At 73.1% G+C, this 40,464-nt stretch carries 41 protein-coding genes and 1 pseudogene (1 of these 42 running past the window's edge); 20 read left to right on the plus strand and 22 right to left on the minus strand.

What is annotated here, in order from left to right:
• Positions 1 to 247, plus strand: partial view of a LysR family substrate-binding domain-containing protein gene (locus ACGF5O_RS30465; protein ID WP_393813075.1) — the final stretch only. Its footprint begins 536 nt before the window's first position; the window shows 247 of its 783 coding nt (coding positions 537-783); its start codon lies beyond the left edge, outside the window; the stop codon is at positions 245 to 247.
• Between the two features lie 268 nt (positions 248 to 515).
• Positions 516 to 836, plus strand: coding sequence for a methyltransferase (locus tag ACGF5O_RS30470; RefSeq protein ID WP_393813076.1), 321 nt, complete (start codon positions 516 to 518; stop codon positions 834 to 836).
• Positions 837 to 861: 25 nt separating this feature from the next.
• On the opposite strand, the gene ACGF5O_RS30475 is transcribed toward ACGF5O_RS30470, so the two are convergent.
• The 3 genes from ACGF5O_RS30475 to ACGF5O_RS30485 all read right to left on the minus strand — a co-directional run bounded on the left by ACGF5O_RS30475 (position 862) and on the right by ACGF5O_RS30485 (position 3,628).
• Positions 862 to 2,337 carry an MFS transporter gene (locus ACGF5O_RS30475; RefSeq protein WP_393813077.1) on the minus strand — a complete coding sequence of 492 codons (1,476 nt, stop codon included), beginning with the start codon at positions 2,335 to 2,337 and terminating at the stop codon, positions 862 to 864.
• 112 nt (positions 2,338 to 2,449) lie between these two features.
• Entirely contained in the window at positions 2,450 to 3,136 is a 687-nt protein-coding gene (locus tag ACGF5O_RS30480) for an HAD family hydrolase (RefSeq protein WP_393813078.1), read from the minus strand.
• Between the two features lie 15 nt (positions 3,137 to 3,151).
• Complete coding sequence (locus ACGF5O_RS30485; protein ID WP_362578876.1) at positions 3,152 to 3,628, minus strand: Lrp/AsnC family transcriptional regulator; 477 nt, start codon at positions 3,626 to 3,628, stop codon at positions 3,152 to 3,154.
• A 214-nt stretch (positions 3,629 to 3,842) separates the two neighbouring features.
• Between ACGF5O_RS30485 and ACGF5O_RS30490 the strand changes: the two genes are divergently transcribed.
• The gene (locus ACGF5O_RS30490) at positions 3,843 to 5,330 is read left to right on the plus strand and encodes an FUSC family protein (protein WP_393813079.1); all 1,488 of its coding nucleotides are present in this window, start codon (positions 3,843 to 3,845) and stop codon (positions 5,328 to 5,330) included.
• A 137-nt stretch (positions 5,331 to 5,467) separates the two neighbouring features.
• Entirely contained in the window at positions 5,468 to 6,499 is a 1,032-nt protein-coding gene (locus tag ACGF5O_RS30495; protein WP_393813080.1) for a lactonase family protein, read from the plus strand.
• 170 nt (positions 6,500 to 6,669) lie between these two features.
• On the opposite strand, the gene ACGF5O_RS30500 is transcribed toward ACGF5O_RS30495, so the two are convergent.
• The 4 genes from ACGF5O_RS30500 to ACGF5O_RS30515 all read right to left on the minus strand — a co-directional run bounded on the left by ACGF5O_RS30500 (position 6,670) and on the right by ACGF5O_RS30515 (position 10,635).
• Entirely contained in the window at positions 6,670 to 7,593 is a 924-nt protein-coding gene (locus ACGF5O_RS30500) for a sirohydrochlorin chelatase (RefSeq protein WP_393813081.1), read from the minus strand.
• A gap of 142 nt (positions 7,594 to 7,735) precedes the next feature.
• Complete coding sequence (locus ACGF5O_RS30505) at positions 7,736 to 8,749, minus strand: N-acetylglucosamine kinase (protein WP_393813082.1); 1,014 nt, start codon at positions 8,747 to 8,749, stop codon at positions 7,736 to 7,738.
• Positions 8,746 to 9,423, minus strand: a complete 678-nt coding sequence (locus ACGF5O_RS30510; protein ID WP_393813083.1) for a uracil-DNA glycosylase — start codon at positions 9,421 to 9,423, stop codon at positions 8,746 to 8,748. The genes ACGF5O_RS30505 and ACGF5O_RS30510 overlap by 4 nt, the downstream gene beginning before the upstream one ends.
• A 126-nt stretch (positions 9,424 to 9,549) precedes the next feature.
• Positions 9,550 to 10,635, minus strand: coding sequence for a WD40/YVTN/BNR-like repeat-containing protein (locus tag ACGF5O_RS30515; RefSeq protein WP_393813084.1), 1,086 nt, complete (start codon positions 10,633 to 10,635; stop codon positions 9,550 to 9,552).
• 271 nt (positions 10,636 to 10,906) lie between these two features.
• Here ACGF5O_RS30515 and ACGF5O_RS30520 point away from each other — a divergent pair, with 271 nt between their 5' ends.
• Positions 10,907 to 11,536 carry a hypothetical protein gene (locus tag ACGF5O_RS30520; protein ID WP_393813085.1) on the plus strand — a complete coding sequence of 210 codons (630 nt, stop codon included), beginning with the start codon at positions 10,907 to 10,909 and terminating at the stop codon, positions 11,534 to 11,536.
• Between the two features lie 95 nt (positions 11,537 to 11,631).
• On the opposite strand, the gene ACGF5O_RS30525 is transcribed toward ACGF5O_RS30520, so the two are convergent.
• On the minus strand, positions 11,632 to 13,617 hold the full coding sequence (locus ACGF5O_RS30525) for a HEAT repeat domain-containing protein (RefSeq protein ID WP_393813086.1): 1,986 nt from the start codon (positions 13,615 to 13,617) through the stop codon (positions 11,632 to 11,634).
• Between the two features lie 128 nt (positions 13,618 to 13,745).
• On the minus strand, positions 13,746 to 15,407 hold the full coding sequence (locus ACGF5O_RS30530) for an acyl-CoA dehydrogenase family protein (protein ID WP_393813087.1): 1,662 nt from the start codon (positions 15,405 to 15,407) through the stop codon (positions 13,746 to 13,748).
• A 72-nt stretch (positions 15,408 to 15,479) separates the two neighbouring features.
• Between ACGF5O_RS30530 and ACGF5O_RS30535 the strand changes: the two genes are divergently transcribed.
• From ACGF5O_RS30535 to ACGF5O_RS30545, 3 genes are all read left to right on the plus strand, one after another.
• The gene (locus ACGF5O_RS30535) at positions 15,480 to 16,295 is read left to right on the plus strand and encodes a PaaX family transcriptional regulator C-terminal domain-containing protein (RefSeq protein WP_393813088.1); all 816 of its coding nucleotides are present in this window, start codon (positions 15,480 to 15,482) and stop codon (positions 16,293 to 16,295) included.
• A 106-nt stretch (positions 16,296 to 16,401) separates the two neighbouring features.
• Positions 16,402 to 17,364 carry a redoxin family protein gene (locus tag ACGF5O_RS30540; RefSeq protein ID WP_393813089.1) on the plus strand — a complete coding sequence of 321 codons (963 nt, stop codon included), beginning with the start codon at positions 16,402 to 16,404 and terminating at the stop codon, positions 17,362 to 17,364.
• 50 nt (positions 17,365 to 17,414) lie between these two features.
• The gene (locus ACGF5O_RS30545; protein ID WP_393813090.1) at positions 17,415 to 18,314 is read left to right on the plus strand and encodes a dihydrodipicolinate synthase family protein; all 900 of its coding nucleotides are present in this window, start codon (positions 17,415 to 17,417) and stop codon (positions 18,312 to 18,314) included.
• 33 nt (positions 18,315 to 18,347) lie between these two features.
• Here ACGF5O_RS30545 and ACGF5O_RS30550 read toward each other — a convergent pair whose 3' ends face one another.
• On the minus strand, positions 18,348 to 19,142 hold the full coding sequence (locus ACGF5O_RS30550) for a pectate lyase (protein ID WP_393813091.1): 795 nt from the start codon (positions 19,140 to 19,142) through the stop codon (positions 18,348 to 18,350).
• 181 nt (positions 19,143 to 19,323) lie between these two features.
• Here ACGF5O_RS30550 and ACGF5O_RS30555 point away from each other — a divergent pair, with 181 nt between their 5' ends.
• On the plus strand, positions 19,324 to 20,703 hold the full coding sequence (locus ACGF5O_RS30555; protein WP_393813130.1) for an SGNH/GDSL hydrolase family protein: 1,380 nt from the start codon (positions 19,324 to 19,326) through the stop codon (positions 20,701 to 20,703).
• Between the two features lie 3 nt (positions 20,704 to 20,706).
• Here the strand turns inward: ACGF5O_RS30555 and ACGF5O_RS30560 are convergent, their stop codons facing one another.
• The 8 genes from ACGF5O_RS30560 to ACGF5O_RS30595 all read right to left on the minus strand — a co-directional run bounded on the left by ACGF5O_RS30560 (position 20,707) and on the right by ACGF5O_RS30595 (position 28,081).
• Positions 20,707 to 22,059, minus strand: a complete 1,353-nt coding sequence (locus ACGF5O_RS30560) for a nucleobase:cation symporter-2 family protein (RefSeq protein ID WP_393813092.1) — start codon at positions 22,057 to 22,059, stop codon at positions 20,707 to 20,709.
• Between the two features lie 131 nt (positions 22,060 to 22,190).
• Entirely contained in the window at positions 22,191 to 23,534 is a 1,344-nt protein-coding gene (locus ACGF5O_RS30565; protein ID WP_393813093.1) for an FAD-dependent oxidoreductase, read from the minus strand.
• A gap of 210 nt (positions 23,535 to 23,744) precedes the next feature.
• Positions 23,745 to 24,122, minus strand: a complete 378-nt coding sequence (locus ACGF5O_RS30570) for a VOC family protein (protein ID WP_393813094.1) — start codon at positions 24,120 to 24,122, stop codon at positions 23,745 to 23,747.
• Positions 24,123 to 24,176: 54 nt separating this feature from the next.
• The gene (locus tag ACGF5O_RS30575) at positions 24,177 to 24,866 is read right to left on the minus strand and encodes a TetR/AcrR family transcriptional regulator (protein ID WP_393813095.1); all 690 of its coding nucleotides are present in this window, start codon (positions 24,864 to 24,866) and stop codon (positions 24,177 to 24,179) included.
• A 136-nt stretch (positions 24,867 to 25,002) separates the two neighbouring features.
• Entirely contained in the window at positions 25,003 to 25,725 is a 723-nt protein-coding gene (locus tag ACGF5O_RS30580; RefSeq protein WP_393813131.1) for an HAD family hydrolase, read from the minus strand.
• A gap of 50 nt (positions 25,726 to 25,775) precedes the next feature.
• Positions 25,776 to 26,447, minus strand: a complete 672-nt coding sequence (locus ACGF5O_RS30585; protein WP_393813096.1) for a phosphatase PAP2 family protein — start codon at positions 26,445 to 26,447, stop codon at positions 25,776 to 25,778.
• Between the two features lie 56 nt (positions 26,448 to 26,503).
• Positions 26,504 to 27,439 (minus strand): M56 family metallopeptidase, encoded by a 936-nt coding sequence (locus ACGF5O_RS30590; protein WP_393813097.1) that lies wholly within the window; start codon positions 27,437 to 27,439, stop codon positions 26,504 to 26,506.
• Positions 27,440 to 27,538: 99 nt separating this feature from the next.
• Positions 27,539 to 28,081: a DUF5134 domain-containing protein gene (locus ACGF5O_RS30595; protein WP_393813098.1), complete on the minus strand. Its 543-nt coding sequence runs from the start codon at positions 28,079 to 28,081 to the stop codon at positions 27,539 to 27,541.
• A gap of 165 nt (positions 28,082 to 28,246) precedes the next feature.
• Between ACGF5O_RS30595 and ACGF5O_RS30600 the strand changes: the two genes are divergently transcribed.
• Both ACGF5O_RS30600 and ACGF5O_RS30605 read left to right on the plus strand, forming a co-directional pair.
• Positions 28,247 to 29,905 carry an FUSC family protein gene (locus tag ACGF5O_RS30600; RefSeq protein WP_393813099.1) on the plus strand — a complete coding sequence of 553 codons (1,659 nt, stop codon included), beginning with the start codon at positions 28,247 to 28,249 and terminating at the stop codon, positions 29,903 to 29,905.
• The gene (locus tag ACGF5O_RS30605) at positions 29,902 to 30,498 is read left to right on the plus strand and encodes a MarR family winged helix-turn-helix transcriptional regulator (protein WP_393813100.1); all 597 of its coding nucleotides are present in this window, start codon (positions 29,902 to 29,904) and stop codon (positions 30,496 to 30,498) included. Before ACGF5O_RS30600 ends, ACGF5O_RS30605 begins: the two co-directional genes overlap by 4 nt.
• A 148-nt stretch (positions 30,499 to 30,646) precedes the next feature.
• Here the strand turns inward: ACGF5O_RS30605 and ACGF5O_RS30610 are convergent, their stop codons facing one another.
• On the minus strand, positions 30,647 to 31,039 hold the full coding sequence (locus tag ACGF5O_RS30610) for a VOC family protein (protein ID WP_393813101.1): 393 nt from the start codon (positions 31,037 to 31,039) through the stop codon (positions 30,647 to 30,649).
• A gap of 139 nt (positions 31,040 to 31,178) precedes the next feature.
• Between ACGF5O_RS30610 and ACGF5O_RS30615 the strand changes: the two genes are divergently transcribed.
• The gene (locus tag ACGF5O_RS30615; RefSeq protein ID WP_393813132.1) at positions 31,179 to 31,718 is read left to right on the plus strand and encodes a GNAT family N-acetyltransferase; all 540 of its coding nucleotides are present in this window, start codon (positions 31,179 to 31,181) and stop codon (positions 31,716 to 31,718) included.
• Positions 31,719 to 31,733: 15 nt separating this feature from the next.
• Here ACGF5O_RS30615 and ACGF5O_RS30620 read toward each other — a convergent pair whose 3' ends face one another.
• Positions 31,734 to 32,417 carry a glycerophosphodiester phosphodiesterase gene (locus ACGF5O_RS30620; protein ID WP_393813102.1) on the minus strand — a complete coding sequence of 228 codons (684 nt, stop codon included), beginning with the start codon at positions 32,415 to 32,417 and terminating at the stop codon, positions 31,734 to 31,736.
• 413 nt (positions 32,418 to 32,830) lie between these two features.
• Here ACGF5O_RS30620 and ACGF5O_RS30625 point away from each other — a divergent pair, with 413 nt between their 5' ends.
• The 5 genes from ACGF5O_RS30625 to ACGF5O_RS30645 all read left to right on the plus strand — a co-directional run bounded on the left by ACGF5O_RS30625 (position 32,831) and on the right by ACGF5O_RS30645 (position 37,553).
• Positions 32,831 to 34,228, plus strand: coding sequence for a DUF6421 family protein (locus ACGF5O_RS30625; RefSeq protein WP_393813103.1), 1,398 nt, complete (start codon positions 32,831 to 32,833; stop codon positions 34,226 to 34,228).
• A gap of 41 nt (positions 34,229 to 34,269) precedes the next feature.
• Entirely contained in the window at positions 34,270 to 35,016 is a 747-nt protein-coding gene (locus ACGF5O_RS30630) for an SDR family NAD(P)-dependent oxidoreductase (RefSeq protein ID WP_393813133.1), read from the plus strand.
• Positions 35,013 to 36,083, plus strand: a complete 1,071-nt coding sequence (locus ACGF5O_RS30635; RefSeq protein WP_393813104.1) for a threonine aldolase family protein — start codon at positions 35,013 to 35,015, stop codon at positions 36,081 to 36,083. Before ACGF5O_RS30630 ends, ACGF5O_RS30635 begins: the two co-directional genes overlap by 4 nt.
• Positions 36,084 to 36,250: 167 nt before the next feature.
• Entirely contained in the window at positions 36,251 to 36,841 is a 591-nt protein-coding gene (locus tag ACGF5O_RS30640) for a transglutaminase domain-containing protein (protein WP_393813105.1), read from the plus strand.
• 10 nt (positions 36,842 to 36,851) lie between these two features.
• Positions 36,852 to 37,553: a B3/4 domain-containing protein gene (locus ACGF5O_RS30645; protein ID WP_393813106.1), complete on the plus strand. Its 702-nt coding sequence runs from the start codon at positions 36,852 to 36,854 to the stop codon at positions 37,551 to 37,553.
• A 3-nt stretch (positions 37,554 to 37,556) separates the two neighbouring features.
• On the opposite strand, the gene ACGF5O_RS30650 is transcribed toward ACGF5O_RS30645, so the two are convergent.
• Positions 37,557 to 38,285, minus strand: coding sequence for a lysophospholipid acyltransferase family protein (locus ACGF5O_RS30650; RefSeq protein WP_393813107.1), 729 nt, complete (start codon positions 38,283 to 38,285; stop codon positions 37,557 to 37,559).
• A gap of 188 nt (positions 38,286 to 38,473) precedes the next feature.
• The gene (locus ACGF5O_RS30655; RefSeq protein ID WP_393813108.1) at positions 38,474 to 38,890 is read right to left on the minus strand and encodes a DUF4395 domain-containing protein; all 417 of its coding nucleotides are present in this window, start codon (positions 38,888 to 38,890) and stop codon (positions 38,474 to 38,476) included.
• Between the two features lie 105 nt (positions 38,891 to 38,995).
• Between ACGF5O_RS30655 and ACGF5O_RS30660 the strand changes: the two genes are divergently transcribed.
• The 3 genes and pseudogenes from ACGF5O_RS30660 to ACGF5O_RS30670 all read left to right on the plus strand — a co-directional run.
• Positions 38,996 to 39,409, plus strand: coding sequence for a thioredoxin family protein (locus tag ACGF5O_RS30660; protein ID WP_393813134.1), 414 nt, complete (start codon positions 38,996 to 38,998; stop codon positions 39,407 to 39,409).
• A gap of 208 nt (positions 39,410 to 39,617) precedes the next feature.
• Positions 39,618 to 40,127 (plus strand): flavin reductase family protein, encoded by a 510-nt coding sequence (locus ACGF5O_RS30665; RefSeq protein ID WP_393813109.1) that lies wholly within the window; start codon positions 39,618 to 39,620, stop codon positions 40,125 to 40,127.
• Between the two features lie 241 nt (positions 40,128 to 40,368).
• Positions 40,369 to 40,464 (plus strand): annotated as a pseudogene (locus ACGF5O_RS30670) (electron transfer flavoprotein subunit beta); the annotation flags it as partial.

Genomic DNA, 40,464 nt, shown 5'->3' on the forward strand with positions numbered 1-40,464 from the left:
GGCCACCACGGATCTGGTCGACGACTTCATCGGCATCGTCCGTGGCCGCACGGTCAACAGCACCCGCGGCCGACAGGCCCCGGCGACCTCGAAGCCGGGCCAGGCCGCGCAGGAGAAGGCCGGACGGGCGCAGAAGCCGGCCGCCGGGGCCAAGGCGACGCCGGGTGCCCGCACCGCACGCGCGCGTGCCGCCGGCGCGAAGTCCGCCAAGCCCGCGAAACGCGGCAAACCCCGCCGTCGCTCGTAGGGTGCGGCCGGACCGGCCGCACCCTACGAGTTCGCCGACCCCGGTGCGTCGTCCGTGTTCCTCGTCGACGAATCGCTCGGCTACCTGTTCCCGGCGGCCCTGCGCGCCGCCGCGGTCGTAGGCGTCGCCGACCACCTGGCCCACGGCCCGCGCACCCCGGCCGAACTGGCCGCGGCCACCCGCACGGACCCGCGCAACCTCCACCGGGTGCTCCGCCTGCTCGCCACGCGAGGCGTCTTCCAGGAGGACGCCGGGGGCCGCTGTCCTCGTGCTCAAGCGGATCACCCACGACTGGGAGGACGAGCAGTGCGTGACCCTCCTGGAGCGCTGCCGTGCCGCGCCGGCGCCGGGCGGGCGGATCCTGGTCGTCGACGCGGTGGTCCCGCCGGGCAACGGACCCCATCAGGCCAAGGCGCTCGACCTGCTGCTCATGGCGTGCCTGGTGGGCCGGGAACCGCACCGAGGCGGAGTTCGCGACCCGGTTCGAGTCCGCCGGCCTGAAGCTGTCGAGGGTCGTGCCGACGCCGACCGTGCTCTCGGTGGTGGAGGCGGTGGCCGCCTGAGCCCTCAGCCTGAGCCCGCCACCTGAGCCCTCCGCCCGGGGTCTCCGGTTGTCAGGCCTCCGAGATCACCGGGGCCTGGGACACTTCCGGCGCCTCCGGTACCTTCGCCCGCTCTCCCAGGTCGGCCACCGCCAGGCCCAGCGCCACCAGGATGAACCCGACGGAGGTGAGCAGGCCCAGCTCCAGCGCCTCGGTGGCCGGGCCGCGGTGCGCCAGGTGGGCGAAGTACACCGAGCCCACCACGGCGATGCCGGCCGCCGAGCCGACGCGCTGGCCGGTCTGCAGCACTCCGCCGGCGGCACCTGCGCGCTTCACCGGGACGCGGGTCAGGGTCAGCGTGGTGTTGGGGGAGACCGTGATGCCGGAACCGAGGCCGCCGACGATCATCGGCACCGCCGCGGCCCACCCGAAGTGCTCGATCGGCACCAGCCGGAGCACCGCGATGATGCCGAGCAGCCCCAGCGCCACCCCGCTGAGCCCGATGACGACCACCTTGCGTCCGTGGCGCACCACCAGTCGGCCGCCCAGGGCGGCACCGACCGCCGAGGCGACCGCGAACGGCAGCACCGTGACTCCGGCCGCCAGCGCGCTGTATCCGGCCGCGTTCTGCAGGAACAGGGCGAGGACGAAGAAGACCGTGGTGAAGCCGGCGAAATAGGAGAAGCTGATCAGTGCGCCGAGGGTGAAGGACCGCATCGAGAACAGGTTCAGATCCAGCAGGGGCGCCCGTCCGAGCCGGCCCTGCCGCCGCTCCCACACCCAGAACAGACCGAGCAGCACCGCGCCCACCGGCAGCAGTGCCCACTTCTCCCGTCCGGTCCACTGCTGCTCCTGCACCAGCGGCAGCATCAGCGCGAGCACGCCGCAGCCGAGCAGCAGCACGCCGAGCGGGTCGAACCGCTCCCGCCGGTCGGCCGTGGCCGGGTAGCGGGGCAGCAGCCGCAGGCCCGCGACGAACGCGGCGACACCGATGGGCAGGTTGACGAAGAACACCCAGCGCCAGCCGTCGTCGGTGCCCACGGCGTCGATGATCACACCGCCGGCCAGCGGGCCGACCGCCGTCGAGACCCCGATGACGCTGCCGAGCAGCCCGAAGGCCTTGGCGCGTTCGGAGCCCTGGAACATCTGCTGGATCAGCCCAGAGGTCTGCGGCGCGACCATGCCCGCCGCCGCGCCCTGGATCAGCCGGAACACCACCAGCCGGTCGGGGCTCGACGCGAGTCCGCAGGCCGCCGAGGCCACCGTGAACACGGCGAGCCCGATCAGGAAGGCCTGGCGCCGCCCGCGCATGTCGCCGAGCCGTCCCGCGGGGACGAGCGCCAGCCCGAAGGTCAGCGCGTACCCGGAGACCACCCAGGCCTGGGCGGCCTCCGTGGCACCCAGGCCGCGTTCCATCGAGGGCAGCGCCACGTTGACGATCGAGGTGTCGAGCAGCGAGATGAAGCCGGCCGCGAGACAGACCCCGAGCGCCTTCCACCGCCGGTCGTCGGTGGCCGGTTGCTGCGGCTTTGAGCAGGTCGTGGTCATGTGGCCACGCTAAGCAGGCATCCGGGGCATCGCACGACCGGCGGAGCGAACGGATGGCCGAACTGCTCCTTCCGGGTGGCGGCCCGGCCGTCTGCCGCCGGAAGTCCGCCGTTCAGAGCGAGGCGAGCCAGTCGTAGGCCACGCGCGCGGTGAACTCCGCCTGACCGCCGCGCAGCAGAAGATCGGCCGTGCCGAACCGATCGGCCTGCCCGGCGGCGTGGACGACATAGGGGACCGCGATGCAGCGCATCCCGGCGGCGTGCGCCGCCGCCACGCCCGGAGCGGCGTCCTCCAGCACCACGCAGTCGGCCGGTGCGGCGCCGAGGCGGCGGGCCGCCTCCAGGAAGACGTCCGGCGCCGGTTTGCCGCGCGGCACCTCGTCGGCCGAGACCGCGGTGCGCAGATACGCGCCGAGGCCCGTGCCGGCCAGGATCGCCTCGATCGCCTCGGGCGAGGAACCGGAGGCCACCGCCGACGGGACGCCCTCGGCCGCCAGCAGCTCCACGAACTTCCGCATCTCCGGGTACGCGCGCGTGCGGGTCCGGGCCAGCTCCAGATAGCGCCGGTTCGCCTCCGCGAGCAGCTCCGCCACCGGGGGCCGCAGCCCATGGCGGTCGCGCAGCAGGGCCACCGTCTCCAGCGTGCTGATGCCGACGAGGAGCTCGTGCTCCGCCCAGGTGTAGTCCGTGACGCCGTGCCCGGCCAGCAACTGCCGCGTCGCCTCGTAGTAGTTCGGCTCGCTGTCCACGAGTGTTCCGTCGAGATCGAAGATGACCGCAAGGCCGCCGAGATCGCTCATGTGACCAGGATGCCGTTACCCGCGTGCGGCCCGGCCGACGGACTCCACCAGCGGCAGCAGCCGGTGCGGAACCCGTTCGCGCAGCGCCACCTCGGTACGCGTGCGCACCACGCCCGGCAGGCTGATCAGCTTCTGGATCACGTCCTCCAGATGCGCGTTGTCCCGCGCCACCACCCGGGTCAGCAGATCCCCGCCGCCCGTGATCGAGAACGCCTCCACGATCTCCGGCACGGCGGCCAGCGCGTCCCCGACGTCGTCCAGATGCCCCTGGGTGACCTCGATGTGCACGAAGGCCAGCACCGGGTGGCCGAGCGCGCCGGGGGAGAGGGAGGGGCCGGTGCCGGTGATCACACCGTCCCGCTCCAGCCGGTCCAGCCGCGCCTGGAGCGTGCCCCGGGCGACCCCGAGGACCCGGGCGTACTCGCGCACGCTGGTGCGCGGCTGCTCCAGCAGCAGCCGCAGGATGCGGGTGTCGAGCTCGTCCACGGTCATGACCGACGACTGTACCAATGGCTCACCGGCGTTCCCGGCCGACCTGGGCCATTGGCATGTCGTCCATCATCCCGAGCCCTTCATTACCAGACCATTGGCACACTGAAATCGACGCCGCTTGAGCCAGTAGCCCCTCCGGTGCTCTCATGGGTGTGTCGATGGCGCTGCGGATCCCCGCGGCGCCATTTCTGTGCCGTCCGCTGGAGGGGATGCAGTGCTGAAGAGGGTGTTCGTGGCTCCGGACCCGGGGCGGGTGCGGCTGCGGTTCGCCGCGCGCGCCGTGCTCGGCATCGGCCTCGCCGTCGTGGTCTGCGCGCTCGCCGGGCACTCCCTGGCGGGCGCCGTCACGGGCGGTCTCGCCGCGCTGCTCGCGCTCTTTACCGTCGCGGACCCCACAGTGCGCGGACAGGCCGTCACCACCGCGCTGCTGCCCGCCGTGGGCCTGCCGGTGCTCTCGGCCGCGGCCGGGCTGCACGCCCTCCCGGTCGCCCGCGATCTGGTCTTCCTCGCCGTGGTCGGTGCGGGCGTCTACGCACGCCGCTGGGGTCCGCGCGGCCACAGCCTGGGCGTGTTCGCGTTCATGACCTTCTTCGTCGCCCAGTTCCTGCACGCCACCCCCGGACAGCTGCCCGAGCTGTACGCCGCCGTCGTGCTCTCCGTGCTCGGCGCCGCCGCCGTCCGCTTCGGCCTCTGGTGCTACGAGCACCGGCTGCCCCCGCCGCCGGTTCCCGTTCCGCCCGCCGGTACCGGCCTGGCCCGGGTGACCACCCGGCAGGCGGTCCAGGCGACCGCGGGCGCTGGGTTCGCGCTGGTCGCCGGCCAGCTGGTGTCCGGCCAGCGCTGGTACTGGGCGGTCGGCGCCACCTGGTGGATCTTCGTCAACACCGCCTCGCGCGGCGAGACCCTGGTGCGCGGCTTCCGCCGGGTCCTCGGCACCGCCATCGGTATCGCGCTGGGCCTGCTGGTCGCCGCGCCCGTGCACGGCGCCCCGGTTCCCACCGCGGTCCTGGTCGCGGTCGCCGTCTTCGGCATCTTCTACACGGCCGCCGTCTCCTACACCTGGATGATGCTCTGGGTGACCTTCCTCGCCGAGCTGCTCTACGGCCTCCTCGGCGTCCTCACCCCCGGCCTGCTGACGCTGCGGCTGGCCGAGACCGCGGTGGGCGCCCTCGGTGCCGTTCTCGCCGTGCTGTTCGTGCTGCCCGTCACCACCCACCTCACCACCGACGCCTGGATCGGGCGCGCACTGCGCTGCGTGCACCTCTGCACCGCCGAGGCCGCCGCCCGGCTCGCCGGCTCCGCCGGCGCCGACCCGGCACCCCGGGTGGCCGAACTGGAACAGCTCCTCGCCCGGGTACGGTTCTCGGTCGCGCCTCTCGTGCATCCGCTCAACCCGATGCGCGGACGCAAGCGCCGGGCCCGCCGCGTCCTCGCCCTGCTGGACGACTGCGCCCGCGAGATCCGCGGCCTGGTCGCGGTCGCCGCCGACCCGGAGGCCTCGCACGACGCCCGGCTGGCCGCCGCCTGCTGGCGCGTCGAGGCCGCCGTCGAGGCACTCACCGCACGCTCGGAGCACGTCGCCGCCCCCGCCGAGCCCCCCACCGAACCCGCCCTCGCCCATCTGCACGGCCTGGAGCGCGCCCTGTCCGAACTCGCCGGACCGCTGCACGCCCCCTCGGGCTCACCCCTGGTCGGCGCCTGAGACGCGCCGCCCCGCACGCCCTGGTCTAGACCGCCAGCTGCTACCGTCGGCCCCGGGCGGGCTCGAACCGACCCTTTCTGACTCGTACCGGCTCGTGGTGGCTCGCAGCGACAAGCGACAAGCGATAGGGGACAGCGGTGGCAGACGGCGGCAGACGGCGCAGGGCGTTCATCGGGTCGTTCACGGCCGCGGGGGGCCCGGGAGTCGTCACGGCGGCGGTCCGTCCGGACAGCGGCGCCCTGGCCCTCCTGGAGAGCGTCGACGGCGTCCCCGACCCGTCGTATCTCGCGCTCGCACCCGGCGGGCGCACCCTCTACGCGGTCAGCGAGACCGCCGACGGCGCGGTGGCCGCGTACCACGTCCACGACGACAAGCCGCGCCTCGCCGGGCCGCCGGTCCCGGTCGACGCCAGCGGCCCCACCCACCTCAGCGTCTTCGGCGGCCATGTCCTGACCGCCAACTACGGCTCCGGCAGCGTCACCGCCGTCCCCGTCCGCGCCGACGGCACCCTCGCCCCCACCCCCTCCGGGCAGCTCCGGCACACCGGCTCGGGCCCGCACGAACGGCGCCAGCGCGGCCCGCACGCCCACCAGGTGCAGCCCGACCCCAGCGGTCGCTGGGCGGTCAGCGTGGACCTGGGCACCGACTCGGTCCGCGTCTGCACCCTGGACGCGGGCACCCCCGCCCTCCACCGCGAGTTCGCCCTGCGCCCCGGCTCCGGCCCCCGCCACCTGGCCTTCCATCCCGGCGGCCGGTACGCCTACGTCGTCAACGAACTCACCCCGACCGTGACCGTCTGCCGCTGGGACGCCGGCACCGGCGTCCTCACACCGCTGACGGAGACCCCGGTCCTGCCCGGCGCCCCGGCCGGCGACGCCTACCCGTCCGGCATCGCCGTCTCGCCCGACGGCCGCTTCCTCTGGACGGCGACCAGGGGCGAGGACGTCCTGACCACGTTCACGGTCGACGGGGACCAACTGCACCTGACGGCGACCGTCCCCTGCGGAGGGCACTGGCCCCGGGCGATCACCGAGTCGGGCGGCTTCCTCTACGCCGCCAACGAACGCTCCGGCAACATCACCTGGTTCACCGTCGACCAGCACACCGGCCAGCCTCGCTACGACGGCTCGGTGGAACTCCCGGCCCCGTCCTGCATCGTCTTCGACTGACAGGCCCCGCCCCTTGAAGCGCCCCGCAAGGGGCGCGGGGAACTGCGTGCTCAACCCCCACCGGCCCGCAGCGAGACACGAACGCGAGCCCCCCGACACAAAGGGACCCGTTCCCCTCAAGGAACGGGCCCTTAACTCACGAACTCACGTCGGCCGACGCGCGAAGCGCATCACCGCACCGGCGTACCCTGCGGCTGCTGCGGCGCGATGCCCAGCGCCGTCGTGTACTTCGCCAGCGCCAGCTTCCCGATCGCCGGGTACGCCCCGAGCGGCTCCGCGGTGGCACACCCGGCCTCCTGCGCGGCAGCGGTCAGCAGCGCCGCGTCGATCTCCGGCCCTATCAGGTACGGCGCCAGCGCCAGCTGCTGCGACCCCGAACCCCGCAGCTGCTCCGCGATGGAGGCGATCGAACCCTCCTGGTCCAGCGCCGCGGCCATCACCGGCACGGCCAGGCGCGCGGCGAGCAGCATGCCGGTGATCCCGGCGGCCTGCACGGCCTCGTCGCCGCCCACGGACGCCAGGATGATGCCGTCCGCGGCCGTCGCCACGGTGAACAGCCTGGCGCGGTCGGCACGTGCCAGTCCCGCCTCGGAGAGCCGCACGTGCAGCGCCTCGGCGAGCAGCGGGTGCGGGCCGAGCACGTCGGTCAGGTCGGCGGCGACCCGGCTCTCCATGACCGCGTGACGGACCTGGCGCAGCAGCGCGCTGTCCGGACCTGCCAGCAGCGGCACGACGACGGCGACCGGGCCGTCCGGGGCCTTGATCCCCTCGACACCGGCGGCGACGGCCTGCTCGTAGCGGGCGGTACGCTCCTCGGCCGCACGGGCCAGCACGGACTGGAGGGTGGGGAACTCCGCGTCGTCACCGTCGAGGTACCCGATGCGGGCGTCCAGGCCGGGCAGCTCGGAGCGGGCGATGCTCACGACCTCCTCGGCGAGGCCGCGCGTGGCCGCGCTGGGGGTACCGGGCACCGCGAGGACGAGCGCGGGTGCGTCCTCAGGAGCCACCAGCGGCTCGGGGCGGCGGTGCCGTCCGGGCTGGCGGGGGCGCGGCATTCGTACTGGCAGGCCGGCGGGCCCAGTGGGGGAGCTCATGGCGCCGCATGTTACTGGCTATCTGGGCTCCCTTGTTCGGGGAGGGTGCAGGTGAGCGGTATCCGTCCGCTTTTGTCTGATGAGTTACGCATGATTCGGAGGGGATCGCGTCACCTGTCGGACACTGCATGCCCCAGCGGGATCAATAGCCTTTTTTCTGTACAAGTTTCATGTGTACAACGGAAAGCAGCTTTTCATCACCCGGCAGAGTGAGTCGCCCGGTGCCCAGGTCACTCGCGACGCGTACCGCCCCGTGCAGCGGATCGCCCTCGGCCGGCACCTGCCGCGCCCGCGGGAGCAGCCGCGCCAACTCCCCGGCCAGCGGTACGAGAAGCGGGTCGCCGAGCTTGACCAGGCCGCCGGTGAGGGCGACCAGGGGGTCGCCCCCCGCGGGGCAGACGGCGGCGGCCGACTCGGCCAGGTGCCGGGCGGCGGCACCCAGGATCGCGGCGGCGACCGGGTCGCCGGCATCGGCGCAGTCCGCGACGCGTGGGGCGAAGGAGGCCAGTACGGCGGGCCGGTCGGCGCGCGGATAGAGCTGCCCGGGCAGTCCGGGCAGCGGCCCGAACAGGTCCTCGGCACCGGCCCGCAGCGCGGCCGAGCCGCCGTCCCGCCCGTCGAAGGCCCGCAGCGCCGCCTCCAGCCCGGCCCGGCCGATCCAGGCACCGCTGCCGCAGTCGCCCAGCAGATGCCCCCAGCCGTCCGCCCGCCGCCACCGGGCGAGATCGGTACCGATCGCGATCAGCCCGGTCCCGGCGGCGACCACCGCGCCGGGTCGCGGACCCAGGGCGCCGGCGTACGCGGTCACGGCGTCGGCGGCCAGCGCGACCGTCCGCACCCCGAGCTCGCGGGCCAGCGCGCCCGGCAGTTCGGCCCGCAGCCCGTCGCCGAGACTGGCCAGCCCGGCGGCCCCGACGACGGCTGTCGTCACCTGCCCCAGTCCGTACGAGTCCGCCAACGCCCGTGCCATGGGCAGGAGTTGTTCCAGCAGGTGCCCGGGGTCGATGCCCCGCGCCCCGGTCCGCACCGGCTCCCGGGACTCCACGGGCGCCGACGGCTCCCGGCCCGGCACACCCACGACGGCCCGCAGCCCGGAGCCCCCGGAGTCGACGGCGAGGAACCCCGCGTCCCGGGGCCCGTCGCCCTCGTGGCTCACGGCAGTTGCCAGTCCACCGGCTGTCCCCCCTGCTGGATCAGCAGGTCGTTGGCGCGGCTGAACGGGCGGGAGCCGAAGAAGCCGCGGTCCGCCGACATGGGCGAGGGATGCGCGGACTCCACCGCCGGCAACTGACCGAGCAGCGGGCGGAGATTGCGGGCGTCGCGGCCCCACAGGATGGACACCAGCGGCTTGCCGCGGCCGGCCAGCGCCCGGATCGCCTGCTCGGTGACCTCCTCCCAGCCCTTGCCCCGGTGCGCGGCCGGGCTGCGCGGGGCCGTGGTGAGCGCCCTGTTGAGCAGCAGGACGCCCTGCTGGGTCCACGGGGTGAGGTCCCCGTTGGACGGCTGGGGCAGCCCCAGGTCGGTGTTGAGCTCCCGGTAGATGTTGATCAGGCTGCCCGGCAGCGGGCGTACCTCGGGCGCGACCGAGAACGACAGCCCCACCGCGTGCCCCGGGGTCGGATACGGGTCCTGGCCGACGATCAGGACGCGGACGTCGTCGAAGGGCTGCTGGAAGGCGCGCAGGACGTTCGGACCGGCCGGGAGGTAGGTGCGTCCCGCGGCGATCTCCGCGCGCAGGAAGTCGCCCATCGCGGCGATCCTCCCGGCCACTGGTTCCAGGGCCTTCGCCCAGCCCGGTTCGACGATTTCATGCAAGGGTCGTGGTGCCACGGCGTCACCCTACTGCCGTACACGGGTCGGCGATCAAGCTGAGGCCACCGCGGTCGCCGGACGACCGAGGACGACCGGACCGTCGCCACGGATGACGGAAACCGCCCTCCCGTGGGGGGCCCGGCCTCAGGCCACGACCGCCGCACGCACACACAGCACGTCCGGCAGGTGGGACGCCAACTGGCGCCAGCTGTCGCCGTCGTCGGCCGAGGCGAACACCTCGCCGTTGCGGTTGCCGAAGTACACGCCGGCCGGATCCGCGTCGTCCGTGCAGAGCGCGTCGCGCAGCACCGTGCCGTAGTGGTCCTCGGGCGGCAGCCCCGCCGACAGCGGCTCCCAGGTCCGGCCCGCGTCGGCCGTGCGGAAGACCCGGCACCGGTGCCGGGCGGGCACCCGGTCGGCGTCCGCGTTGATCGGGAAGACGTACGCCGTCTCCCCGCGGTGCGGATGAGCGGCCGCCGCGAAGCCGAACGTGGACGGCAGCCCCTCGCCGATGTCGGTCCAGTGGGCCCCCGCGTCGTCGCTCCGGTACACCCCCCAGTGGTTCTGCAGATAGAGCCGGTCCGGATCCCCCGCGTCCTGCGCGATCTTGTGCACGCACTGGCCGAACTCCGGGTCGGGGTCCGGCAGGAACACCGCGGAGACACCGGAGTTGGAGGGCGTCCAGCTGGCGCCGCCGTCGCCGGAGCGGAACACGCCGGCCGTCGAGACGGCGACCGTCACCGCCTTCGGGTCGCGCCGGTCGGTGACCACGGTGTGCAGGCCCTCACCGCCGCCGCCCGGCACCCACTTGTCGCGCGTCGGGTGCTCCCACAGCGGGCGGACCAGGTCGAAGCTCTCCCCGCGGTCCTCCGACCGGTACAGCGCGGCCGGTTCCGTGCCCGCGTAGACCACGTCCGGCTCGGCGGCGGCCGGGTGGAGCTGCCAGACCCGCTCCAGCGAGGCGCCGGTGTCCTTGGGGAACTTCACGGCGGGCCGGGCCGGTTCGGACCAGGTGCGGCCCAGGTCGTCGGAGTGGAACACCGAAGGCCCCCAGTGCGCGCTGTCGCCGCCCGCCAGGAGCCGGGGCCGCTCGCCCCGGGTGTCGATGGCGACCGAGTAGATCGCCTGCGCGTTGAAGTAGGGACTCTCGTCGAACTCCCAGGCGCCACCTTGCCGCCTTCCGAGGAAGAGCCCCTTGCGGGTCCCCACGGCGAGCAGAACCTCGGTCATGCCGATCACCTCCATGACGTCCTTGTCACAGCCGACTCCCAGACATCGGCCAGTCTGCACCCCGCCACTGACAGTCACCTGGGGGCCGGCGTCGGCGCAGGTCGGAGCCGCCGTGTCGGCCGGTCGGACAAGACGGCGGAACGCGTTCCGGGAGACGCCTGCGCGAGCGGGGTCGGTCGTGCGACCGTCGACTCGGAGTTCGCCGTGAGCAACAGGGCGGCCGCTCCCGTATGGGAGGGCGGTCCGGGCTGTCCGTGCGCGCGTGAGGAGGATGCCTTTGAAGGCGTTCCGTGGTCCGAAGGTCTGGCTGTGGCGCTGGCGGCGCAACCCGCTCAAGCGCCGTGCCGACACGATGGAGGCCTGGGTGCTGCTCGGTGCCTGGCTGCTCACCCTGCTGGCCGGGGTGTTCGCCGGGCTCGCGGCGGCGCGGTCGGTCGAGGACGGCCTGGCCCGCGAGCGCGTCGAATGGCACCCGGTCGTCGCCCATGTCATGGACAAGGCCCCCGGCTCGGCGGCACGGAAGTCCGGCGACTCCGGCTCCTCGGAGTCCTCCGACTCGTCCGACTCGTCGAACGGCGAGCGGGTGTGGGCGCGCGTGGGCTGGACCGTCGCCGACGGCTCCGCGCACAGCGGTCAGGCGCGGGTCCCGGCCGGCAGCAAGGTCGGCACGCCGGTCACCGTCTGGACGGACCCCCAGGGGCACCTCGTCACCCGGCCCGCCACCGCCTCCGAGGCCCACCTCCGCTCCGCGCTGATCGGCGGCCTGGTCGGGCTGAGCGCGGCGGCCGTCCCGTTCGTCGCCGGGCTGGTGGCGCGCGGCCGGCTGGAGCGGCGGCGGATGGACCGCTGGGACGCGGAGTGGGCGCGGCTCGGACCGCAGTGGGGCCGGATGACCGGCTGACACCGGCGCCCGGCTGACACCGGTGCCCGCCGGGCCCCGGCGTCAGTGCCCTGCGGCGGACCGGCTGCCGGTCCGCCGGTCAGCCGGTCAGCCGGTCAAGGGGACTGCTCAGCCAGCGCCCGGCGGCAGTGGGCGAGCAACTGCTCGTCCTGGGCGATGTCGTGGCTGCCGTACCCGCCCGGTCGTGCCGTGTGCCGTCTGGCGGCGGCGAGTTCGGCCGTCACCAGGTCGCGCAGCGGGGCGCCCGCCGGGCCCATCGCGGCCAGGCACCCGGCGATCGCGCCCCGGGTGTACGGGTTCTCCGACCAGGCGGCCCGGAACACCGGGAGCACGGGCTCCGGATCCCCGTCGATCCGCCACAACGCCTCGGCGGCAGCCGCACGTTCCCACACCCGCCCAGACCCGGCCAGCCGGCGCAGCGCGGGCAGCGCGTCGCGGGCTGCCGGACCCAGCCGGCCCAGCTGCTCGGCGGCCGTCCGGGCGCTGCGGGTGCGGCCGTGCGTCAGCTCCCGCAGCAGCACCGGGAGTACGGGGGCCGCGTCCCCCTCCGCCGACCACAGGGCCCCCGCCGCCAAGGCGGCGTGCCGGGTGTCCAGCAGCCCGCGCAGGACCGGCGCCGCCGCCCGAGAAGCGGTGCCCAGGACGTCGAGCGCCCGTACCGCCTGCCCGACGAGGGCTTCCCGGGCCCCCAGCCCGTCCGGCGCGCCGCGCAGCAGCCGCAGCACCTCCGGCACCGCCGCCGGGTCCTTGAGGGCGGTGACCGCCGCCAGCAGCGGGGCGGCCAGTTCGGCGACCTCGGGCGAGTCCGGGTCGACCTGGCCGAGCCGGCGCCGCAGCGCGGGCGCGAGCGGGGCGGCGGCCGGGCCCAGATGCACGATCTCGAAGCCCAGGCCCCCGGGCACCACCGGTCTCGCCAGCAACTGGGACAGGGCCGGCACCGCGCGCGGGTCGCCGCTTCTGGCCAGCGCCTTCAACGGACCGCCCAGCGAGGGTCTGTCGCGCTCCCAGGTGTGCACCCACAGGTCCGGCCGCACGGTCACCAGCGCGTGCAGTTCGTCGGCGGCCGGCGCGGCCAGCCCGAACAGCTCCACGAGCACCGTGACCGCAGCGTCCCGCAACTGGTCCTGCTCCCGGTCCAGTTGCCTGCCTATCAGCGAGACCGGCGCCGTGAAGTCCGCCCGCCAGCCACGGAACAGCCCGGCCGACATCCATACCGCATTGCACCGGTCCATCGGGTCCGGGCCGCTCAACTGACCGACGAGCAGCGCGATCCGGTCCGCCACCCGGTCGTCCAGCGCCCGGTGCAGGGTGCGCAGCAGATACGAACCCTCCTCGTCCGACGGCCGCAGCCGCCGTATCCGGCCCACCAGGGTGTCCGTGTCCACCCGCTCCGGACCCGCGGCGCGTCGCTCCGACCGCTCCCTGAGCAGCCGGACCGCGGTCGGCACCAGATCGGCGGGCAGCCGCTCCGGCGCGCCGAGGCCCAGCTGTCCGAGGGCGGCCAGCCGCGCCGTCGGGGTGCAGGGCTCCCCGCTCTGCGCGGCCAGCAACTCCACCGCCCCGGCCGCCCGGTCGGGACGGCACCGTACGAACAGCCCGAGGGCCTCGGTCAGGGCGAGCAGCACCTGTTCGTCGCGCTCGACCGTGATCCGCCGCCGCAACAGCGCCAGCACCCGGTCCGGTTCGTCGAGGAACCGGACCAGCGCACCGGGCACCGCGCGGCGCACCCCGGGGCACGGGTCGTCGGCCAGCGGCACGAGCGCCTCGGCGCCGGCGTGGACGGCGGCCCGGGCCCGCGAACCGGCGCTCTCCGAGCCGATGCTGACCAGCAGTTCCACTATCGCGCCCCGGTCCTGCACCGCCGGACGGGAGGCGAGCGCGAACAGGAACGGGACGCAGGCGAGCGTCGAGTCGTACACGCTCCCCTGGTGGTGCACCGAGCCGTACATCCCGTCGAGCGCGACCTCCCGTTCGGCCGCGTCCGCCGAGGCCAGTCCGCGCAGCAGACCGGGTACGTCCGCCGCGCTGCCGTACGCGTGCCGCAGCGAGGCCCAGTCGACCTCGTCGATCCCCGTGAACACCGTTGTCCTCCCCAGGCGAGTACCACCTGTTCCGGAGTCTGCACCACGGCACTGACAACGATGCGGAATCGGACGGCAACTGTGTGCGATCCGTCGCCGGCGCCGGCCGCCGACGGATCGCACAGGGATCAGTTCCGGCCAGGCAGCGCCCGCTCCAGGATCGCGTCGAACCCGGTGCCGGCGGGCAGGGTGCCGAACGCGTACCCCCAGTCGCCGCCGAGCCGGGTCGCGCAGAAGGCGTCCGCCACGGCGGCCGGGGCGTACCGGACCAGCAGCGAGGCCTGCAGCGCCAGCGCCATCCGCTCGACCAGCCGGCGCGCCCCCACCTGGTCGGTCTCGGCCAGTTCGGTCTTCAGCCGGGTCACGGCGGCGTCCAGCCGGGCGTCCGCGCCGCGCGCCTGCGCGAGTTCGCCGAACAGGGCGTCGGCGGCGCCGGGTTCGCGGGACAGCGCGCGCAGCACGTCGAGCGCGTTGACGTTGCCCGAGCCCTCCCAGATCGACAGCAGCGGGGCCTCGCGGTAGTGCCGGGGCATGCCGGAGTCCTCGACGTACCCGTTGCCGCCGAGGCACTCCAGGGCCTCCGCGGTGAAGGCCGGACCGCGCTTGGTGACCCAGTACTTGCCGACGGCGGTCGCGATCCGCCGGAAGGCCCGCTCCTGCTCGTCCCCGCGCACCGCGCGGTCCGCCGCCCCCGCCAGCCGCAGGGTCAGCGTGGTCGCGGCCTCCGACTCGACGGCCAGGTCGGCCAGCACGTTGCGCATCAGCGGCTGGTCGACGAGCCGTGCGCCGAACGCGCTGCGGTGGCGCACATGGTGACCCGCCTCGACGAGCGTCTTGCGCATCAGGGTCGCCGAGTTCATCACGCAGTCGAGCCGGGTGCAGTTGACCATCTCGATGATGGTCTTCACCCCGCGCCCCTCGGGACCGACCAGCCAGGCCACGGTCCCGTCGAACTCGGGCTCCGAGGAGGCGTTCGACCGGTTGCCGAGCTTGTCCTTCAGCCGCTGGATGCGGAACGCGTTGCGGCTGCCGTCCGGCAGCACGCGCGGCACCAGGAAGCAGGAGAGGCCGCCCGGCGCCTGGGCCAGCACCAGGAAGACGTCGCACATCGGCGCCGAGGTGAACCACTTGTGCCCGCGCAGGGTGTAGACGCCCGGCTCGGCCGTGGGCGTGGCGGCCGTCGTGTTCGTCCGTACGTCCGAACCGCCCTGCTTCTCGGTCATGCCCATCCCGGCGAGCAGCCCCGGCTTCTCCGTCGGCACGCGCAGCCCCGGCTCGTACTCCCGGCTGGTCAGCAGCGGTTCGTAGACCTTGGCCAGCTCCGGCTGGGCGCGCAGGGCGGGAACGGCGGCGTACGTCATGGACGTGGGACAGCCGTGGCCGGATTCGGTGTGCCCCCACACCAGTCCGCCGGCCGTCCGCGCGACATGGGCCCCCGCCCGGTCGTCCGCCCAGGCGGCCCCGGCCAGCCCCTCCGTCACCGCCGTCCGCATCAGGTGGTGCCAGCTGGGGTGGAAGTCGACCTCGTCGATCCGGTTGCCGTACCGGTCGTGGGTGCGCAGCTCCGGCTCGTGCCGGTTGGCCAGCTCACCCCACTCCTGCGCCTCCGCGCTCCCGGCCCGCACCCCGAGCCGCCGGATCCCCTCCTCGGCCCACTCCGCACCCTCCCGGCGCAGCCCCTCCAGCAGGGCCGGGTCGTCGGAGGCGTCGTAGGGGGCGAGCGGCGTCGCCTGGTTGGTGACGTCGTGGGTGGCGTACTGCGGCTGCGGGAGCGCGGCGGTCGAGTCCATGAGTCTCATGTTGCAGGAATCCTGCGACCGCAGCAATAGTGCAATATGGCGCCGCACGTACAGTACGTGACCATGCGCATGAAGGATGTGCCCGCCGAGCCCGCCGAGCCCGCAGGGCCCCCCGCGTCCGCCGACGTCGGTCTGCGGCCCCTGTCCGCCCGGTCGGTCGTGCTGAGCCTGCTGCTGGGCACGCATCCGCCACAGCTGCCGGTGAAGGACCTGATCCGGTTCGTGGAGCCGTTCGGTGTCGGCGGCTCCACGCTCCGGGCCGCGCTCAGCCGCATGACGGCGTCCGGCGACCTGCGCCGTACCGACGACGCCGTCTACGGCCTCAGCGACCGGCTGCTGGCCCGCCAGCGCCGGCAGGACGAGGCGGTACGGCCCCGTACGCGCGCGTGGCGGGGCGACTGGGAGATGCTGGTCGTCACGGCCACGGGGCGCGGCCCGGCCGCACGAGCCGACCTGCGCACCCGCCTGACCGCCCTGCGCCTGGCCGAACTCCGCGAGGGCGTCTGGCTCCGTCCGGCGAACCTCGTGAGGCCGTTTCCCGCCGACCTGGCGGCGACCGCCCAGTCCTACACGGCCCGCCCCGACCGCCCCGCCCCCGAACTGGCCGCCGATCTCTGGCCGTTGACCACCTGGTCCGGTACCGCCCGCGCCCTCCTGGCCCGGGCGTCGGAATCCCGCCTCCCGGCCGACCGCTTCACGGTCTTCGCGGCGGCGGTACGGCACCTGCTGACCGACCCCGTCCTGCCCCCGGAACTCCTGCCCGCCGACTGGCCGGGCGACGAACTGCGCGCCGCGTACGCCGTGTACCGCGCGGAACTGAGCGGGCCGACCGGGGCCGAGCGGGCCGACGGGGGACTGAGCGCGGCGCCGGGGGACTGAGCGGGCCGACGGGGAACGCGACGGGCTGATCCCGGCGGCAGGTTCCGGCGAGGCGGCTTGACCTTACCCTCGGGGGCAGGGTTTAGCGTGCGTCGAGGTGAGAGACATGCGGATCAGCGAGCTAGCCCGCCGGGCGGGCGTGACGGTCAAGGCGGTGCGCTACTACGAGTCCCTGGGACTGCTGGCGCCCGACCGGCTGGCCAACGGCTACCGGGACTACGGCGAGGGCGACGTACGGCTCGCGCGGGAGATCCGGGCGCTCGGCAGGCTCGGCATCCCGGTGGAGCGCACCCGCCCCTTCCTGGACTGTCTCGTGGTCGGGCACCAGCACGCCGACGACTGTCCCGCCTCGCTGGCCGAGTACCGGGAGGTGATCGACGAGATCACCCGGCGCATCGACGGGCTCACCGCCCGCCGGACGGCCCTGGTCGCGCACCTGCACGAGGCCGCGCACCGCAACAGCCGGGTCCCCCCGGCCGGCCGTGCCGAAGGAGAGGACCCGATGACCGACTACCTGAGTCTGCCCGCCGACCTGCCCGTCCCCGAGGACGACGGCGCGACCGCCCATCTGCCGGGTACGGAGATGCCGCACCTGGAACTGCGGGCCACCGGTGGCGGGACGGTCCGTCTCGACGCGCTCGGCACGGGCCGGACCGTGCTCTACGTCTACCCGCTCACCGGACGCCCGGGCACCGACCTGCCCGAGGGGTGGAACGCGATCCCCGGGGCGCGTGGCTGCACCCCGGAGGCGTGCGGCTTCCGCGACCACCACCAGGAGCTGCTGGCCGCCGGTGCGGCCGGCGTGTACGGCCTGTCCAGCCAGGACACCGCCTACCAGGAGGAGGTCGTCGAACGGCTCCGGCTGCCGTTCCGGATGCTCTCCGACCCCACGCACGACCTGACCCGCACCCTCGGCCTGCCGACGTTCGACTCCGCCGGGCCGACGCTCTACAAGCGGCTGACACTGATCGTCCGGGACGGCGTGATCGAGCACGTCTTCTACCCGGTCTTCCCGCCGGACGAGCACGCCGGCCAGGTGCTGGACTGGCTGCGCGCCAATCCCCGATGACCGGCTTGCGCGCCACCCCCTGACAAGACGAACGACCTTTGGAGGCACCCGTGTTCACCGGTCTGAGCGCTTTTCCGCTCACCCCGATCGCCGCCGACGGAAGCATCGACGAGGAAGCCTTCGCCCTGCTGGTCCGCCGCCTCGCCGCGGCCGGTGTCGACTCGATCGGCGCGCTGGGCTCCACGGGGTCGTACGCCTACCTGACGCTCCAGGAACGGGCCCACGCGGCCCGTATCGCGGTGGAGCAGGCCGACGGCGTTCCGGTCGTCGTGGGCATCGGGGCGCTGCGCACCCGGGACGTGCTGGCGGCGGCCGAGGACGCGCAGAAGGCCGGGGCCGCGGGCGTACTGCTCGCTCCGGTGTCGTACCAGCCGCTGACCGACGAGGAGGTGTTCGGGTTGTACGAGGACGTCACCGCGGACCTCTCCGTGCCGCTGGTGGTCTACGACAACCCGAGGACCACCCGGTTCACCTTCACCGACGAGCTGTACGCGCGCGTGGCCCGCCTTCCCCGCGTGGCCTCGGTCAAGATTCCCGGGGTCCCCGCCGACCCGGCCCCGGCCCGGGCCCGGGTGGAGCGGCTGCGGGAGATCCTGCCGCCGCACGTGACCGTGGGGGTGAGCGGGGACGCGTTCGGAGCGGCCGGGCTGACCGCAGGCTGCGACGCCTGGTTCTCGGTGACCGCCGGCACCCTCCCCGGACCGGCCCTCGCCATCACCAGGGCGGCCCAGGCGGGGCGGGCGGACCGGGCCCGGGAGGAGTCGGAGCGGCTCCAGCCGCTCTGGGACCTCTTCGCCCGGCACGGATCCCTGCGGGTCATCGCGGCAGTGTCCGCCGAACTCGGCCTCACGCCCCACGACAGCCTCCCCCGCCCGCTGCGCGGCCTGTCCGGCGACGAACACCAGCAGGTCGCCGACGTGCTTCGGCGGCTCGGCCTCGTCGAGATGTAGCCCGGGGCCCTGGGCGCGGACGGGCGCCCCGGCTCACTTGTAGGTGATGTCCGAGCTCGCGTACTTGCAGTACGTCCCGTCCGGTCCGCTTCCGTTCGTCGGTGGTTCCGCGCCCGTGTTGTTGCCGATGTACTTCTGGCAGGGCACGATCTTCCTGCTGCTGTCACCGACGATCGTGATGTTCTGCAGCGTCGCGCTGTCGCCGTAGTTGGTGTTGATCCCGACCAGCGCGCTGCCCTTGTAGGTCGCCTCGATGGTGTTGAGGTTGATCGTGCGCTTGTACTGCGTGGAGCAGTTGCCGCACGAGCGGACCAGCTTGCCGAAGTTCTGCACCGCGAAGCCGGACACGTTCAGTGTCCCGCCGCCGTTGAACTGGAACACCTTGTCGCTGGCTTCCTTCGCGCCGCCGCCGGAGACGGTGTAGACGTTGGACGACGAGGAGCCGCGGAAGGTCGCCGCGTCCTCGCCGACGTCCTCCCACCACACGTTCTGCAGGGTGCAGCTGCCCTCGCAGTGGATGCCGTCCGCGGCGGGTGCGCCGATGATGACGTTCTTGAGGACGGTGCCCGCCGCCAGATCGAGGATCGGGTCCTGGTCCTCGCTCTGCCCGCCGCTGCCCAGGTCGCCGCTGCCGTACAGGCGCAGCATCCCGTAGTCCTTGGTGCCCGACAGCTTGATGGTCGCGGTGACGGCCTGGCTGCCGGTCGCGGTGGGCCAGGTGGCCGCGTTCGCCGGGGCCCCATCTGTCATGAGCATGCCAAATGAGAGTCCCAGGACGGCCAGTCCGCCCGTCAGTGCGCGTGCCCTGCTCCGTGCCCGTGAAGTCATGTCCCGTATGCCTTCTCTCGAGTGGGGGGTCCTGTCTGCGTCCCGCCCGTCATAGGTCGGGTTCCTGAACGGAACGTAGGGGGAAAGCGCTTTCTGGTCAACGCTTCGCGCGCCGCTCGTTCCGGCCCCGTCCGGCACCTCGGAAGGTGGCGTGGGAGCGCTTCCATGAATAGGCGTGTCCATGCCACCATGCCGACGACGGTTCCGCCTCCGCCCCCCGCGCGCCAGGAAGGCTCCCGTGAAGCCACAGCCCAGCAGAACGCTGCTCAGCACGCTCCTCGGCACCTGTGTCCTCGCCCTCGCCCTGGTGGTGACCGCCACGGCCGTCACCGCGCTCGTCCGCGGTCCACGCCCGGTCGCCCCGGCCGCCCGCCAGGGCAGCCGCTGGGTGAACACCTGGACCGGGATGCCCCAGCTCACCGAGGTCGGCAACCTGCCGCCCGCGCCCTTCACGGGGGAGAAGTCGGTGCTGGCCGACACCACGCTGCGCCAGACCGTCCGTGTGACCGTCGGCGCCCACCGGCTCCGGCTGCGCTTCTCCAACGCCTACGGCGACACCCCGCTGCCGCTCACCGCGGTGACCGTGGCGCTGCCGGCGGGCGGACGGGCCGGGGTGAGCGCGGTCGTTCCCGGCAGCCTGCGCCCGGTGACGTTCGCCGGGCGCGCCGCGACCGTCGTACCCGTCGGGGCCGAGGTCGTCTCCGATCCCGTGGACTTCGACCTGGTCCCGGGTTCCGACCTCACGGTCACGGCGTACACCGCCGAGGGCCAGCCCGACCTCGCGCTCACCTCGCACCCGGGCTCGCGCACCACGTCGTATCTCGCCGTCGGCGACCACACGCGGGACCCGGACCTGACGGGCGCGACCGCGGTAGACCACTGGTACCTGCTGAGCGACGTCGAGGTCCTGGCGCCCGCGGCGACCCGGGCCGTGGCGGTCCTCGGCGACTCCCTCACCGACGGCCGGGGGTCCACGACCAACGGCAACGACCGCTGGCCGGACCAGTTCTTCGACCGTCTCCGGACCCGCCCGGACACCTCGGACATCGCCGTACTCAACCAGGCGGCCGGCGGCAACCGCGTCCTCGCCGACGGCCTCGGCCCCAACGTCCTGGCCCGCCTCGACCGCGACGTCCTCTCCCGCAGCGGGGTCTCCTGGCTGATCGTCTTCGAGGGCGTCAACGACATCGGCACCGCCGCCGCCACCCCGCAGGCCCAGCAGGCCGTCGCCGACGACCTGATCGCCGCCTACCGGCAGATCGTCGTCCGCGCCCACGCCCAGGGCATCCGCGTCTACGGCGCCACCCTGCTGCCCTTCGGCGGCAACGCCTACGACGACGGCGCCGGCGTACGGGAGGCGGCCCGGCAGCGCGTCAACGCCTGGATCCGGGGGCCCGGGCACTTCGACGCGGTGATCGACTTCGACCGGGCGGTACGGGACCCGGCCGATCCGGTCCGGCTGCGGGCCGACCTCCAGGTGGGGGACTGGCTGCACCTCAACCCGACCGGATACGGGGCGCTGGCGGCGGCGGTGCCAGCGGGACTGTTCGGCGGGCGGTGAGCGCTAGGCGGACTCGGCTCCGGTGGGGACCGTCCCCGGGGCCGAATCGGCCCGCGAGGGCAGGTGGTTGAAGAGCAGGTTCAGGACGATCGCCGTCAGGCAGCCCGCGCTGATGCCGCTGTTCATCACCGTCTGGAACCAGTCCGGGAACTTCGCGTAGACCGTCGGCACCCCCACCGGCAGCACGCCGACCGCGACCGAGACGGCCACCACCGTCAGGTTGTTGTTGCCCGTGAAGTCGACCTTCGCGAGCGTGCGCAGGCCGCTCGCCGCGACCGTGCCGAACATCACCAGCCCGGCACCGCCCAGCACCGGAGCCGGAATCGCCGCGACCACCGCGCCCAGCTTGGGCAGCAGGCCGAGCAGCACCAGGATGCCGCCGGCCGCCGCGACCACCCAGCGGCTGCGCACCCGGGTCATGCCGACCAGGCCCACGTTCTGCGCGAACGCCGTGTACGGGAAGGTGTTGAAGACACCGCCGAGGACGGTCGAGAGGCCGTCGGCGCGCAGGCCGTCGGCGAGGGAGCGCGACTCGACGCGGCGGCCGGTCAGTTCGCCGACCGCGAGCAGGTCACCGGTCGTCTCGGTCATCGTGACCAGGGCGACCACCAGCATGGAGACGATCGCCGAGGCCCTGAACGTCGGCGCCCCGAAGTGGAACGGCGTGCTGATGCCGAGCCAGTCGGCGTCCCCGACCCCGCTGAAGTCCGTGAACCCGAAGGGCACCGCCACCGCAAGGCCCACCGCGATGCCGATCAGGACCGCGATCCGGGCGAGGTAGACGGGCGCGAACCGCTGCACGCCGAGCACCACCGCGAGCACGAAGGCCGCCAGCGCCAGGTTCTTCGGCTCCCCGAAGTCCTTCGCGCCGGCGCCGCCCGCCGCCCAGTTGCCGGCCACCGGCAGCAGTGAGACACCGATGACCAGGATCACCGTCCCGGTGACCAGGGGCGGGAAGAAGCGCAGCAGTCTGCCGAAGACGGGGGCGAGCAGCATGATCGCCAGGCCTGCCACGATCACCGAGCCGTAGATCGCGGGGAGCCCGCCGCCCGTCGTGCCGATCAGGACCATCGGCGAGACCGCCGCGAACGTGCAGCCCTGCATGATCGGCAGCCGGACGCCGAAGCGCCAGAAGCCGACGCACTGGATGAGCGTGGCGATGCCGCACACCAAGAGGTCGGCGGTGATCAGATACGCCAGGTCGGCGGGGGACAGCTTCATCGCGCCGCCCACGATCAGCGGGACGGCGACCGCGCCCGCGTACATCGCGAGCACGTGCTGGAGGCCGAACGCGGTCAACTGCCGTACGGGTGGGACCTCGTCGACGGGATGGACGGAGGCGCTGGTGGTGGCCATGGGGGCTCCAGAGCGGGGACGACATCCGGACAGCACGAGACCGTAAGTGGTTTGAACAGTTTGTTGATTTCCGGTCTGTTGCCGATACGTGTCATGCCCACCCGGACGCGGGCGGATTCCGTTCCGTTCCGCTACGCCCCGGTGCGCGCCGCCGTCAGCAGGGAGTTCCAGTCGGCGAGCTTGACCACGCTCCGCCCGAGCCGGGCGCCGAGTGCCGCCTCGGCCCGCTCGATCGCCTGCCAGCCCGTCCACGGCACCGGTTCGATGCCGGCCGAGCGCAGCGCGGCGACCGGATCCGCCGGCACCTCCTTGCGCAGCAGCGCGGGCGCGTCCGTCAGGAGGGAGGTCACCGTCTCCTTGGCGTCGGGCCGGTTGGTGCCGATGACGCCCGTCGGGCCGCGCTTGATCCAGCCGGCCACGTAGTCGCCGGGCACGCCGAAGCAGCTGTCCAGGACCCGGCCCGCCTCGTGCGGCACGGTCCCGCTGTCCTCGTCGAACGGGAGCCCGTCCAGCGGTACTCCGCGATAGCCGACCGACCGCAGCACCAGCTGCGCCTCGACGGTCTCGTACCGCCCGGTGCCGCGCACCCCACCGCTGCCGTCCGGTTCGGTGCGTTCGAAGAGCACCGCGCCCACCCGGCCGCCGTCGTCGAGGAGTTCGACCGGGCGCAGGAAGAAACGCAACCTGATGCCGCGCTCCGTGCCCCGGCCGCCGGCCTCGGCCCAGCCGCGCAGCACCTCCACGTTCCGGCGCTGGGCGGCGGGCAGCGCGGACGGGTCGGCACACGCCGGATCGAGCGCCAACTCGGCGGCCTCCACCCGGACTTCGGTATCCGGCAGCCCGGCCAGCTCGCGCAGCTCCTTGGTGGTGAACCGGGCCTGCGAGGGGCCCCGGCGGCCCACCACGTGGACCTCTCTTATCCGGCTCGCCGCCAGCGCCGTCAGGGCCGCCTGCGGCATGTCGGTGGGGCTCAGCTCCGCCACGCCCCGGGCCAGCATCCGCGCCACGTCCACCGCGACGTTGCCGACCCCGATGACCACCGCCGACCGGGCGTCCCGCACGAACCCGGCGTCGATCGCGTCCGGATGCGCGCTGTACCAGGACACGAACTCGGTCGCCGACCAGCTGCCCGGCAGCTCCTCGCCGGGAATCCCGAGCCGCCGGTCGGTCGCGGCGCCCACGCAGTACACCACCGCGTGGTACAGCTCCCGCAGCCGCTCCACCGGCAGCCCGCCCGTGCCTCCGACCCGGACCCCGCCGAGGAACCGCACCCGCTCGTGTTCGAGCACGGTGCGCAGGTTCCCCTGGAGGGACTTGATCTTCTCGTGGTCAGGGGCGACGCCGTAACGCACGAGTCCGTACGGGCACGGCAACCGGTCCAGGACGTCCACACGCACCGTGGAGTCGAGCTGGACGAGGTTCTGGGCGGTGTAGCACCCGCTCGGCCCGGAGCCGACGACGGCGACACGCAACACAGGGGACTCCTTGCCCGAGGGGCTGGTGCCTCCAGCATCCCACCGGCCCGGTCGTCCAGACAGGGGCCGCTGGGGTGATGTGGATGCGTGCCCGGATGTCATCAGTGTGATCATGTGATCACGTTGCGCATGCACCGGAAGCCGGAAGCCGGAAGCCGCAAATCAGGATCCGGGGTTGAGGAGTCGGCGGTCCGGCCGCGGCCTTCGGGGTCAGCCGTTCGCCCGTTCCGCCGCGCTGCGTTCGACGCAGAACTCGTTGCCCTCGGGGTCGTGCAGCGTCACCCACCCGGTTCCGTCGGGCCGCCGGTGGTCCCCCTGGAGCGTGGCGCCGAGCGAGAGCAGGCGCTCGACCTCCTCGTCCCGGGTGCGGTCCTGGGGCTGGAGATCCAGATGCACGCGGTTCTTCACCGATTTGCGGTCGTCGACCCTGATGAACAGCAGGGTGGCGGCAGCCGTCGTGACCACGGCCTCCGGATCCCCGGGAAAGTCGTCGTCGGCCAGCGAGCCGTCCAGGGCCTGAGCCCAGAAGCCGGCGAGAGCGAACGGGTCCGCGGCGTCGACGGTGACATGGCGTATCAGAGAGCTCATGCCCGAAGCCGATCATGAATGCCGGCCACCGTCCAGAGGCGGCCGGCCCCGACATCAGGACCCGGACCCGGACCCGGACTCGGGTCCCGGCTCGGTACGGTCCTCCGTGGCGAAGAACCGCGACAGGTCCCGCCGTTCGGCCGAGGGTGCCGACTCCGGAGGCAGGCCCAGCTCCGGGTCGAGCCCGTAGCGCTCGAACAGCTCCGCCCGCAGCGCCGGGATCGGCATCGGCACACCCGGCACCAGCGCCGCGTACACCGCGCCCATCAGCATCGCGCGCAGCATGGGGTAGTCGGTCTCGACGTGCTGCGAGCCGTACCGGGCGACGGTGTCGCCGAGCAGCTCCGCCAGCCGCCGCTGCTCGGGGCACTGCACGAAGCCCTCGGCCTGCAGCAGGCCCGCCATGTGCTGGCGCATCAGCACCGGACGGTCCTGCGCGAGACCCAGGATCGAGTCGATGGCCCGGGCCAGCCGCTCCCGCCCGTCCTCGGTGTGCGGCTCGTGCTCCAGCGCCTCCTCCAGCGTGCGGTGCATCAGCCGGTGCACGGCGGACTGGACCAGCTGGCGCTTGCCCGGGAAGTAGTACGACACCAGCCCGCGCGCCGACCCCGCCCGGTCCGCGATGGCACCCAGCGTGGTCGCCTCGAAGCCGTGTGCGTCGACCAGCTCCACCGCGGCCTGGAGCAGCCGCTCGCGCGAACGCCTGCGCAATTCTTCATTGACCGAGGGGCTGCGCGGGGACATCCTGGAACTCCTGCGTTGACTGGCTGCCAGCCAACTATAATCGACGTAGTGGGCACCGCCCTGTGCGGGGCCTGTTCAGGGCTGCCGTCCGTCCGGGGCGACACGGGGGAGCGTCTCGGGCGGACGGCGCGACAGATCAGGCCTGGGTGGGCGTGGCCGGTCGGCGGGCCGCGCCCACCAGGTCCAGGACCGGCAGCAGCGCGTCCGGCCGTTCGGCCACCGGCAGATGGTCCACGAAGTGCACCCGGCAGCCGAGCGCCGCCGCCCCGCCGTCGGCGGGCCTGCTGTCCCCGACCATCACCGTCTCGCCCGGCTCGGCCCCGAGCGCATCGAGGGCGACCGTGAAGAGCCGCGGATCCGGTTTCTGGACGCCGTGTTCGTACGACAGGACGTAGGCGTCCACGTAGGCGTCGAGCCCGTGCTCGCGGAAGACCGGGCGCGGGTCCCAGCCGATGTTGCTGACCACGCCGACCCCGATGCCGTGCTCGCGCAGCGTCCGCAGGACCTGGGCGGCGTCGGGGTACGGCGACCAGGCACGCGGGTCCATGTGCCGCTCGTACAGGGCGTCGTGCAGGCCGGGATCCGGCAGGGCCACCCGCCGGGACAGGCCGGTGTACGCGGCCCGGTGCAGCTCCGCGCTCTCGTCCCGCACCCCCCACACCCCGGACAGCTCCGCGGGCACCGCGACCGGGAAGGCCCCGCCGGGCTGTGCCCCGGCCACCTCGAGCGCCCGCGCAGCCTCCTTCAGCTCGGCCTCGGAGAGAGCTGCTTCAGTCTCGGCGAGCACCGCCCGCAGCCAGGATTCGGTGGACTCGATGCGGAAGAGGGTTCCGGAGAAGTCGAAGAGCACGGCAGTCAGGGGTGCGGCAGTCATGTGGCGGACTCTACCGACGGCCGCCGCGGCGCGGGCTACCGGTGAGGGTGCCCCCGGCGGTCGCGCTCCCACTCGTACGCCAGCACCGCGAGCGCCACCACCAGGGCGCCGAGCAGCCAGCCGCCGAGCACGTCCGAGGGCCAGTGGACGCCGAGCCACACCCGGGTCAGGCCGACGCCCAGGACCGAGACCCCGGCCGCGACCAGCGCCGTACGCCGTATCGCGGGAGCGGCGCCGCAGCGGTGCAGCAGCCACAGCAGCAGGCCGCAGACCACCGTCGCCGTCATGGCGTGCCCGGACGGGAAGGCCGCGTAACGGGCGGAGTCGACCGGGTCGGGCCAGGCCGGTCGCGGGCGGCCGACGGCGGCCTTGAGGGACTGCTGGGCGACCGTCCCGAGCGCACAGGTCACGGTCAGCCACAGCGCGGTCCGCCAGGCCGAGTGCCGCCACACCAGCCACACCGCGACCGCGGCGCACAGCAGGCGCATGGTCAGCGGGTCCCAGACCCAGTCCGCCAGGACACGCAGCACCTGTGTGGTGCCGTGATCCGCCACGGCCCAGCGGTGGGTGGCGTCGGCTATGCCCTGGTCCACCGCTACCAGCGGAGGCCATTCGCCGGCGACGAGGGCCAGCAGCAGCGCCGAGGACAGGGCGAGAACGGCGGTCGTGAGAAGGGGAGCAGGGCGGTCGTCGGGCGGGGGGAACATGACGCGATCTTTGCCGAACCATTGCCCGCAGGGCAATTCCCCCGACGGATACGGCTTTACCCGAGGGCGCGCAGACTCGGTACGAGCGCCACCAGCACCGGGATCACCGGGACCAGGGCGGCCGTCGCGGTCAGCCGCAGCCGGTGCCGGGCGGGGAGGCGGTCCGGGGCGGTGAGCAACCGGTCGACCCGCTGCGGGACATGGGCGTGCGGGGTCGGCCCGGGGCCGAACACCCCCCGGTCCTCGTTGAGTTCGACCAGGGCGAGCGCGGTGGTGAGACGGCCGTGGCGCCGCGACGCCACGTCGTCCGCGGCCAGTTCGACCAGCCGGTGCATCTCGTCGCGGAATGCGGCGAACACCGGGATCTGCGGGAACCCGCCCGCCAGCGCGGCCGAGCAGTGCAGCAGCCAGTCGTGCCGGGCCTGCGCGTGGCCCTGCTCGTGGGCGAGGACCGCGTCCAGCTGACGGCCCTTCAGGCGACGCAACGCGGCCGTGGTCACGACGAGTTGGGGCGCCGCTCCGGGCAGCCACCAGGCGTCCGGGCGTTCGCCCTCCAAGACGACGAGCCGGCCGTCGGCCGGTTCCTCGCCGGGCAACAGCGGTGACCGGACCCGCAGTTCGGCCTGCTGCCGGTTGCGCCTGGCCCTGGCCCGCGCGATCTCCCGTACCAGCATCGCCCCGCTCCACAGCCCGGCACAGGCGAGGGCCACCGCGGTCACCGCCGCCCACGGGCCGGTCGTGGAGAGCGCGTAGGCGTCCACCACCCCGTTCGGGGCGGTCGCGAACACGTGCCCGCGCACCGCCTGCCAGGCAGCCGCCGCGCTCAGTGTCATCGACAGCGCGCAGCACAGCAGGACGGCCGCCACGACGCACTGCCACACCCACAGCGCGACCACCGGCTCCCGGTCCGTCCAGTCGGCCCGGGCGAGCAGCCGGGGGCCGGCCACGGCGGTCAGAGCGCCGAGCAGCAGCAGTGCCACGGGGACCATCATGGCCAGCACCCTATGAGCGGGGAACCGCTCACGGGTACAGGCCATTACGCCAAAGTGACGCAGGCAACGTCCGCGCCGCGAGTGCCGTCCCCGTCGCCCTCACAGTGCCAGCAGCATCGCCACCATGCCGATCCCCATCGACAGCCGGCACGCCTGCGCCAGCTCGGGCCTGTCGCCCCAGCGGAGGGCCGCCGTCCCGGCGTTGACCGCGACCGGGACGAGCCGCGCCCCGGAGAGCAGCACGTAGCCCGTGAAGTAGAGCAGCAACACCCCTGTCACCAGGGGGACTCCGGCACCGCCGTGATGATGGCCGCCGGGCGCGGCGGCCATCGCCACCGCCATGTAGACCATCGCCGCCGCCCCGACCAGATGGTGCAGATGGTGCGGGCTGCTGCGGGCGCTCCACAGGGCGCGCAGCGCGGCCGCGCCGAACACCGCCGCGTACAGCGGCCATGCCCACCCCGGCGGGGTGAACACCGTCGCGGGCACGGCCATGACGGCCATGCCGAACCCCATCAGCGCCTCGCCGCCCGCGGCGCGCCGCTGTTCCCGGACGCTGCTGCGCATCCGCAGCAGGCAGTAGGCCCCGGTCGCCGCGCACAGCGCGACCAGCAGCCAGCCGGGCGAAGCCGGTCCGTGCACGGCGCACCTCCCCGCTCGACGTCGCGTCGATGGATGCGATGCCCCGGCCGTACGGCGCGCACGCGAGCGCAAGGATGTACACGGGGAGCATTCGCCGGAGCACAGCCTGTGAGCAGGGTCGTTCGAAGATGCTTTACTAGTAAAACACGTGCTAAATTGATGGGTATGAGCACAGCGACCCCTGCCGCCATCCGCCGTCTGCCCCTCGCCGGTGTGCTGCGCCTCGGCCGGCCCTCCGACATCTGGTTCAAGCCCGCCCTCAGCGTGGTCGCCGCGGTCGCCCCGCCCAACCTGGCCCTGCTGGCCCTCGGCCGCCTCGACCTCGCGATGTACACGATGGCCGGATCGCTGTGCGCCCTCTACGGCCACAACCGCCCCTATCCCGCCCGCGCCCGCACCCTGGCCCGGGTGATCCTCGGCATGGTCTGCGGCCTCGCCGTCGCGCTGACCGCGGCCTCGCTCACCACGAACGCCGTCGTCCTGGTGACCGTCGGCGCGCTCATGGCCGCGGTGCAGAAGGCCCTCTGCGACGCCACCCGCGTCGGCCCGCCCGGGAACGTGGTCCTCACCTTCATCAGCTCCGCCTCCCTGTTCGCCCCGCAGACCCTCGGCCAGGTCCCCGGCCACCTCGGCCTCGCCCTCGCCGCGGGCGCCTGGGCCTGGCTGGTCGGCATGGCCCCCGGGCTGCTCCGCCCGCACGGCCCCGAACGCCGGGCCGCCGCCCACGCCCTGAACGCCACCGCCGTCTACGCCGACACCCGCGGCACCGGAGCCGGTCACGAGCGGGCCCGGGCCGCCGCGGCCGGCGCCGTACAGGCCGCCTGGCAGTCCCTGCTCGCCACCGGCGCCCGCACCGACCGCACCCGCCGCGCCCTCGAACACCTCGTCGTCCGCGCCGAGGTCGCTCTCGCCGCCCCGGCGGACGCCGCCCCGGCGCTGCTGCGCGGCTGGGCCCGCGCGCTGCGCGGCACCGGACGCGTCCCGCGCGTCGCCGGAGCCGACGACGACCTCCTCGGCATCGGCGCCGAACTCTCCGTCCCGCAGCGCCCGTTGTGGCACCGGCTCGGCCCGCTCGCCCCCCTCGCCGCCCGCACGGCGCTCGGCTGCGCCCTGGCCGGTTACGCCTCCCTCGCCCTCGGCGTCGGCCGCCCCTACTGGGCGCTGGTCACCGCCGCCTCCCTCTACCAGGCCAATGTCACCCTCACCTGGAGCCGGGGCGTCCAGCGCGTCGTCGGCAACCTCCTCGGCGTCCTCGTCTTCGCCGTCGTCGTACCGCTCGCCCACCTCCACCCGGCCGTCCTGGTGCTGTGCTGCCTCGCCTTCAACTTCGGCGCCGAGGCCCTGATCGGCCGCAACTACTGGCTCGGCAGCGTCTGCGTCACCCCGATGGCGCTGCTCGTCACCGAGTTCGCCCGCACCCAGGACGCGGGGCAGCTGATCACCGAGCGGGTGGTGGACACCCTGGTCGGCGCGCTCGTCGGCTTCGGCACCGCCGTCGTCGTCACCAACCGCCGGGCCGGCGACCGGATCGAACACGCCCTGACCCGCGTCGAGCGGGCTCGGGAACAGGCCGCCCGCCTGCTCGCCGGGTCGCAGCCGGCCCCGCGGGCCCTGGAGGCCGCCCGCCGCACCCTGTCCGCCGCCCTTGCGGACCTGCGGGCCACGGCCGACGCCGCGTCCGGCGAGTGGTGGCAGCGCGCGCTGCCCCAGGAGCGGGTCGTGCTCGCCGAACAGTCCGGACACCGTACGCTCGCCGCGACGGTACGACGCCAGGGAACGCACTCCTGGGACGGCGCGAGGACTACGGAGGACGTACGGCCATGACGGCGACCAACGGACGACCGGCGGCCGGGAGCGACGCGGACAGAGGCGTGGGGGGAGGCGCGGGCAACGGTGCGGGCAGGGGGGCCGGCAGGGACGACACGGTCGCGGCCGTCGTCCGGCAGTGGCGGAGTGTCCATCCGGCGCTGGACACGGGTCCCATGGAGGTCATCGGCCGGATCAACCGCTGCGCCGCCCTCCTCCAGCAGGCCGAGGACGCCCCGCTGCGCCGGGCCGGCCTCAGCCGCCCCGAGTTCGACCTGCTCGGCGCGCTTCGCCGCACCGGCCACGAGCTGACGCCGAGCGAGCTCGCCAAGGAGACCTTCTCCTCCGGCGCCGCCGTCACCAAACGCCTCAAGCAGCTCACCGAACGCGGCCTGGTCGAGCGGCGCGGCGACGCCCGTGACCGCAGGGTCGCCCACCTCCGCCTCACCGACGCGGGCCGCGACCTCGTCGACGGCATCCTGCCCGAGCAACTCGCCTACGAGACGGCCGTGCTGTCCGTCCTCGCCCCCGAGGGCCAGGGCGAACTGGCGGGACTCCTGGCCGAGTTGCTGGGCCGCCTGGAGGGCCGGATGGGCGCGCTGCGGGCCTGATCCCGCCGGTGCGGCATCGTCGGCCGCCCTGGATTCGCCCCGCTGGAACTGTGGCGGGGAGGCGTCGTTCGTCCGTGGCTCCGTCGTGGCCGGTGGCGCAGTTCCCTCCTCGGCACCCCTTCCGGGTCGCTGCCGTCGCCGGACCCGCTCAGATGCCCGGCCGGTACCGCAGCGGATGGTCGGCCGGCACCTCCACCAGCACGATCCTGATCCCGTCCGGATCGGCGGTCCACATCTCGACCAGGCCCCACGGCTCCTTCACGGGCGGGCGCACGATCGCGACGCCCTTCGCCACCAGCTCCTCGTGCGCCGCCGCCACGTCCGCGACCTGAAGCCACAGCCGCACGGCCGGCGAGGGCGGCGTGTCCGACCGCCCGGAGACCTCCAGGAACCCGCCGCCCAGGAAGTAGACCGTGCCCCGCTCCGGGCCCTCGCCGAACTCGCGGTAGACGGCCAGGCCGAGCCGCTCGCCGTAGAAGGCGCGGGACCGCTCGGGGTCGGTGGGGTGGATCAGGGTACGGCCGCTCAGTACATGCACCATGCGACCGGAGCGTAGCGGCAGGCCACCACGGGAGCCGGGAAGGGGAGCGGGGGAGCGGGGATAGGCTCGTGGCCGGCTCAGCAGCACCTGAGATCAGCAGCACGTGAGATCGGAGAACCCGCCCATGGAGACCCTGCCCATGGAGAACGCCGCCGCCGGACCGACCTTCCGCGACGCCACCGACGCCGACGTGGACGTCCTGGTCGCGTTGGTCGAGTCGGCCTACCGGGGCGACGACAGCCGGGTCGGCTGGACCACCGAGGCGGACATCCTGGAGGGGCAGCGGACCGATCCCGAGGGCGTCCTCGAAGTGATCAAGGCACCGGACGGCAAGCTGCTCGTCGTCGAGCGGGACGGCACCGTCGTCGCCTGCTGCCAGCTCGAACACCGCGGCGACCACGCCTACTTCGGCATGTTCGCGGTGAGCCCCGCCCTCCAGGGCGCCGGCCTCGGCAAGGTCGTCATCGCCGAGGCGGAGCGCCAGGCGCGCGAGGACTGGGGCGTGACGGAGATGCACATGACGGTGATCTCGGTGCGCGAGGACCTGATCGCCTGGTACGAGCGGCGCGGCTACCGCCGTACGGGGAAGATGACGCCGTTCCCGTACGGCGAGGAGCGCTTCGGCATTCCCCGGCGCGCCGACCTGCAGTTCGAACTGCTGGTCAAGCCGCTGGTGTGAGGCGCGGGCCGGCGTTCAGGCCGTGAAGCGGGCGGTGCGTTTGATCTCCGGGTAGTCGGTCGTCGCGCCGTCCAGCTGGAGGGCGCGCACCAGCCGCAGGTCGTCCTGGGTGTTCACCACCCAGCCGATCACCCGCAGGTCCGCCTTGCGGGCGTGCTCGACGACCTCCAGGGTCAGCCGCCGGATGTTCAGGCAGAGGGTCGCCGCCCCCGCCTCCTGGGCCCGCTCCACGACGTCGGTGCCGTACCGGCTGGCGATCAGCGCGGTGCGCACCCCCGGCACCAGCCGGGCGATCTCGGCGACCGCCTCGTCGTGGAACGAGGACACCTCCACCCGGGACACCAGGTCCCGCCGCTGCATGACCTCGGCCAGCGCGCGGGCCGCGGCCACGTCCTTGATCTCGGCCTGCAACGGAGACCGTACGGCGTCCAGGACCTCCTCGAACACCGGCACCCGCTCGCCCCGGCCGGCGTCAAGACCGCGCAGCTCCTCCAGGGTCTTCTCGGCGATCGGGCCGGTGCCGTCGGTCGTGCGGTCCACCTCCGCGTCGTGCATGACGACCAGGGCGCCGTCCTTGCTCAGGTGGAGATCGAGTTCGATCAGGTCGAGGCCGGCCTGCTGGGCGGCGACGAAGGAACGGAGGGTGTTCTCGGGCTCGACGCCCATGACTCCGCGGTGACCGATGGTAAGGAAGTTCAAGATTCAACTCGCTTCCGTCGACGGCGGCGATGGGTGCAGGCGCGCGAACCGTACGACGGACGTCGCTGTCCACGCGGCTGGGCGCAGCCTAATGGCCGCCCGTCGCGATGAACCCGTACGTACACGAGGGGATTGGTGTGCCGGGTGCGCGACACCTGGCCCGTGCCCCGGTCGGCGGTCACCCGGTGGTGGGCGCGTCCCGTCGCGCATTGACCGGCCGGATCCCGACGGTCGTCCGGAGCTGACACCTCGTCACCGGACGTAGTGAATGTGAGCGCCTTCACGGTTTCACACAGGAAAAAGCGCGGTGAAGTCGGGATGCCGCAGGATAATTTCCTGATCACCCCCTTGCTGGGAGAAAGCTTGTATGCATACGGTGTCCTTACGGAAGCTTCTCCCGTGGAGGATGGGTCATGACGGAAATTCTTGTGCAGGTGGGTTCGGAGGAGCAGGTTCCTCCCGTGACCAGGGTGGTCGAGCACCCGGCGTGGCCCGTGCTCAAGGATGCCGTGGAGCGGATCCGGCCATGGCAGTCGAAGGACGGCTCCATCGACCTCGACGACGAGGGCGCGCCCGCACGGGCCGACGCCGAGGCGGCCGTACGGCGTGTCGTCGAGGCCGTGGAGGAGCTGTCCCCGCTGCTCCCGCACGACGCCGACTACCACCGGGCGCTCGTGACGGACCTGCGGCGCTGGGCCGTCGGCGGCTTCCAGGTGCCAGACTTCCTCGACTCGCTGCTCGCCTTCCAGCCCGCCGCGGGCCGCGCGGACGGCCTCCAGCACCTGGTCGTCTTCCCGATGTACACGCAGAACGGCAACCCGGACCGCAACCTGGAGGCGGTCGTGCTGCGCATGGTCTGGCCGGAGTGGCTGGCCGAGCTGGAGCGCACCCGGTACGACAACCCGCTGTTCTGCGGCATCACCTTCGAGGACTTCACGGCCGGGTACGACACCAACTCCGCCGTCCTGTTCCCGGAGACCATCGCCGTTCGCGAGGCGCCGGAACGATTCTCCTGGGGCGGCATCTTCTGCGACCGGGAGGCCGCCCGCTTCCGCCGGGTCACCGACGCGGCCGTCGGCATCCTGGGCCTGAACCTGCCCGCGGACGTCGCCGCGATGGTCCACGACCAGAAGCGCTGCGAGGAGGCCTTCGTCCTGTGGGACATGGTCCACGACCGCACCCACAGCCACGGCGACCTGCCCTTCGACCCGTTCATGATCAAGCAGCGCCAGCCGTTCTGGATGTACGGCCTGGAGGAGCTGCGCTGCGACCTCACCGCCTTCAAGGAGGCCGTGAAGCTCCAGGCGGACGGCGTCCCGCAGGCCCGTGACGTGCAGTACGCGGTCCTCTTCGACCGGATGTTCCGCTTCCCGGTCACCGGCGACCGGGTCCGCAACTACGACGGGCTCGGCGGCCAGCTGCTCTTCGCCTACCTGCACAGGCACGACGTGGTCCGCTGGACCGACAACAAGCTCGCCATCGACTGGGAGCGCGCCCCGCAGGTCACCAACCAGCTGTGCGCCGAGATCGAGAAGCTGTACAAGGACGGCATCGACCGCCCGAAGCTCGTCCACTGGTTCGCCGGGTACGAGCTGGTCGCCACCTACCTCGCCCCGCACCCCGGCTCGAAGTGGGCCAAGGGCCCGGACGCCCTGGACCTGAGCCTGCCGCCGCGCAAGCTCGTGGACGACGTGCTTCCGGACGAGTTTCCGCTGAGCATGTTCTACGAGGCCCTGTCCAAGAAACTGAAGAACGTGATCGCCGAGACCAAGGGCATCACGGCGGACAGCGCCGAGCCGGTCGCCGCGTGAGCGACCGGCGGCGGAACACTGCTCAAGAGGGGAACGACATGGTGGGCAACGGGGCTCTCAGCGGTACGGTGATCGCGGTGGCCGGTGCGGGCGGACCCGCAGGGCGTGCCACGCTGATGCGGCTGGCCGAGGCCGGCGCGACCGTCGTCGGGGCGGACAACGACCCGCAGCGCCTGTCCGAGGCCGTCGACGCGGCCCGCTACGCCTCCGGCGGCGCGACCGTCACGGGCGACACGGTGGACCTGCTCGACCTCCAGTCCACCCGGGACTGGGCCACCCACATCGAGAAGGACTTCGGCCGCGTCGACGGTCTCGTGCACCTGGTCGGCGGCTGGCGCGGCAGCGAGACCTTCACCAAGACCAGCCTGGACGACTGGGACTTCCTGGAGCTGCTGCTCGTCAAGACCGTGCAGCACACCTCCCTCGCCTTCCACGAGGCGCTGCAGCGCAGCGAGCGCGGCCGGTACGTCCTGATCAGCGCCTCCGCCGCGAGCAGGCCCACCGCGGGCAACGCCGCGTACGCCGCGGGCAAGGCCGCCGCCGAGGCGTGGACGCTCGCCCTGGCCGACTACTTCCGCAAGGCAGGGGGCCCGGAGGGCCCGACCTCCGCCGCTGCCATCCTGGTGGTGAAGGCGTTGGTCCACGACGCGATGCGCGCCGAGCGGCCCAACGCGAAGTTCGCGGGCTTCACCGACGTCAAGGACCTGGCCGAGGCCATCGAGGGCGTCTGGAGCAAGTCCGCCGCCGAAGTGAACGGAAACCGTCTGTGGCTGACCGAGAAGCCGTGAACCCTCCGAAGACCGACGCGCGTCGCCACCACGACCCGCAGGTCCGCGGTTTCGCCAGTGACAACTACGCCGGAGCCCACCCCGAGGTGCTCGCCGCCCTGGCCCTGGCCAACGGCGGCCACCAGGTGGCGTACGGCGAGGACGAGTACACCGAGAACCTCCAGCGGATCGTCCGCGGCCACTTCGGGGCGACGGCGGAGGCCTTCCCGGTCTTCAACGGCACCGGCGCGAACGTCGTCGCGCTCCAGGCGGTCACCGACCGCTGGGGCGCGGTGATCTGCGCCGAGAGCGCGCACATCAACGTCGACGAGGGCGGCGCCCCCGAGCGCATGGGCGGCCTCAAGCTGCTCACCGTGCCCACCCCCGACGGCAAGCTCACCCCGGAGCTCATCGACCGGCAGGCGTACGGCTGGGACGACGAGCACCGGGCGATGCCCCAGGTGGTCTCGATCACCCAGAGCACCGAGCTGGGCACCCTGTACACGCCGGACGAGATCCGCGCGATCTGCGAGCACGCCCACGCGCACGACATGAAGGTGCACCTGGACGGCTCCCGGATAGCCAACGCGGCGGCCTCCCTGGACGTGCCGATGCGCACCTTCACCAACGCGGTCGGCGTCGACATCCTCTCGCTGGGCGGCACCAAGAACGGCGCGATCTTCGGCGAGGCGGTCGTGGTGATCAACCAGGACGCCGTCAGCCACATGAAGCACCTGCGCAAGCTGTCCATGCAGCTCGCCTCCAAGATGCGCTTCGTGTCGGTGCAGTTGGAGGCGCTGCTCGCCAAGGACCTGTGGCTGCGCAACGCCCGGCACGCCAACGAGATGGCCCAGCGGCTCGCCGAGGGCGTCCGGGCCGTGCACGGCGTGGAGATCCTCCACCCGGTACAGGCCAACGGCGTCTTCGCGCGGCTCCCGCACGACGTGAGCCTGCGTCTGCAGAAGCGCTTCCGGTTCTACTTCTGGGACGAGGCGGCGGGTGACGTCCGCTGGATGTGCGCCTTCGACACGACCGAGGCGGACGTGGACGCGTTCGTGGCGGCGCTCAAGGAGGAGATGGCGCGCTGAGCGCTCCGCGGGAAGTGCCGTGATCCGCCGACTGCGGCGCCGTCGTGGCCGGGCGCGCCGTTCGCCGCGCCCCTGACGGGACGCTGCCAGAGCGCTTGTTGCATAGATATGCGACCACCCGGAAAGTCATTGACGCCTGGGTGGTCGCATTCCTATGCTCTGCGGGCATGGAGCTGATCCAGAACAACGCCGATCTGTCCGCCTACCTGGCCGCTGACGAGGTCATCGACCATCACCATCCGCTGGTCCGGGAGGCGGCCGCCCGACTCGCGGAGGGTGTCGGCGACTCGTATGACTATGCGCGATCCGCCTACGAATTCGTCCGGGACACCATCCCGCACTCCCAGGACTCCGGCGACCTGCGCGTGACCTGGCGGGCATCGGACGTGCTTGAGAGGCGCACCGGCATCTGCTACGCCAAGGCGCACGCCCTGGCCGCACTGCTGCGGGCCGAGGACATCCCCACGGCCCTGTGCTACCAGCTGCTCGCGGACGACGGGGGAGGTCATGTCGTGCACGGTCTGGTCGCCGTCCGCCTCCACGGCGCCTGGCACCGGCAGGACCCGCGCGGCAACAGGCCCGGCGTCGACGCCCGGTTCTCCCTCGACGGCGAACGGCTGGCCTGGGTCCCGGACCCTCGGTCCAGTGAGATGGACTATCCGGTCCTGTACGCTGAACCTCATCCGGTCGTGCTCGGCGCCCTCAGAGCGGCGCCGGACCGCCCGCACCTCTGGAAGACGCTCCCCACCGCACTCTGAGGCAAGGCAGATGACTCTCACGCTCACCGTGTCCGACGAGGTGCGCGCTCTCGCACCCGGTTTCACGCATCTCGTCATCGAGGCCCACGGCCTGGCCAACGGACCCAGTACGGAGGCGAGTTCGGCCCTCCTCGACGACGCGGCCCGGCGGCTGGCCGTCCGTCTCGACGGGCGTGCCCCGCACGAGGACCCGCACATGGTGGCCTGGCGGGCCGCCTACACGGCCTTCGGCTCCAAGCCCTCCCGCACCCGCAACTCGGCCGAGGCGCTGGCCAAGCGGGCCCTGGCGGACGGCGGCCTGCCCCGTATCAACATGCTCGTGGACCTCTACAACGCCATCAGCGTCGCCCACCTGATCCCGGTCGGCGGTGAGGACCTCGACCTGATCCAGGGCGGTATGCGCCTCGTACGCGCCACGGGCGAGGAGGACTTCGTGACCGTGGCCGGGGGCGAGGAGACCGTCGAGCACCCCGACGCCGGCGAGGTCGTGTGGTGCGACGACGCCGGAGTCACCTGCCGCCGCTGGAACTGGCGCCAGGGCCCGCGCACCCGCCTCACCGAGCGGACGGCCTCGGCCCTCTTCCTGCTGGAGAGCCTCGCCCCGATGCCGGTGCCGGAGGTGGCCGCGGCGGGCGCCGAACTCGCCGAACTGCTGGAGAAGTTCAGCCCCGGCGCCCGCATCGAGGTGCGCGCGCCCGAGCCGGCGGGCTGAGGCTCAGACCGCCTCGGCGGCCTTCAGCTGGTCCAGCGTGGGTGCCGTGCCGCCCAGGTGCGCCGGGAGCCACCAGGTGTCGCTCGCGTCCTTCGGGCGGGCCGGGTAGGCGCGCTGGGCGGCGTCGAGGAGCTCCTGGACGCGCTCGCGCAGCCGACGGGTGATGGCTCCCGCGTACTGGTCCCGGGGGGCTTCGACCGGCTCGCCGACCCGGATGGTGACGGGCAGGTGGTTCCGCTTGAAGTTGCGCGGCTGGCCCTTGGTCCAGATGCGCTGGGTGCCCCACAGCGCCATCGGGACGAGCGGGACGCCGGCCTCCTGCGCGAGCCGCGCGGCACCCGACTTGAAGCTCTTCAGCGTGAAGGACTGGGAGATCGTGGCCTCCGGGAAGACCCCCACGATCTCACCGGACTTCAGCGACTCCAGCGCGTGCTGGTAGGCCGCCTCGCCCTGCTTGCGGTCCACCGGGATGTGCTTCATGCCGCGCATCAGCGGGCCGGAGATCCGGTGCCGGAACACCGACTCCTTCGCCATGAACCGCACCAGGCGCTTCTGCGGAAGGGCCGCGAGGCCGTCGAAGACGAAGTCCAGGTAGCTGATGTGATTGCTCACCAGCACGGCGCCGCCCGAGCGCGGGATGTTCTCCGAACCCTGGCAGTCGATCTTGAGGTCCCAGACCTTGAACAACGTCTTGGCGAAACCGATGACGGGACGGTAGACCAGCTCTGGCATGGGCGGGGCGGACCCTTTCTGCTCTGCCTGGGAAAGGGGCTCCCGGCGGGAAGTTACGGAGCCGTAGGTTTACGGCGTCTCGCAGATGGTGCCCGAAGAACGGACGGGGAGCCAGCCCTGGTGCCCTGGCGCGGCGAGATCCTCGTCACGTTGGGCCCCTTGATCCACCTCGCGCTTTTAACGGCCCTTTACTCGGGGTGGGCCGTCAACCGCCGCATGAGCAGGAACATCTCGCAGCCCAGGCAGTACCCGAACGCCGCATTGAGGAAGGCCGCGGCGAGCGCGAGCCCGGTCGCCGCGAGGCCCAACCACGCCGGGCCCAGCGCGAATCCGACCAGACCGAGCCCCGCGAAGACCAGTCCGACCGCCTGCGCGAACCGCGGGGGCTCCGGCGGCTCGAACTCCGTCGGAGGCGCGAGCCGCGGTCGTACGAGTGTCCGGAACGCCCAGCCGTACGGCGACCGGCTCATGCCGCCGGCCGCGCCGAGCGCGAACGCCAGCGTCTGCCAGGCGAGGAGCCAGGGGCTCCGGGTGATCAGCGCGACGGCCAGTACGACCGTCGTCACGGCCGCCGCGAACCGCGGCCCACGTGCGTCGATGTCCATGAACCAAGGATTCCGCCTCGCGGGCCGGTAGGGGAGCCGGGAATCTTTGCAGTCTCGTGAACGCTTTTCGCGGTGGTGAGCCGTCTCGTGGATCCTTGTCCGGTGATGACCGGACTCGTGGTGTGCGTGGCGGTGCTCGCGGCGGCGAGCGTCTACGGAGTGCTGCACAGGCGGCGGAGCGGGAGGGTACGGGTGCGCGGGCGCGACGACGGCAAGCGGCTCGAAGCGGCCGAACTCGGCGGTGAACTGGGCGAACGGGCCACGCTGGTGCAGTTCTCCAGCGCCTTCTGCGCCCCCTGCCGGGCCACCCGGCGGGTGCTGGGCGAGGTCGCCGGGATGGTCCCCGGGGTCACCCACGTCGAGATCGACGCCGAGGCACACCTCGACCTCGTACGCGAACTGGAGATCCTCAAGACGCCCACCGTGCTGGTGCTCGACGCGGACGGCCGGGTGGTGCGCCGGGCCACCGGACTGCCCCGCAAGGCGGACGTCATCGCGGCGCTGGGCGAGGCGGTCTGACGAGTATGCCGATGACGGTGAGGCACCTCCCATATCCCGGAACGTACTTGACTGGGCGCACCACCTATCGTCAGCCTGACTCTATGCCTCAGGAACTCCTTCTCTTCGGCCGGGTGCACGTGGACCTGGCCCGTACCGCGAGTGCGCGCTGTCCGGACTGTTGAGCAGCCACGGACCCGAACGCCGCCCCTCGCAGAAGGACAACTCCATGACGGCCACGCCCGACCTCGGCACCCCCCAGCTCGCCTCGCCCGACCTGCTCCGCTCCGCCTTCCGGCGGCACGCGGCCGGTGTGGCGGTGATCACCGCGCGTGGCGCCGACGGCCCGGTCGGCTTCACCGCCACCTCCCTCACCTCCGTCTCCGCCGAGCCCCCGATGGTCTCCTTCGGGGTCGGCACGGGCGCTTCCAGCTGGCCCGCGATATCCACCGCCGAGCACATCGGCGTCCACATCCTCGGCGAGCACCAGGCGGAGCTCGCGGCCACCTTCGCGCGCAGCGGCGCCGACCGGTTCGGTGCGCCCACCAACTGGCGCGACGGCCATGCGGGCGTCCCGGTCCTGGACGACGTACTGGTGTGGCTGGTGTGCCGGATCGTGGCGCGGGTGCCGGCCGGCGACCACCGCATCGTGCTGGCCGAGGTGCTCGTCGGCGATCCCTCCCGCGCCGGCCGGCCGCTCCTGTACCACCAGGGCGCCTTCAACGGGCTGCGGGACTGATCACACAGCCCCCGTTCCGCGGATCACGCGCCCCTCGTTCTGCGCACCCGTCGAGTTCCGGTTACGCTGCGTTGCGAAGGTCACAGTTCAAAGCGCTTGCTTAGCGGGGATGAACTGGCTGTACTGGTGAGTAATATTTCGTTCGGAGCGCGCGGCCGCCCCGACCGGGATGAGCCGCTTGAGGCGCCTATGCTGCCTGCAAGAGGCAGCCCAGAAAAGACGATGCAGTAGGAGAGCCGGCGTGAGCTTGAGGATCGTTGTCACTGTGAAGTATGTGCCCGACGCCACTGGCGACCGGCATTTCGCCGATGACCTGACCGTCGACCGTGACGACGTG

This window comes from Streptomyces sp. NPDC048291 (assembly GCF_043201715.1).
Taxonomy (GTDB): domain Bacteria; phylum Actinomycetota; class Actinomycetes; order Streptomycetales; family Streptomycetaceae; genus Streptomyces.

Excerpts from the sequence above, each read along its gene's own strand:
- ACGF5O_RS30475 (WP_393813077.1), bottom strand. The coding sequence starts at position 2,337 with ATGACCACGACCTGCTCAAAGCCGCAGCAACCGGCCACCGACGACCGG.
- ACGF5O_RS30480 (WP_393813078.1), bottom strand. The coding sequence starts at position 3,136 with ATGAGCGATCTCGGCGGCCTTGCGGTCATCTTCGATCTCGACGGAACA.
- ACGF5O_RS30485 (WP_362578876.1), bottom strand. The coding sequence starts at position 3,628 with ATGACCGTGGACGAGCTCGACACCCGCATCCTGCGGCTGCTGCTGGAG.
- ACGF5O_RS30500 (WP_393813081.1), bottom strand. The coding sequence starts at position 7,593 with ATGAGCTCCCCCACTGGGCCCGCCGGCCTGCCAGTACGAATGCCGCGC.
- ACGF5O_RS30515 (WP_393813084.1), bottom strand. The coding sequence starts at position 10,635 with ATGACCGAGGTTCTGCTCGCCGTGGGGACCCGCAAGGGGCTCTTCCTC.
- ACGF5O_RS30520 (WP_393813085.1), top strand. The coding sequence starts at position 10,907 with ATGCCTTTGAAGGCGTTCCGTGGTCCGAAGGTCTGGCTGTGGCGCTGG.
- ACGF5O_RS30530 (WP_393813087.1), bottom strand. The coding sequence starts at position 15,407 with ATGGACTCGACCGCCGCGCTCCCGCAGCCGCAGTACGCCACCCACGAC.
- ACGF5O_RS30535 (WP_393813088.1), top strand. The coding sequence starts at position 15,480 with ATGCGCATGAAGGATGTGCCCGCCGAGCCCGCCGAGCCCGCAGGGCCC.
- ACGF5O_RS30540 (WP_393813089.1), top strand. The coding sequence starts at position 16,402 with ATGCGGATCAGCGAGCTAGCCCGCCGGGCGGGCGTGACGGTCAAGGCG.
- ACGF5O_RS30550 (WP_393813091.1), bottom strand. The coding sequence starts at position 19,142 with ATGACTTCACGGGCACGGAGCAGGGCACGCGCACTGACGGGCGGACTG.
- ACGF5O_RS30555 (WP_393813130.1), top strand. The coding sequence starts at position 19,324 with ATGCCACCATGCCGACGACGGTTCCGCCTCCGCCCCCCGCGCGCCAGG.
- ACGF5O_RS30560 (WP_393813092.1), bottom strand. The coding sequence starts at position 22,059 with ATGGCCACCACCAGCGCCTCCGTCCATCCCGTCGACGAGGTCCCACCC.
- ACGF5O_RS30570 (WP_393813094.1), bottom strand. The coding sequence starts at position 24,122 with ATGAGCTCTCTGATACGCCATGTCACCGTCGACGCCGCGGACCCGTTC.
- ACGF5O_RS30575 (WP_393813095.1), bottom strand. The coding sequence starts at position 24,866 with ATGTCCCCGCGCAGCCCCTCGGTCAATGAAGAATTGCGCAGGCGTTCG.
- ACGF5O_RS30585 (WP_393813096.1), bottom strand. The coding sequence starts at position 26,447 with ATGTTCCCCCCGCCCGACGACCGCCCTGCTCCCCTTCTCACGACCGCC.
- ACGF5O_RS30590 (WP_393813097.1), bottom strand. The coding sequence starts at position 27,439 with ATGATGGTCCCCGTGGCACTGCTGCTGCTCGGCGCTCTGACCGCCGTG.
- ACGF5O_RS30600 (WP_393813099.1), top strand. The coding sequence starts at position 28,247 with ATGAGCACAGCGACCCCTGCCGCCATCCGCCGTCTGCCCCTCGCCGGT.
- ACGF5O_RS30605 (WP_393813100.1), top strand. The coding sequence starts at position 29,902 with ATGACGGCGACCAACGGACGACCGGCGGCCGGGAGCGACGCGGACAGA.
- ACGF5O_RS30610 (WP_393813101.1), bottom strand. The coding sequence starts at position 31,039 with ATGGTGCATGTACTGAGCGGCCGTACCCTGATCCACCCCACCGACCCC.
- ACGF5O_RS30615 (WP_393813132.1), top strand. The coding sequence starts at position 31,179 with ATGGAGAACGCCGCCGCCGGACCGACCTTCCGCGACGCCACCGACGCC.
- ACGF5O_RS30625 (WP_393813103.1), top strand. The coding sequence starts at position 32,831 with ATGACGGAAATTCTTGTGCAGGTGGGTTCGGAGGAGCAGGTTCCTCCC.
- ACGF5O_RS30640 (WP_393813105.1), top strand. The coding sequence starts at position 36,251 with ATGGAGCTGATCCAGAACAACGCCGATCTGTCCGCCTACCTGGCCGCT.
- ACGF5O_RS30645 (WP_393813106.1), top strand. The coding sequence starts at position 36,852 with ATGACTCTCACGCTCACCGTGTCCGACGAGGTGCGCGCTCTCGCACCC.
- ACGF5O_RS30650 (WP_393813107.1), bottom strand. The coding sequence starts at position 38,285 with ATGCCAGAGCTGGTCTACCGTCCCGTCATCGGTTTCGCCAAGACGTTG.
- ACGF5O_RS30655 (WP_393813108.1), bottom strand. The coding sequence starts at position 38,890 with ATGGACATCGACGCACGTGGGCCGCGGTTCGCGGCGGCCGTGACGACG.
- ACGF5O_RS30660 (WP_393813134.1), top strand. The coding sequence starts at position 38,996 with ATGACCGGACTCGTGGTGTGCGTGGCGGTGCTCGCGGCGGCGAGCGTC.
- ACGF5O_RS30665 (WP_393813109.1), top strand. The coding sequence starts at position 39,618 with ATGACGGCCACGCCCGACCTCGGCACCCCCCAGCTCGCCTCGCCCGAC.